Here is a 43,259-nt window from a genome sequence, read left to right as displayed (position 1 = left end):
ATCGTGACCCATTCGATGCAGCAGGCCGCCCGCGTCAGCCAGAAAACCGCGTTTTTCCACCTGGGCAGCCTTGTCGAATACGGTGACACCGGCCAGATCTTCACCAAGCCCCAGGACCCGAGAACCGAAAGCTATATTACCGGCCGCATCGGCTGAGGACAGGAATACGCCATGAGTGAACAACATATCGCCTCTGCATTCGACCGCGATCTTGAAGCTGTCCAAGCCCATATCATGAAGATGGGCGGTCTGGTCGAAGTCGCCATCAGCAACGCCGCCCGGTCGCTCGAGACACGCGACGAAGAACTGGCCCAGCAGGTGCGTCAGGGCGACAAGGAGATCGACGCGCTCGAGGACATGATCAATGAAGAAACGGCGCGGTTGATCGCCCTGCGCGCGCCCACGGCCGGCGACCTGCGGCTTGTGCTGTCGGTGCTGAAAGTGTCGGGCAACCTTGAGCGCATCGGCGACTATGCCAAGAACATCGCCAAGCGCACGACCACGCTGGTCGAGGCCCCGCATATCGGCAGCAGCGCGGCCGCGCTGCGCCGTATGGCGCGAGATGTCGAAACGATGCTGCGTGATGCGCTCGACGCCTATATCCAGCGCGACTCCGAACTGGCGCAGGACGTCATCCGACGCGACGAGGACGTGGACCTGATGTACAACGGCCTGTTCCGCGAGCTTCTGACCTTCATGGCCGAGGACCCGCGCAACATCACGGCCTGCATGCATCTGCATTTCATCGCCAAGAACACCGAGCGCATGGGCGACCACGTGACGGCGATCGCCGAGCAGGTGATCTATCTTGTCACCGGCGAGCGTCCGACCGAGTCGCGGCCCAAGGCGGACACGACATCGCAAACCGTCTGAACGCGGCGCGATCAGCGGGGCAGGGTTTCTTCGTTTTGGGCCTGCGATGCCAGCCAGTGCCGGAATTCGCGCAGCGACGGATCGCCTGACTTCGTGCTGGGCCAGACCAGGTAATAGGCGCCCATCGTCTCGACGGCGCCCAAAAAGGCGGTGATCAGCCGCCCGGTGGCCAAATCCTGCTCGATAAGATAGCTGGGCAGCAGCGCCACGCCCAACCCGTGAACCGCCGCCTGGTTGATGGTGGTAAACTGGTCATGGACGGTGCCGGGCAGGGGGCTGGGCGCTGTCACGCCCTGCTGCGCGAACCACTCCTGCCAGGCGCGCGGTCGGGTCTGAATGTGCAGCAAAGGCAGTTTCAGCAACTCTGCCGCATCCTTGGGCGCACCGGACGGCAGCAGCGCGGGCGCACACACCGGCACGACACGCTCGACCTTCAGCAGCAGCCGCTCGGTTCCGGGCCAATCCGGTTCGCCGAAATGTATCGCTGCATCAAAGGGTTCGGCGGAAAAATTGAATGGGCGCAGCCGGGTCGACATATTGATCGTGATGTCGGGATGCAGCCGCGCAAAATCGGGCAAGCGTGGTACCAGCCAGCGCATTCCGAAGGTCGGAAGAATGGCCAACTGCAATGTGCCGCCCGCCGGCGTCACATGCAGCCGCAACGAAGCCTGCGCGATCTGGTTCAGGCTTTGACGGATCTCGGCCACATACTCCCGAGCCGCCGGGGTCAACGACAGCCGTTTCCGGTCACGCTGGATCAACCGAACACCCAGCTGCGCCTCGAGCGTCTGCAATTGCCGGCTGACCGCGCTCTGGGTCAATGACAGTTCGTCCGCGGCGGCGGAGGCCGAGCCGAGACGATCCAACGCCTCGAGCGCGCGCAGGGATGAGATCGACGGGAACAGGCGGCGTTTGGTTTCCATCCATGCGTTTTACTCATGAAACCTTGCAAATGTCTCGCTGTATTTTGCGCAAATTGCGGGGTAGGGTGCCGCAAACCTTGAAATCCGGAGCGAAGACATGAATGCCCCCGATACAAAACCCGCGCTGCGCGCCAAGGATGCGCCCGATCTGGGCCGATTTGCCTGGGATGATCCGTTCCGCCTGAACGATCAACTGACCGAGGACGAACGCCTGGTGGCCGACAGCGCCCGCGCTTATGCGCAGGAAAAGCTGCAGCCTCGGGTCACGGCTGCTTTCCAGAATGAGGAAACCGACCCCGAGATCTTTCGCGAGATGGGCGAAATGGGCCTGCTGGGCACCACGATCCCCGAGGAATATGGCGGCATCGGCGCGGGCTATGTGACCTATGGCCTGGTCGCGCGCGAGGTCGAGCGCGTGGATTCCGGCTATCGCTCTATGATGTCGGTGCAAAGCTCGCTGGTGATGTATCCAATCTATGCTTATGGCAGCGAGGAGCAGCGCCGCAAATACCTGCCCAAACTGGCCAGCGGCGAATGGGTCGGCTGTTTCGGACTGACCGAGCCGGATGCCGGATCGGATCCGGCCGGGATGAAGACCCGGGCCGAGAAGATCGACGGCGGCTATCGGTTGACCGGCAGCAAGATGTGGATTTCGAACGCGCCGATCGCCGACGTGTTCGTCGTCTGGGCCAAGTCCGATGCGCATGACGGCAAGATCCGCGGTTTCGTGCTGGACAAAGGCGCCAAAGGGCTCAGCGCGCCCAAGATCGAGAACAAGCTCAGCCTGCGTGCTTCAATCACCGGCGAGATCGTTCTGGACGGCGTCGAAGTCGGCGAGGACGCGCTGTTGCCGCATGTTCAGGGTCTCAAGGGGCCGTTCGGCTGTCTGAACCGCGCACGCTATGGTATCAGCTGGGGCGTGATGGGCGCGGCCGAGTGCTGTTGGCACGCGGCACGGCAATATGGGCTGGATCGCAAACAGTTCAACCGTCCGCTGGCCCAGACGCAGCTGTTCCAGAAGAAGCTGGCCGACATGCAGACTGAGATCGCTTTGGGCCTGCAGGCCAGCCTGCGGGTCGGGCGCCTGATGGATCAGGCCGAAGCCGCGCCCGAGATGATCTCGATCATCAAGCGCAACAATTGCGGCAAGGCACTGGACATCGCGCGCATGGCCCGCGACATGCATGGTGGGAACGGGATCTCGCTGGAATTCCAGGTGATCCGGCACATGGTCAACCTGGAAACTGTGAATACCTATGAAGGCACGCATGATGTCCACGCCTTGATCTTGGGGCGGGCACAGACCGGTTTGCAGGCTTTCTACTGATCTCACACGAGATACGCGTAATCTGTATTATGGTAATGCTGGGTATTGTCAACGCCGCCACGTCCACGTTGGCGGCGTGATTTCATGCTGTTACCGTCGACAGCGAAACCAATGAAGGCGGAACACGACATGGAATTGCAGGACAAGATCGCTGTCATCACCGGCGCGGCCCATGGAATTGGCAAAGGATTGGCCGAGCGCTTCGCCCGCGAAGGCGCCCGGGTCGTCTGCGCCGATATTGATCTGGATGGCGCCCAGACGGTTGCCAGCACCATTGGTGGTCATGCGATCCGATGCGACGTTGCCAACGAGGATGACATCCGCGATCTGATCGACAACGTCGAGGCCTCGGTCGGCCCGATCGATCTATTCTGTGCTAATGCCGGGATCCTGACCTTGGGCGGACTGGACGTGCCCGACGACCACTGGGACCGGATTTGGAAGATCAACGTGATGTCGCATGTCTGGACGGCCCGTCATCTGGTGCCGCGCATGGTCGCGCGCGGTGGCGGCTATATCCTGACGACCGCTTCCGCCGCCGGTCTGCTGAACCAGCCCGGCGCGGCGCCTTATGGCGTGACCAAACACGCGGCCGTGGGTTTTGCCGAATGGCTGGCGCTGACCTATGGCGACAAGGGTATCCGCGTTTCCGTCCTATGCCCCCAGGCGGTGCGGTCGGAAATGACCAAGGGGTTCGAGGATTCGGTCGCCTCGATCGATGGAATGCTCGAGCCCGAGGACGTGGCCCAGGCCTGCGTCGATGCCATCCGAGCCGAGACTTTTCTGGTGCTTCCGCATCCGCAGGTTCTGGACTACATGCGGCTGAAAACTGCCGATTATGACCGCTGGCTGAGCGGAATGCGGAAGCTTAATCAAAAGTTTGTCGGAGATATCTAACGCGGTTTTCGGGCGCGTCGCAGCAGGCCTTCCTGCGCGACCGACGCCACCAGCGTACCGTCCTGCGCATAGATCGCACCGCGGTTGAAGCTGCGCCCCTGCCCCGTCCACGGCGCATCCATCGCGTAGAGGTGCCAGTTCTGGAATTGCACCGGCGCGTGGAACCAGATCGCATGGTCCAGGCTGGCGCCGTTGATCTCTCCGGAGAACCAACTCAGACCATGCGGCCTCATCCCCGAGCTCAGCAGCGCCATGTCGGAGGCATAGGCCAGCAGAAGGTGCTGCGTGACGTGATCGGCCTGATCGGCTGCGCCCATGCGGAACCACAGGAAATTGCGGTCATCGGCATTTTCGGGTTGAAAGATGTCCAGCGGATCGACCTCTCGCACTTCGATCGGGCGTTCACGCAGCAATTCCGCGCGCAGATGGTCCGGTACGCGGGTAAGATACCGCTGCCGCAGGTCATCGCGCGAGGGGTGCTTTTCGGGCGGCGCGACATCCGGCATCGGGTGCTGGTGCTCCCAACCCTCATCCTGAATGTGGAACGAGGCCGACATGTTCAGGATCTGCTTGCCGTGCTGAATCGCCACCACGCGGCGAGTCGTGAAACTGCCTCCGTCTCGTGCGCGATCCACTTGATAAACAACCGGAATATCCGGGTCACCGGGGCGGATGAAATAGGCGTGCAACGAATGGCACAACCGGTCCTCGACCGTCTTGTAGGCCGCCGCCAGAGCCTGGGCGATCACCTGGCCGCCGAAAATCCGCGTGGGCGTTTCCCCGCCCGAGCCCACGCCGCGGAACAGGTCCACCTCGAGGCGTTCGATATCCAGCAGATCCAGCAGAATGCGTTCGGCTTCGGTCATGGGCTTGTCTCCGGAATCACGGTTAAGGCCTCGCCTAGCAGCCCCGCGACGGTCATTCAATCAGGGCGGCCTGGACCAGCGCCTTCAACTGAGATCGCGACGGATAGGAACTGGACGGTGCCAGTTGCGTGAAGAACACCACGGTCAGATCGAGAACCGGGTCGATCCAGAAAAATGTGGACGCCATGCCGCCCCAACTGAAATCTCCGACCGAGCCGGGCGTGCGGGCGCGGGCCGGGTCCAAAACCACTGCACCGCCGATGCCGAACCCCATGCCCTCCATCGGCTGTTCGGCGAAACTCTGCGGTCCCATTGATGCAATGTCGCCCGGCAAGTGGTTGCGCAGCATGAAATCCACGGTTCTTGGCCCCAGCAGACGATTGCCGTTACCGGTGCCCCGGTTGCGCAGCATATCGGCGAAGCGGGCATAGTCGTCGATGGTACCGACCAGCCCGCCGCCACCGGAAAACAGCGTAGCTGCCTCGAAGGCGGACTCGCCGGGCTGATCGACCAACCGCAGCGTCTCATTGCCTGCTTTGGCGGCATTCAGAGCCATCGCGTCGCCTTCGAGCGGGGTGTACAGGTTCGCGAACCGCTCCCCTGCCCCCGTAGGAACGGAAAACCCGGTTTCGGTCATGCCCAGCGGCGCAAATACGTTTTCGGCCAGGAACCGGTCCAGAGTCTGGCCCGATGCAACCTCGATCACGCGCCCGATCACGTCGATGCCCACCGAGTATTCCCATCGCGCGCCCGGTTGAAAGGCCAGCGGCAGGTCGGCCAGCGCCTGCACCTGATCGGCAAGGCAGCCTTGATCGGGCTTGAACATCAGGTCGCGCGCGTCCATCTCCGCCGGCAGAAGGCCCGGATTGAACGGGTAGCTCAGCCCACTGGTATGGGTCAGCAATTGGTGCAACGTCGGCGACGGCGCCGGTTCGGTCTGATCCAACCGCGTCGCATTCGGGATCAGCGCCTGCATGTCCAAGAATTCGGGCAAAAACTCGGACACCGGGGCATCTAGGTGAAACAGTCCCTGTTCTGCCAGCATCATCAACGCAACCGAGGTGATCGGCTTGGTCATGGAATAGATGCGCACGATCGTGTCGCGCCTGAAAGGCAAGCCCGCCTCGATGTTGCGCTGACCGCAAGCGTGAAAATGCACCTCGTCGCCGCCGTGGCGCAGCAGAACCGAGCAGCCGGGATATTTTTTCCTATCGACATAGGCTTGCATCCAGGAATTGATGCGTTCCAGCCGTGTAGGGGCAAAGGTCATGGCGCGACCTCCCTGATAGTAAATCCACCAATGCAGGGGCGTGTGGCAACCTTCATGGCCGCAGACTCAGTTGCCTGGCCGCGTCGATCAGCTTGGCGGCGTGTTCAGAGGCAAGCTCTTCGGGCGTCACATAAAAGCTCGGGCCGCCGATGTTCAGGCCGAACACCCGCCCGTCATCCGCCGAAGGAACCGGCACCGAAATTGCGTGCACGTCATCCCGCCACAGCGAAAAACCGGTGCAATATCCGCGCGCAACATATTCATCCTGCGCCATTTCTATCGATCGCTGCAGATCGTCGCGTTGCAGCCCCAGATCCTGCTGGGCCGCCTCGACGGCGGCGGCGCGTTGATCGGGGGTCATGCCCACCAGAATGGCGCGCCCCATCGCCGACGAGAACAGCGGCAACCGTGAACCGACATGCATCGTCAGCGCGACGTTCTGGGTGGATCGGCTGACGGCTACATAAACGACCTCGGCCCGGTGCGCTTCGCCCAGGGCCGCCGTCAGATATGGGTTGGCGCCGGCGCGCAGTTCACGCAGAACCTCGCCAGCGCGTTCGCAGATATCGGTGCCGCCCAGAACGCCGAAGCCCAGCCGCAGAACTCCGACCCCCAGACGATAGGCGCCGCCGGGCTGATCCTGCACCAGGTACCCCAATTGGCACAGCGTATGCGTCAACCGGGAAATGGTCGGCTTTGGCAGGCCGGTGCGGTCGGCAAAGTCGGTATTGGTCAGCGCGGTATCGCCGTGCCGGAATGCCCGCAGGATCTGCAGCCCCCGAGCCAGGGCCGTGACGAAGTTGCGGTCCTTTTCATCTGGTTCCAGCTGTGCCCGACGGGTGGTCACTGTTCAATCGCCCCGCGATTCCAGGGCCGCAAGCCCGTGTTGGGCGAAGATCGGAACATATGCGCCGAAAGCCTGTGCGCGGGTCGGGTCGGATGCATTGCCGTCCAGCGCCCGTTTGTAGACCCCCTGAAGGATGGCCGCCATCCTGAAGAAATTGAACGCCAGGTAAAAGCCGAAATTGTCGATTCCTGACAACCCGCGCCGGGCACAGTATTCGGCGATGAATTCCGCATCGGACGGAAGTCCAAGCGCTGCGCGGTCTATGCCGGCCAGGCCGCGCCCCTCTTTTCCGGGCGGCATCTGCCATTGCATGATGACCGCGGCCAGATCGGCATAGGGGTGGCCGATCGTCGACAACTCCCAATCCAGAACGCCCACGCAGCGGGTGCCGACGGTGTCAAAAATCAGATTGTCGATACGGTAGTCACCGTGAACAAGCGTTCTCTGCCCGTCCTCCTCGGGGATCGAGGCGGTCAGCGCGCCGATCAACCGATCCATGTCACCGATGGTACTGGTCTCGGATGCGCGGTACTGTTTGGTCCAGCGCGAGATCTGCCGTTCATAGTAGTTGCCCGTCGGCCCATAATCTGACAGGCCGACCGCATCGATGTCGACCATGTGCAACTCGGCCAGCACCCGGTTCATCTCGTGCAGGATCGCGGCGCGGGTTTCGTTGCTTTCGCCTTTCATCGTGGGTTCAAGGAAGATGCGCCCCTCAAGCCGCTCCATGACGTAGAAGGCCGAGCCGATCACCGACTCGTCTTCGCACAACAGCAACATGCGCGGCACAGGCACATTGCTGTCGGCCAAAGCGCGTTGCACCCGGTATTCGCGGTCAACGGCGTGGGCGGATTTCAGCAACGCGCCCGGCGGTTTGCGCCGCAGGACATAGCGCCGTTCCGGTGTCCGCAATTCGTAGGTCGGGTTGGATTGCCCGACCGCGAATTTGGTGGCTTCGAGCGGGCCGCGATAGCTCGGCAGATGCGCGCCGAGATAGGCATCGACCGCAGCGAGGTCCAGTTCGTTGGAGTCTTGGGTCATGTCACCCGTCCTGTTCCGCGACCGTTACATGGCTTCGGCAAAGATGTTGCCCCCGGTCAGAACGTTGATACCGCCCGAGACGGGAATCACGGCGCCTGTCACATAGCTGCCGCCGCGCCCGCACAGAAACAGCATCGATCCCGCGATGTCCTCATCACGACCCACACGGCCCAGCGGCACCGATTTCCCGACCTTCTCGCGTTTGTCCTCGTCCGCCGTAGCAAAGGCAGTCATCCGCGATACGAACGGCCCCGGTGCCAACGCATTGACGGTGACGCGGTGGGGCGACAGCTCTTTGGCGAGGATCTTGGTCAGGTGGATCACCGCCGCTTTCGAGGCCGAATAGCTGTAGGCGCCATCGCCCATCGGAACCTCGCCCATGACCGAGCCGACATTGACCACCCGGGCCGGGTCATCATCGGACCCGGACTTGATCAACAGCGGCAGCAGTTTCTGCGTCAGGTGAAACACACCGGTCACGTTCACCGACATGACCTTGTCCCACGCGTCATAGGGGAACTGCCCCAAAGGTGCGCCCCAGGATACGCCCGCGTTGTTCATCAGGATATCAAGACGTTGCGTTCGGGTGTTGACCTCGGATACCAGCGCGTCGATCCCGGCCTCGCAGCCGACGTCCCCGGCAAACCCTTCGGCGCGACCCGGCGCATCCAGCGCGTTGAGTTCATCGGCCACGGCCGCGCAGTCCGCGCCCTTGCGCGAGGCAATCAGCACGCGCGCGCCGGCGCGCATCAAAGCCTCGGCGGCCATGCGCCCGATTCCCGTGGCACCTCCGGTAACCAGCGCCGTTTTTCCGTTCAGAGAAAACAGGTTGTCTGGTGTCATGGCTCTCCTCCCCAATCCGAATTTTTCGATCCGTCCTGCCGATCGGCCGCGATCCGTTTCACTGTGCAGAATTGCATTTCACAACTTCCTTGACAACATCGCGCCGCAATCGGACCTTCAAGCCAACAGATGACGAGGATCGGAATACCAAATGCAAGCTTTACTCAGCGTCGCCCCGGGCGGTCCGGAAACCCTGAAACTGACCACCCTGCCCGATCCCGCGCCGAAAAAGGGTCAGATTGCTGTCCGCGTCCGCGCCGCCGGCGTTAACTTTCCCGACACGCTGATCATCCGCGATCTGTACCAGATGAAGCCGCCCCGCCCATTTGCCCCCGGCGGCGAGATTGCGGGCGACGTGATCGCGTTGGGCGATGGCGTGTCGGATCTGGAGGTCGGCGACCGTGTGCTGGCCCTGACCGGGCATGGCGGCTTTGCCGAACAGATCTGCGTTTCGGCCGCCAGCGCCGTCAGGTTTCCCGATTCTATGTCCTACGAAGACGCCGCAGGCTTCATCTTCACCTATGGCACCTCGTATCATGGGCTCAAGGACCGCGCGGCGTTGCGGCCTGGCCAGACCCTGCTGGTGCTGGGCGCCGCGGGCGGCGTCGGTTCGGCGGCGGTGGAACTGGGCAAAGCCATGGGCGCACGGGTGATTGCTGCGGTGTCCTCGCAGGACAAGGCCGATTTCTGCCGCGACCTGGGCGCAGACGAAACCCTAGTCTATCCCCGCGACATGGATCGCGAAGCCCAAAAAGCCCTGTCTGCCGAGATCAAGAAACTTGCGGGTGGTGAAGGCGTAGATATCGTCTATGACGCGGTCGGCGGCGCCTATGCCGAACCCGCCTTGAGGGCGATGGCGTGGAAAGGCCGGTATCTTGTGGTCGGGTTCCCGGCCGGCATTCCCAATATTCCCCTCAACCTGCCCCTTTTGAAAGGCTGCGAAATCGTCGGCGTGTTCTGGGGCGCGTCGGTGTTTCGTGACCCCAAGGGCCATGCGGAAAACGTCAACGAGCTGTTCGGACTGTACCTGGCAGGCAAGATCCGACCGCGTATAACCGCGAAATTTCCGCTCGAAGAGGCGGGCAAGGCGCTTGAACTGCTCGAGGATCGTTCGGTGCTCGGGAAAGTTGTGGTCACGATGGATACAGCCTGAACGCCTACGCGGCCATACCGAAAAACAAAAATGCCAGTGCGATTCTCCTTGTTCGCCTCATGCGAGCAAGCTTTGTAGACGCATGCGCGATTCAAGGTTATGAAAAGGCATGGGGACAGGATGATAATGCACAGTATTCTTGTATTGAACGGGCCGAATTTGAATCTGCTGGGCAGCCGGCAACCCGAGGTCTATGGCCATACGACCCTGCAGATGCTGGAAGAACAGTGCGTTGCGCATGGCAAAGCCATCGGCGTGACGGTCGAAACCTTTCAGTCCAACCACGAGGGCGCGCTGATCGATGCCATTCATGCCGCACGCGGTGTCCATGACGGCATCATCCTGAACGCCGGCGCCTACACGCACAGCTCGATCGCGTTGATGGATGCGATCTCATCCGTCCAGTTGCCGGTGGTCGAAGTGCACATGTCCAACATCCATGCACGCGAATCCTTTCGGCACAGATCCTACATCGCGCCGGTCGCGCTCGGGCAGATCTGCGGTTTCGGCGCACAGAGCTATGTTCTGGCTTTGGACGCCCTTGCCGCTCATTTGCAGGACACGGGGGGCGCATGAACCTAAGCGAGTATCTGAATTTCCTGAGCTATGTGAAAACCCTAGAAGAGCTCTGGGCCGCTCATACCGACCAGATGGAGCAATACGGGTTCGATCGGCTTTTGTATGGCCATACTCAATACCGCACGCCTACATCGCTGGGAGATCCCGAAGATTTCGTGATCCTGACCAACCACTGCAAGGAATACATGGACGGGTTCCTGCGCGATGGGCTGTATTTCCACGCGCCGATGCTGAAATGGGCCCTGAATCACGAAGGTGCGGCCAGTTGGCGCATGATCCAGGATATGATGTCCAGCGGCACCATGACGGCCGAGGAGCGCAAGGTCTACGATTTCAACAAATCCAAGGGAATAACAGTCGGTTACACGGTCAGCTTTACCTCGGTGTCGGTTCGCTCGAAGGGTGCGATCTCGCTGGCCTCGCTGAGCCGCACGCAGGACGAATTGGACGCGATCTGGGCCGAGCATGGTGCCGATATCCTGCTCATGAACAATGTCGCGCATCTCAAGATCCTCACCCTGCCCTATGTTCCGCCGAACCGCGCGCTAACCAAACGGCAACGAGAGGCGCTGGAGTGGGTCGGAGACGGCAAGACGACGCAGGACATCGCGCTGCTGATGGGGCTGACCTCGGCCACGGTCGAAAAACACCTGCGTCTCGCGCGCGAGGCGCTATCGGTCGAAACCACGGCCCAGGCCGTGCTGAAGGCGTCGCTGCACAATCAGATATTCGTCATGGAAGCCTAACCTGCACACCCGCGCCCAACTTCAAGTTGACGCTGGGTAAGGAATACATGACTTTCCCGAACGCCCCCAAAATCGCACAGTGATATCGTTCCGTGAGTGGTGGCTTTGGCCAGGGAACATTGGGTCGGATCCTTGTATTTCCAAGGCAGTTCGACCACCTCTGGCGACGGGCGCTTATTCGTCCGCGATCCGTTGTTGGTAATCACGGGGGGCCTCGTCCATCCCCATTAGTAGCGAGGCCTCCCGACATTCTTCTTCCGACTTTCGCACTAAAAAAAACCGGCTGCGCGGGGCGCAACCGGTTCGGTCTGGTTGGCCCGGCACAATTGCCGGGCGCTGGCCGGGTCAGCCTTGCGCGGCCTTGGCGACCTCGGCGGCAAAGTCTTCTTTCTCGACCACGATGCCTTCGCCCACTTCCAGGCGCACGAAACCGGTGATGGTTGCGCCGGCTTCCTTAGCCGCGGCTTCGACGGTCAGGTCCGGGTTCACCACGAACTGCTGGTTCAGCAGGGTCGACTCGGCCACGAATTTCTTCATGCGGCCTTCGATCATCTTTTCGATCACCTGCTCGGGCTTGCCGGATTCGCGGGCGATGTCCATCTGAACCTGCTTTTCCTTCTCGACCACGGCCGGATCCAGATCGGCTTCAGACAGAGCGGCCGGGTTCACGGCGGCGATGTGCATAGCAATCTGTTTGCCGATTGCTTCGTCACCACCCGACAGAGCAACCAGAACACCGATCTTGCCCATGCCGGGGTTTGCGGCGTTGTGCACATAGGACACCACGCTGTCGCCTTCGATCTTGGCCATCCGGCGCAGCGACATGTTCTCGCCGATCTTGGCGATCTTGTCGGTCAGGATGTCGGCAACGGTCTTGCCGCCCAGATCGGCGGCCTTCAGCGCTTCGACATCGTCGACATTCAGCGCCGCTTTTGCGATCTCGCCGACCATTTCCTGGAACTCGGCATTCTTGGCGACGAAGTCGGTTTCGGCGTTGACTTCGACGGCAACACCCTTGCCCCCATCGACGATGACGGCCACCAGGCCTTCGGCCGCGGTGCGGCCCGATTTCTTGGCCGCTTTGGCCAGACCCTTGGTGCGCAGCCAGTCTACGGCGGCATCCATGTCACCATTGGTTTCGGTCAGCGCCTTCTTGGCGTCCATCATGCCTGCGCCCGTCGCGTCGCGCAGTTCTTTCACCAGTGCTGCTGTGATTGCCATATTTCGGCTCTCCTCAATTCAAATGGGATTGGGGCAGGTCATACCCTGCCCCATATGTCAGTCATGTGACAGGCAGCTTACGCCTCGGCGGGGGCTTCGCTGGTTTCGGCCACGGCTTCTTCTGCCGGAGCTTCCTCCAATGCGCCCAGATCGACGCCAGCGGCACCCAGCTGCGCCGACATGCCGTCCAGCGCCGCGCGTGCTGCCAGGTCGCAGTACAGCGCGATCGCGCGGGCTGCGTCGTCGTTGCCCGGGATCACATAGTCCACGCCATCGGGCGAGCAGTTGGTGTCAACCACGGCCACGACCGGGATGCCCAGCTTGTTGGCTTCGGCAATGGCCAAGGCTTCTTTCTTGACGTCGATGACGAATAGCAGATCCGGAACGCCGCCCATCTCGCGGATACCGCCCAGCGAGGCCTGCAGCTTGGCCTGGTCACGCTCCATGCCCAGACGCTCTTTTTTGGTCAGGCCTTCGGCGCCCGATTCCATGGCTTCGTCGATCTGGTTCAAACGCTGGATCGACTGGGAAACGGTTTTCCAGTTGGTCAGCGTGCCGCCCAGCCAGCGGTGGTTCATGTAGTATTGGGCCGATTTCTCGGCGGCTTCGGCGATCGGGCCAGCAGCCTGGCGCTTGGTGCCCACGAACAGAACACGCCCGCCCTTGGCGACGGTGTCACGAACGGCCTGCAGCGCCTGGTCCAGCATCGGAACGGTCTGGGTCAGGTCGATGATGTGGATGCCGTTGCGCGCGCCGTAGATGTACGGAGCCATGCGCGGGTTCCAACGTTGGGTCTGGTGGCCGAAGTGAACGCCAGCTTCCAGCAGCTGACGCATGGTGAACTCGGGAAGAGCCATGCTGTGTTTTCCTTTTCCGGTTTACGCCTTGGCGGGGGTGAAAGAAGCGGTTGCTCCAACCGGCGGCCGTGATGAGGATGTCTCCCTCAAAACGGCCAAACCCCGCCTGCGGGTTTGAATGGCGCGCGTATACGGCAGGATATCGGGCAACGCAAGGGGTAACCGCCCCTATTTTTCAGGGCGCGCCAAGGCGTGCGCATGGCGGATGGCCTCTTCGCAATGGGCCGCCAGCGCCTTGCGGTCGGGAAAATCGCTGACCTTGGCCGGCGCGTGATAGATCAGTTCGACCCGCCCCTGACGCCGCGCGCCCAGTGTCTTGAGCAGATGCGGCCCGAAATCCATGTCGCCCCACCAGCCATAGAACCTGACCGGTTGCCCGGCTGGTGCATGATAGATCACCGTCACCGGCTGAACATACATAAAGTCACGCAGTTCCTCGGCGAAGAACGCCGCAAAAAGCGTTGTTTTGAAAGGCAGAACCCGCAACCCGTCGGTCGAGGTGCCTTCTGGGAAGAATAGCAGCTTGTGCCCGGCTTTCAGGCGCTCTTCGAACAGCTTGGTCTGCGCGTGGGCCTTTCTGCGGTCACGTTCGATGAACACGGTCCCGGCGGCGCGGGCTAGAAAGCCGATGCCGGGCCATTTGGCCACCTCGGCCTTGGACACGAAATACACCCGCTTTCGGGCATTGAGTGCGAAGATGTCCAGCCACGATGAATGGTTGGCCACAACCGCGCCGTGCTGTCGCATCAACGCGCCCGAGGTCTGGAAACCGATGCCCAGGATACGAAATGCGTTGCGCGACACGAATTGCGGGACAAAGGCCGAAACCGGGCGGCGTATCCCGCATAGGGGGCGTTCGAACAGGCGGATGGTCAGCAGAACGATCAGCCCAACGAACACCAACAGCGCCAACGGCAGCCCGCGCACCAGCACCAGAACCCAGCCCAGCAGGCCCAGCCGGACCGGGTCAGGGGCGTCGTCGCTGTACCAAAGCGCCTGGTTCGTCACGTCACGCTCCGCCATAGATGCGCCTCTGCCGGTCGTTCATGCGCGCGGTGTCCAGGATCAGGCAGACATCGGTGGTGTTGAAGGCGTGGTCGATGAAGGCCCCCTCCCCAACGAACCCGCCCAGCCGCAGATAGGCCTTGATCAGCGCGGGCACCTGCACCATCGCCGCGCGGCGGTCCAGCTTGTCGGGGGCGACTAGGTCCATGCTTTGAAACACGTCTGGTTGCGCCCGCACGCGCAGTTCTGGCGGGGCCAGGTGGTTGTGGTGCAGCATCGACAAGGGCTGCGCCAGCGCCTGCACGTCGGTTCCGTGGAAACTGGCGACTCCGAACAGAACCTCGATGTCCCGCTCGGCCACATAGCGCGCCAGCCCGTTCCACAGATGATACATCGCGGTTCCGCCGCGATAATCGGGATGCAGGCATGACCGGCCCAGCTCCAGCAGCTTGCGCCCGCTGCGCTTCAGGACCGTCAGGTCATATTCGTCTTCGGAATAGAACTGGCCCAGTTCGGCCGCCCGGTCTCCGGGCAGCAGGCGATAGACGCCGACAACCGCACCGGTCGAGTCGTCATAGGCCAGCATGTGATCGAAATACGGATCGAACCGGTCGCGCTCAAGGCGTTCGGCATGATCGACCATCTCACCACCGCCGCCCAGTTCTTGCACGAAGACGTCATAACGCAGTCGCTGCGCAGCGCGCAGTTCGTCATCGGTTTCGGCAAGTTTGACTTTGAATGAAAGGCCTGCGTCCGGCATTTGACAAGGTCGGTTCCCAGTTGCGATCTCAGCGCTGATACCGCAGCCGCACGGCGAATGGCAACACGAACCGGGTGGCGAGCACCGTTAACCTTTCCTAAACCAGTTTCAGGGATCAAGAACCGGCATCAAGGCGATGCGTGTTCCGTCAATCACCACTTTGCCCTGGTCGCGAAAGTTCACGGTGATCTTGCCCGCGATGTTGGACTGGACCTGTCCAACACCCCAATCGGGGAAATCGGGGTGGCGGACATACATGCCCGGTGCAAGAATGGCATTCATATCTGTCATGCGGCGGCTCCGGGTCGTGCATGGGCGGATATTTCAGGAGGTACGCATGGGCGACACCAACGTCAACCTGGCCGAGTTGATCGGCTCTCGGATCTGCCACGATCTGATCAGCCCAATCGGCGCGATCACCAATGGGCTGGAGCTGTTGGAAATGGTTGGCGGCACCCAAGGCCCCGAGATGGAGCTGATCACAGGCAGCGTGGGCAGCGCCGGGGCGCGAATCCGGTTCTTCCGCGTGGCCTTTGGCGCGGCCAGCGATCAGCCGCTTGGCCGCAGTGAAGTGACGGACCTGCTGCGTGATGTCGAGCGTGCGGGCCGTGTCCGGGTGCATTGGAACGTCACCGAGGCGATGCCGCGCAATCAGATCAAACTGGCCTTTCTGGCCATCATGTGCTGCGAAAGCGCCATGCCGATGGGCGGCGAGGTCAAGATCGACAGCGTGGGCGACAAATGGACGGTCACTGGTACGGCCGACCGCATGAATGTTGATCCGGACCTGTGGAAAAGCCTTCCGACCGGCACATTCGCCAACAAGGTTACGCCGGCGCAGGTGCAGTTCGCCCTGCTGCCGCAGACGGCGGCCGCACAGGGCCGACGGGTCACGGCCGAGACGGGCGCGACCCGCGTGGTGCTGCGGTTTTGACGCGGCGACTCAGGCGCGCGTCGTGCCGTTGCCGCGCACCAGGTATTTGAAGCTGGTTAGCTGCGCCGCCCCCACCGGGCCGCGTGCGTGCATCTTGCCCGTGGCGATCCCGATCTCGGCGCCCATTCCGAACTCACCTCCGTCGGCAAACTGGGTCGAGGCGTTGTGCATCAAGATCGCACTGTCGAGCCGTTCAAAGAAGCGGTCGGCGGCGGACTGATCCTCGGTCATGATGCAATCGGTGTGGTTCGATCCGTATTGGCGGATATGCGCGATTGCCGCGTCGATATCGGCCACCGGTTTTGCGGCGATGATGCTGTCCAGAAACTCCTTGCCCCAATCGTCATCGCTGGCCGGCACAGTGCCTTCGGTGGCCAGCGCACCTGCGGCATGCACCTCGACGCCCGCGGCCAGCAGCGCCGCGATCACGTCGCGCCCCAGCGTTTCCGCGATATCCTGATGCACCAGCAGGCATTCTGCCGCACCGCAGATGCCGGTACGGCGGGTCTTGGCGTTCAGCACCACGTCCAGCGTTTTCTGCGGATCCGCTGCCTTGTCGATGTAGATGTGCACGATCCCTTCAAGATGGGCAAAAACCGGCACCCGCGCCTCGCGCTGAACCAGCCCGACCAGCCCCTTGCCGCCGCGCGGAACGATGACGTCGACATAGTCGGTCATGGTCAGCAATTCCTGCACCGCCGCCCGGTCACGGGTCGGGACCAGCTGGATCGCATCCTCGGGCAGGTTTGCGGCCTTCAGACCCTCGACCAGACAGGCGTGGATCGCGGTCGAGGAATGAAAGCTCTCGGATCCGCCGCGCAGGATCACGGCGTTGCCCGATTTCAGGCACAGCGCCCCGGCATCCGCGGTCACGTTCGGGCGGCTTTCATAGATCACGCCGATCACGCCAAGCGGGGTGCGTACCCGGCGGATGTTCAGCCCCGAGGGCATGTCCCATTCGGCCAGAACCTCACCCACCGGATCGGTCTGTTCGGCTACGGTGCGCAACCCGTCGACCATGCCCTGAATGCGCGCCTCGTCCAGCATCAGACGGTCCATCATGGCCGGGCTCAGACCCTTTTCGCGGCCATAGTCCAGGTCTTTCTTGTTGGCCTCGATGATCTGTGCGCGCTTCTTCCACACGGCTTCGGCGGCGGCCATCAACGCCGCGTGTTTGCGTTCGGCCGAGGCGAAGGCCAGGTCCCTAGACGCATCCTTGGCGCGCTTGCCAAGATCGGCCATCAGGGCGGGAATGCTGTCAAAGTCCTTCATGTCATCTGCCTTTCCGGTCGTCGGACCAGCCAAATCTATCAGTTTTCGCGGCTACAAAGCCAGATCGTCACGGTGGATCATCACCGCACGGCCGGGATAGCCGAGGGTGTCCTCGATCTCGGAGGATTTGCGCCCCTTGATGGCGTCGGCCTCGTACGCGGTGTAGCGGCTGAGCCCCAATCCCATGCGTCGGCCCTCGTGGTCCTTGATGGCCACCGGGTCGCCCCGTCCGAAATCGCCCGTCACCTCGACGATGCCGGCAGGCAACAGGCTTTTGCCATTCTCCAGCGCCCGCGCGGCCCCTGCATCGACCGTGATCTCGCCCCGCGGCTTCATCGCCGAGATCCAGCGTTTGCGCGCCGCATGCGGGTCCAGCTTGGCCTTGAACCAAGTGCTGTTCGCGCCATTGTTCAGCAGTTTCAGCGGGTTCAAAGGCGATCCTTCCGTAATCGCCATGTCGCAGCCCGCCGCCGTCGCCATCTGCGCGGCCATCAGCTTGGTCTTCATGCCGCCCTTGGACAGCCCCGAACCGGCGTCACCGGCCATCGCTTCGATCTCGGGCGTGATCGCGTCGATCACGTCAAACCGGGTGGCAGAAAGGTCCTCGGCAGGGTTGCCGGTGTAGAATCCATCGACATCGGACAGCAGAATCAATTGGTCCGCACCGACGGTCACGGCGATCTGCGCGGCTAGGCGATCATTGTCGCCGTAACGGATTTCATCCGTGGCCACCGTATCGTTCTCGTTCACGATGGGCACAACACCCAAACCCAGCAGAGTTTCCAGCGTCGCGCGCGAATTCAAGTACCGGCGGCGGTTCTCGCTGTCTTCGAGCGTCACCAGAACCTGCGCCGTGGTGATGTTGTGCGGTGCCAACGCCTCTTCATAGGCCCGCGCCAGCCGGATCTGCCCGACGGCGGCAGCGGCTTGAGATTGCTCCAGCGACAGCGCGGTTGCGGGTAGGCCCAGAACACCGCGCCCCAGGGCGATCGAACCGGAAGAGACCAGAACCACATCCGTCCCCTGCCCTTTGAGCCACGCCACGTCCTGCGCCAGCGAATGCAACCAGTCCGAACGCAGCTTGCCGGTCGCACGATCGACCAGCAACGCCGAGCCGATCTTGACCACCAGGCGCTTTGCGTCGGTCAGGGCTGCCACGTCTCGCGCTCCTCGGTGGGTTTCTGGCGCAGGCGGTTCTCGTCGATCTGGGCGCGCAGGGCCCGCAGAACTTCGGTCACGCCCTGCCGGGCGACGCCCGACATGGTCATGACAGGGCCACCCACAGCCTCTTCCAGCTCGGCCTTGGCCAGTTCGAGCTGTTCTTCGTCCAACGCGTCAATCTTGTTCAGCACGGTGATACGGGGCTTGTCGGCCAGCGCGCCGCCATAGGCCTCAAGCTCGTGGATGATGGTGTGATAGTCCTGCGCGATGGTCTCAGACGTGCCATCGACCAGATGCAGCAACACCGCGCAGCGTTCGACATGGCCCAGGAAACGGTCGCCGATGCCGCGGCCTTCATGCGCGCCTTCGATCAGGCCGGGAATGTCGGCCACCACGAACTCTACGTTGTCCACGCCGACGACGCCCAGATTGGGGTGCAGCGTGGTAAAGGGATAATCGGCGATCTTGGGCCGGGCGTTCGAGGTGGCGGCCAGAAAGGTCGATTTGCCCGCATTCGGCAGGCCCAGCAGCCCCACATCGGCAATCAATTTCAGACGCAGCCAGATCGTACGGTCCACGCCCGGCTGCCCCGGATTGGCCCGGCGCGGCGCCTGGTTTGTGGCCGATTTGAAATGCAGGTTGCCAAAACCGCCATTGCCGCCCCGCGCCAGAAGGACACGTTGCCCCACCTCGGTCAGGTCGGCGATCACCGTCTCCTGATCCTCGTCCAGGATCTCGGTTCCCACGGGCACACGCAGAATGATGTCGTCGCCATCCTTGCCGGTGCGCTGCTGGCCCCGGCCGGGCTGGCCGTTCTTGGCAAAGAAATGCTGCTGATAACGGAAGTCGATCAGGGTGTTCAGCCCGTCCACGACCTCGGCCCAGACGGACCCGCCCTTGCCGCCGTCCCCGCCATCGGGGCCGCCGTATTCGATGTACTTTTCGCGTCGGAAGCTGACGCACCCGCTACCGCCGGCCCCGGACCGGATGTAGACCTTTGCAAGATCGAGAAATTTCATGTCAGTCCCCTACTGCAAAGGCCCCATCGGCCACAAGTCAGAGTTTTTTGCTGTACGTCCAGGTGGGCACATTTGCGTCGCGCGCCACCGAGAAGCTTTCGGCATCGCCAAGATACTGGAACCCGCAATGGGTCAGAACACGCGCCGAGGCGGGATTGTCCTGAAACACGCTGGCAAACATCGTGGCGTTTTCCAGCGGGTTCGCCTGAACCAGCGCTTCCACCGCCAGCGAGGCGATGCCCGTGTTCCAGTACAAGGGCGCGACCCAATAGCCCACTTCGGACTGGTTGCGATCAAGCCGCTTGAGCGAGATCACCCCGATCAACTCGGGCCCGCCATCCTTGGTGGCGTCCATGGCCCAGACGTCCTCGTCCCGATCCTCGGCCATGGCGCGGGTTACGAAAGCCTCGATCGAACCGGGCGGCAAAGGGTGCGGGATCGACGTGGTCATGCGCGCCACGCGCTCGTCCCCTGCGTAATGCTCGATCAGGCCCATGTCCGACCGGCGCAGCGGGCGCAGGTCGAACCGCTCGGTTTCAATGACCGGCTGATTTATGATTGCCTCAAGTTTCATTGGTGTGTTCCTCCTCCGAACAACACGAAAAGTACGGATGCAACAGTCAGACCCGCGAGAGTCCACATCAGATATTTTTCCGCCGGCCTTCCCGCAACCACGCGGGCAATTCTATCCCCCGCAAAGGTCCAGATCGGATGCAGGACCAACTGGCAAGTCAACAGAACGAGCGCGATCGTGAGCGTCGCACTCAGCACCGATGTCCCCGCTGCGACGAAACTGGTGAACCCTGCGATGATCATCGCCCACGCCTTGGGGTTCAGTGGGTGCACCACCAACCCGGCCCAGAAACGCGGAACCGCCTCCCCCGTACCCTGATGGGACAGGCGCAGGTTGGCGATTTTCCACGCAAGCCAGCAAATATATGCCGCCGAAGCATATTTCAGAACCGCAAACGCGGTGGGGGCCTGTTCCGCCAGTTGCAGAAGGCCAAAGCCCAACGGCCAGATGATCAGCTGCTTGCCCAGAATCACGCCCGCCACGAAAGGCAGTGCCGCGCGGAACCCATAGCGCGCACCCGTTCCCAACAGGACCATGTTGGCCGGTCCCGGCGTGCCGACCTGGCTGGCGGCAAAGATCAGGAAACTGGTGGTCGCAACGGGCATCGGGGTTTTCGATCACATCTGCGTCAAAACGAAAAAGGGACCGGCACTTTGTGCCGGTCCCCCATGAATTTTTTTTAAACCTTCTGGGTTTCGGCTTACTCTGCGGCCTCCGCCACTGGCAGGACCGAAATGAAGGTGCGGTTTTTCAGTCCCTTGTGGAACTTCACGGCGCCATCAACGGTTGCAAAGATGGTATGATCCTTGCCCATGCCAACGCCTTCGCCCGGCCAGAACTTGGTGCCGCGCTGACGCACGATGATGTTGCCTGCAACGGCAGCCTGGCCACCATACAGTTTCACGCCAAGGCGACGACCCGCTGAGTCGCGGCCGTTACGGGAGGAACCGCCAGCTTTTTTATGTGCCATTCTCTCTCTCCTTAGCCTTTGGCCAGCTCTTTGGCCTGCTCAACCCATTCGGGTTTCACTTTGACCGTTTCGATAGCAGCAATCTGCTCGTCCGACAAGGCGGCCAGAGCGGCAAAGCTTTCGATACCGGCCTCGGCCAGTTTCTTGGCAGCTGCGGGACCAACACCGGTGATCTTGGTCAGATCGTCAGCGGCAGCAGCGGCCGGGGCTTCTGCCTTGGCAGCGGCTTTTTTGGCGGGTTTCGCTGCTTTCGCGACTTCACCTGCCGGAGCCGAACCGGTTGCGGCCTTTACGCCCGACTTGTCCGCGCCCGAGGGCAGGATGTCGGTGATCTTGACCAGGGTCAGCTTTTGACGGTGGCCAACGGTGCGCTTCGAGCTGTGCTTGCGGCGGCGCTTGACGAATTTGATGACCTTGTCACCTTTGATCTGTTCGATCACTTCTGCCTGAACGGCCGCGCCATCGATGAACGGCGCACCGACAACGGGGGCATCGCCACCCAGCATCAGAACGTCGTTGAATTGGACTTTTTCACCTGCGTCGGCAGCCAGTTTTTCAACGCGGAGCACGTCGCCCGCCTGAACCTTGTACTGCTTGCCGCCAGTCTTGAGGACTGCAAACATGCGTCTTTCCTTTTTCTACCGCGTTCTGTGGTCCCCGTCAGACGGGTGTTTCGGCCAAAGCCACCTCGAACAGCGCGCCCTTTTCGGGCGGATGAACGACCATCAGGGCGCACCCGTCCGGCCAGCAATAACGAGACCCGGCGCGGAGGTTCCGGCCGGGATGCGCGCTTATCCATGCATACCGGCCCAAAGTCAACACCAAACCGCGCCTAAAGATCTGATGCGTTCAGAACCTGCCCCACCGTAAAGCCAACCTGATAGGAAAGATCCTCGTACATGTCGCCAAGCCCCGCAAACAACGCGCGGTTCAGCGCCCGGCCGGCCTCGGTCCGGGAAAAGGCGATGTTTTCGCGCAGCTGCGCCGGATCAAGCGGACCATAGGCCAACATCAGGAACGAATACAGCCATTCGCGCGTGTCATCCTCGGTTTCTCCGGCCTGTTCGAGCAGTTGCGCCAGCATCTGGTCACTGTCCGCGACCACGCCCTGCCCGTCGGCGAGCCCGCGCAGAAACGCGTAATCCGCGCCGAGGGTGCCGGCGACATTCTGGTCCACTAGATCATTGATCTGGACAAATTCGTCGATCAAGCGAAAGAACTCGGCCTCCTGATCCGCCCCGGCAAGGGCGTCCAAGGCCGCCTGCCGGATCGATTCTTCCGAAAAGGCCCGCCGGGCGGAATTCTCGAGCCGAACGACCGTCCGGCCGGTCTCGCCCTCGAAAAACACGGCCGCCTGTGTGATCTCGGTCGCGGTCATCCCGGCGGCCAGGGACTCGATCAGCCGATCATGCATCCACGCAGGGTCATAGAGGTCCTCGATCTGAGCCCGCAGATACGAGCCGCCCCGGCCCTCCAGCATGGCCGCGTCGATGTCACCGACTTGCTGAACGCCCTCGTTGCTGAGGATCTGCGCCACCTCGCGCAGGTGCAGCGCTGCAGCCAACCGCTCGGCCGTCTCGGACGTTGCCGCGGCGGCCGCCCATCCGGCGCAGATCAGCCACAGGGTCAGAACGACCCGCATCAGATGTCCTGAACCGGGCGCAGCTCGGCCATCCGCGCGGCCAGCGTCTCGAACCGGTTCGCCATGATCTCGTACTGCACCGCATTGAGCAGTTCATAGACCTGCTGCATCAACGGATGCTCGAGCGCGCGGGTGTAGGTCTCGAGATCGGCGTCCGAGAAGGTTTGATAAGTATAAGCGGCATTGGCCAACGCCGACTGCTGCATTGATTGGCGCATCTGGGTCTCGTTCGCCTTCATCATCGCGCGCAGGCCGTCGGCGTCGAGTTGCAGATCGATGACACCGGCCGCACTGGCAGCCAGAAGAAAACGCACCTGGATTTCCTGGACCGCCCGCAGCGCCGTTTCGCTGGCGTCGATCGCCCTGTTCATCCGCTTGAGGATCTCGACCCGCATCGACCCCTCTCGGACCAGATCGGCCACGATCCTGAGACCCTCGGCCTGCTTGGCGTCATCGTCCTCGATCATGTGTGAGGCGTTCTCCGCCTCGACCAGTCGCTGTCCCAGATCCGAGGCATAGAACTCGACCGCATGGGTCAGGGCCTCGTCGCTAAGCGTCTGCTCCAGTATGGACACAGCGGTTTCGTGCATCTTTTCGGTGTCGAACACCTCTTCCGACAACCGTGTCCATTGCGAACCGAACCCCTCGGGGTCGATCCCCACCATCTGAGGCGCCGAAGCGGACGCCAGCGCGATGCTCTCCAGCGCCACGTCGAATCCGGTGGTTTCGAGGAAGGCCTCAATCCGGTCTCGGCTTGCGGCCTGCGCCGCCTGCCCAAGCGCAAACAGCAGACCCAGCGAGAAAATAGCGATGCGAGCGACGAAGGTAATGGAGTATTGCATGGCCTTCAGCCTAGGATATTTCACCGCTCAGGCAATGGAAAATCGGCCGGATGCGATATTGACGAATTTTCTGCTTGCACCCTCCGGCGATCATCACTAAATCCCCCCCTCACAGACCCCCGCGGAGAGGTGCCGGAGTGGTCGAACGGGGCGGTCTCGAAAACCGTTGTGGGTGCAAGCCCACCCAGGGTTCGAATCCCTGTCTCTCCGCCACTATCACCATACATGATCGCATTGCAGTACGCGGCTTGGATGAATTCATCGCGCCTTTTTCCCGTGACGGCGTGATCTTGCCGGCCCAACTGCGCCGATCAGCGCCCGGCGGCTCAAACGCGGATCGGGGAAGGAAAACACGGGTTTTCCCCTTTGAACTCAACTAGTTTGAGCACATCTCGATACCATGCATCCAAAGAGGAGACCCGTGATGTCCCGCCTGATCCTTGTCGCCGTCATCGCCGTTCTAGGCGTCGGCGCCTATTTGTATTTGAACCAACCCGAACCCACTCCGGCCGAGAAACTTGAATCGGCCGCGCAACAGGCCGGAGAGGCCATCGGCGACGCCGCGACCGCCGTGACCGAAGCCGCAGAGCAAGCACTTTCGGAAGCTGGAGATCAAGCCAGCGAAGCTGCGTCTTCAGTCGTCGAGCAGGCCTCGGAAACTGCCGAGCAGGCGGGTCAGGCCGCCACTGACCTTGCCGATCAGACCAGCGATCAGGTGGCTGCGCTGACGGCTCAGGGAAGCGAACTGATCAACGCTTGGGTTCAGGAGGGCATGCTGACCGCGGATCAGTTCGACTATGACAAGATGGTTGACGAGGTGCGCAACAGTCAGCTGAGCCAGGACATCCAGGCCAAGGTCATTGCCATTCTGGACGAGATCAAAGCGGCCCCGGAAACCGCCGCCCTGAAGCTGCAGGAATTACGCAACCTGCTGATCCAATGAGGTTTACCTGGGCCGCCCGGCAGCCTGGCCCAGGATGTCCGGCCATGCCGAGTGGCTTCCGTAACTTAACGGAACGGGTCGATTGACGGACAGGGCCGCATTTGCTTGGCTTGGCTTCAACAGGCTGCCCTGATCGGCTTGGGCCTTGGTTGATCCCAGCGTGCGGGCAATCCACCCGCTTGGGACGGGCCACAAACAATCGGGTAACGACCCAAGAGGAAGAGCAAAGTGACCGAGTTGCCCAAAACCATGTTCGCCGTGGTGCAGAAATTCGAAGGATACGCCAAAACCGCCACCGGACCTGTGATCGAGCAAGCCTCGGACTGGCTGGAAGAGGTCGAAATCCCGGTGCCCGCTGCGGGGCCCGGTCAGGTTTTGATCCGTCTGCGCGCCGCTTCGGTGAACCCGTCCGACATCCACTTCATCAAGGGTGAATACGGCCAGCCACGCGTCAAGGGCGCCCCGGCTGGCTTCGAGGGGTGCGGTGACGTGGTCGCCACCGGAAAAGGGGCCGAGGCGCTGATGGGCCAGCGCGTGGCTTTCGTCGCCTCGGGTTCGGGGGCCTGGGCCGAATATGCGCTGACCCAGGCACAGATGTGCATCCCGTTGCGCGCCGAGATTTCGGATGACGACGGGGCCGCGCAGATCGTGAACCCGCTGACTGCGATGGCGATGGTCGATATCGCCAAATCGGCCGGAGAGTCCTTTGTCGTATCGGCGGCAACCAGCCAGTTGGGCAAGCTGATGTGCGGGTTGGGGCGTGATCTGGGGCTGAAGCCCATCGCCATGGTTCGCCGGGCCGAGGCGGTCGAATTGCTGAAATTCCACGGCGCGGCCGAGGTTCTTGTGACCACCGACAGCGATGTTGTCGAGAAATTCGCGCAGACCAGCGCAACCCTGAAACCGCGCGTGTTTCTGGATGCGGTCTGCGACCAGCTGTCCGAGCAGATCTTCTGCGCCATGCCCAACGGCGCGCGCTGGGTCAGCTATGGCAAGCTGAGCACCGAGGCCCCGCGACTGACCCAGATGGGGCAAATGATTTTCATGAGCAAGCGGATCGAAGGGTTCTGGCTGACTCAGTGGATGATGTCCACGCCGCCCGAGGACCAGATGCGCGTGGTGGCCGAAGTGCAAGCCCGGTTTGCCGACGGACGCTGGAAAACCGACGTGTCCGCGCACCTGCCGCTAAGGAACATCGTGTCGGGCCTGGCCGATGCGATGAAAAAGAGTGACGGGAAGGTCATCATCACGCCATAGTAGAATAAGCCCCCCGGAGATTGGAGGAGATCCGGGGTGCGCAAAAGACGCCGGGCCAACCGGCAATTGGGAGGAGAATTTGGACAACGCACAGCTGCTGATTAGCGGGCTGGCGAATGGCTGTGTCTACGGCCTTATCGCGCTTGGCTTCGTGCTGATCTACAAGGCGACCGAAGCGGTGAACTTCGCCCAGGGCGATTTCATGATGCTGGGCGCCTTCGTCACCATTGGGTTGACCAATACCGAATATATGGGCCTGCCCTTCTGGCTGGCCCTACCCATCTCGCTGGGGATCATGGGCGCGCTGGGGTATCTGCTGGATCGGCTGATCATCCGCCGCCTGTTCGGGGAAAGCCAGACCGCCGTGGTCATCCTGACCATCGCCCTGGGCTTCGTGATCCGCTTTGTCGCCGGGCTGATCTGGGGCCACGAGCCGCAGACGCTGGAAAATCCGCTGGCCGGCAAGGAGGTCCGCTTTGGCGGGCTGGTTCTGGGGATGGAGGACGTGGCGGTCATCGTTGTGACCGTGCTGCTGACCTGGGCGCTGTACGTGTTTTTCAGCAAGACCAAGCTGGGTCTGGCGATGCAAGGCGCCTCGCAGAACCAGCTGGCGGCCTATTACATGGGGGTGCCGGTCAAGCGTGTGCAGGGTTTCATCTGGGGGCTGGCCGGTGTCGTGGCCGGGATCGCGGGGATCCTGTTCGCCGCCAAGGGCTCGGTCGATCCAACCACCGGGCTGCTGGGGATCAAGGCCTTTGCGGCGGCGGTCATCGGCGGGTTCGGCAGCCTGCCCGGAGCTTTGGCGGGCGGCCTGATCGTCGGCGTGATCGAACCCTTCGCCAGCCGCTACATCGCCGCGGGCTACAGCCAGATCGCGCCTTACGCGCTGTTGCTGGCGGTGCTGATCTTCCGTCCGCACGGCCTGTTCAGCCAGGTCCGGGTCAAGAAGGTCTGAGCGCATGAGGATCGTTTTCAAAACCGACTACATGCAGGACATCCGCCCGTGGAAGGACGGATACCAGTTGTCGCTCTATCTGATCCTGCTGGCGGTAGTCATGGCCGCGCCTTGGTGGCTGGACGCGTTCTATCTGGGAGAGCTGACGAACGTTCTGATCTGGGCCATCGCCGGGCTGGGCCTGATGATCCTGACCGGGCATACCGGCCAGGCCAGCCTGGGCCACGCGGCGTTTCTGGCCTTTGGCTGTTATGCCAACGTGATCCTGATCGAGGCCAGCGTGCCGTTTCTGGTGGCATTTCCGCTGGCCGGCATTCTGACCGGCATCGCCGGGGTCACGGTCGCCATTCCTGCCCTGCGGCTGCACGGCATCTATCTGGCGATCTTCACCCTGGCTCTGTCGATCCTGATGGACGACCTCATCGTTCTTGCCGAACCAATCACCGGCGGCGTGGCGGGCAAGTACATGGGCGGAGTCGAAATATTCGGCCATCTGGTCGATCGTTGGGGCACGCCCGAGCAGTTCTACTGGCTGGTGCTGGCCGTCACGGTTCTGGTCACGCTGGGCTATATCAACCTTCTGCGTACGCCGCTGGGGCGCAGCTTCATCGCGGTGCGTGACTCGGAAGTGTCCGCGCAGGCGATGGGCATCGACATCGCGCGCACCAAGACAGTGTCCTTCGCCCTGTCTTGCGCCGTTACCGGATGGGCGGGTGCGCTGATGGGCCTCTATGCCGGGGCCTTCAACAACGAAACCTTCAGCGTGGTGATCTCGATCCAGCTGCTGATGATGATCGTGATCGGCGGGCTGGGCTCGATCCACGGCGCGTTTCTGGGCGCCATCGTCATCGGGTTTCTGCCGCAGTTCCTGTCGATCGCCAAGGAATATGCAGGCGCCCTGTTCGGTGGCGGAACCGTCGCCATTCCGGGGCTGGAATTCGGCATCTTCGGCATGATCCTGATCGGGTTCATCCTGTTCGAGCCGATGGGCATCTATGGTCGCTGGCTGAAAATCCGTACCTGGTTCGAGCTGTTCCCCTTCTACCGCAAGGACATGTTCAAGCGGCAGAAATCCTATCTCAAGACGGAGCGCCTGAGATGAGCCTGCTGGAATTCGAGAACGTCACCCTGAAATTCGGTGGCCTGACGGCGGTTAACGACCTGTCCTTTTCGGTCGAAGAAGGCGAGGTCTTTGCCATCGTCGGCCCGAACGGGGCGGGCAAATCCACGGTGTTCAACCTGATCTCGCGCTTCTACGACCCATACGCGGGCCAGATCCGGTTCGACGGGCACGATCTGCTGCAGGTCAAGCCCTCGGGCGTGGCCGCCTATGGCGTGGCGCGCACCTTCCAGAACATCGAGCTGTTCGAACATGCCACCGTGTTGCAGAACCTGCTGGTCGGGCGGCACCGCCACCGGCGGACCAATCTGTTGTCCGACGTGTTTTTTACCCCCTCGGCCCGCCGGCAAGAGATGGAGAACCGCGAGAAGGTCGAAGAGATCATCGATTTCCTCGACCTGCAGGCCTATCGCGACAAGATGATCGCCGGGCTTCCCTACGGCGTCCGAAAGGTGGTCGAGGTCGCGCGCGCGCTGGCCACCGACCCCAAGCTGCTGCTGCTGGATGAACCGGCCTCGGGGCTGTCGGTCGAGGAAACAACCGACATGCGTTGGTGGATCGACGACATCCGGCGGCAGATGGGGATCACGGTGCTGATGGTCGAACATGACATGGGGCTGGTCTCGGGCGTGTCCGACCGGGTGCTGGCCATGGCCGATGGGGCGAAACTGGCCCTTGGGACACCGGCGCAGGTGCAATCGCATCCCGCCGTCGTCGAAGCCTATCTGGGGAAAGCCTCATGAGCGCACCGATCCTGAGCATCCGCAACATCGAAAGCTTCTATGGTCCGATCATGGCGATACGCGGCGTGTCGCTGGACGTGCGCCCGGGCCAGATCGTTTCGATCCTGGGCGCCAACGGGGCGGGCAAGACGACGCTGATGAAGACCGTCTCGGGCGTGATGGACCCGGAAAAGGGAACGATCACCTTCGACGGCGAGGAAATCCAGGGGCTGGAGCCGCACAAGATCGTCCAAAAGGGCATCGTGCATGTGCCCGAGGGGCGCGAGGTGTTCCCGCTGCTGACGGTGAACGAAAACCTCAGCCTGGGGGCCTATACCCTGCATGACAAGGCCCAGATCGAGCGCGACCGCGAGTTGGTGTTTTCCTACTTCCCGGTCCTGAAGGAACGCCGCAACCAAGAGGCCGGCACCCTGTCGGGCGGGCAGCAGCAGATGCTGGCCATCGGCCGCGGCCTGATGGCCAACCCGCGTATCATGCTGCTGGATGAACCCTCGCTGGGCCTGTCGCCGCTGCTGGTGCAGGAGATCTTCGGCATCCTCAGACGCCTGAATGACGAGCAGAACATGACCATGATGCTGGTCGAGCAGAACGCCAACGCCGCGCTGGAACTGGCCGATCATGGCTATGTCATGGAGGTCGGGCGCATCGTGATGGACGGCCCCGCCGACGTGCTGATGCGCTCCGAGGACATCCAGAACTTCTATCTGGGCGTGCAGGAGGAAGGCGCGCGGGAAAACCGCCGCTGGAAACGCAAGAAGACGTGGAGGTGAGCCGGATGAACATGACCACCCTGCCCCCGCAGACCACCATCAACGGCGTTCAGTTCAACGCCACCCCCGGCCAGCGCCCCGTGCGGGTCGATGGCTGCGTAACCATCCCCGAGCTGTTCCAGAAACGCTGTGCTGCCCTGGGCGACCGCACCGCGCATCGGGAAAAGGATCTGGGCATCTGGAAATCCTATTCCTGGGCCGACTATTGGCAGCACGCCAAATGGATCGGGCTGGCGCTGCGCAAGCTGGGGCTGCAGCGCGGCGAGGTCGTCTCGATCCTGTCCGAGGACCGCAAGGAATGGGCGTGGTTCGATCTGGGCATCCAATGCGTCGGCGGCATCGCCTCGGGCGTCTACACCACCGATTCCGCCAGCCAGTTGAAATATCTGGTCAATGACAGCGACAGCCGCTTTCTGATCGTCGAGGACGAAGAGCAGCTGGACAAATTCCTTGACATCGAAGACGAGGTGCCCGGCCTGTTGAAGGTCATCATCCTCGAGGACGAAGGCCTGCACGACCTGACCCATCCCCGCTGCATGATGATCGAGGATCTTTATGCCCTCGGCCGGGAAGCCGAGCGCGAAGAACCGGGCCGCTTCGAGGCTGAAATCGCGCTGGCCACGCCGCAGGATACGGCGCTGCTGATCTATACCTCGGGCACCACCGGCATGCCCAAGGGCGCGATGCTGAGCAACGAAAACATCATGGCCGCGATTGAATGCGGCGCACGCTGCCTGCCCGCGCTGGAAACCGACGAGCAGCTTTGCTTTCTGCCGCTGTGTCATATACTTGAACGCGACGTCTCGATCTATTTCCCGCTGGCCTCGAAATGCACGGTGAATTTCGCCGAAAGCCCCGAGACGGTATTTGCCAACCTGCAGGAAGTGTCGCCCTCGACCTTCACCGCCGTCCCGCGCGTGTGGGAGAAGATCTATTCGCAGGTGCTGATCATGGCCCAAGAGGCCACCCCGGCCGGGCGCGCCGCCTTTGGAATGGCGCTGAAGGCCGGGATGAAACGGGCCGACTACATCCTGCAGGGCAAACCGGTGCCACCGGCGGTGGCCGCGAATTTCTGGCTGTGGGACCGGCTGGTGCTGCGCAACCTGCGCCGGATGCTGGGGATGGACCGGCTGCGGCGCGGCGGGTCCGGTGCGGCCCCGATCTCTCCTGAGCTGCTGAAATGGTACTGGGCCATCGGCGTGCCGCTGGTCGAGGGCTTCGGCATGACCGAGACCTCGGGCATCGCCACGCTGAACACGCCCGAGGCCAACCGCATCGGCACCATCGGCAAGCCCGCACCGGGGATCGATCTGCGCATCTCGGACGGGGACGAAATCCAGATCCGTGGCCTGAACGTGTTCCAGGGCTACTGGCGCAACAATGCCAAGACTGCCGAGACCTTCACCGCCGACGGCTGGCTGCGCACCGGCGATATGGGGCATCTGGACGCGGACGGCTATGTCACCATCACCGGCCGCCTGAAAGACATCATCATTACCGCCGGTGGCAAGAACATCACCCCGGCCGAGATCGAAAGCCGGCTAAAGTTCTCGCATTACATCTCGGACGCGGTGATCATCGGCGATCGCCGCAAGTACCTGACGGCGCTGGTAATGATCGATCAGGAAAATGTCGAAAAATTCGCGCAGGACCGCAAGGTGCCGTTCTCAAACTTCGCCTCGCTCTGCGCCGCCACCGAAGTGCGCGAACTGATCGGCGCGGAAGTTGCCGCGGTGAACAAGGAATTCGCGCGGGTCGAACAGATCAAGGATTTCCGCCTGATCGACGTGCTGCTGACCGCCGAAGATGACGAACTGACCGCGACGATGAAGCTGAAACGCAGCCTGGTGGAAAAGAAACACGCGCATCTCATTGAAGACATGTACAAATAGAACAGGGATCAATCCCAAGGGAGGAAGACACATGACCAAAGCAATCAGACGGCTGGCGGCAGCAACCGCCCTGTCCGCCCTGGCCTCGATGGGCTGGGCCGAAACCCAAGGCGTGACCGACGATGAGATCGTCATCGGCTCGGTCAATGACCTCAGCGGCATTTTTGCCGCCGTGGGGGTTCCGGCCACCAAGGGCGCGAACGTGGTGTTCGACCGGGTCAATGCAAATGGCGGCGTGCATGGCCGCAAGATCCGCTATGTGGTCGAGGACAACGGATACCAGATGCCCCGCGCGATGCAGGGCTACAACAAGCTACTGAACCGCGACAAGGTGTTTGCGATGCTGCAATCGCTGGGCACGCCGATGAATCTGGCCGGGTTCAAGCTGCTGGACCCAAAAGGCATTCCCAATGTCGCCCCCTTGTCGGCCGCGCGGCAGATGCTGCAGGAACCGATGAAGAACAAGTTCACCTCGTTTTCCAGCTATTATGACCAGGCGCGCGCGGGCGTGAAATATCTGGCGCAGGAATTCGGCGGCGACAAGGTCTGCACGATGTATCTGCCCACCGATTTCGGCAAAGAAATCCTTGAAGGCAGCCAGGAAGGCGCCAATGAAGCCGGCATTACCTTTGCCGCGGAAACCACTCATAAACCTGACGAAACCGATTTCGTGGGCTCGCTGAGCAAGCTTAAGGAAGAAGGTTGCGACATCGTAACAATCGCCTTGGGCGTGCGGCAGGCCATCACCGTGGTCGGCACCGCCAAGAAGATGGGCCTGACCGACATGAAGTTCCTAGGCACTTCGGCCAGTTTCCTGACCGTGGTGGCACAGGTGCCGGGTGGCGTGACCGACGGCTTTTTCGCCGCCGCTTCGTGGCAGGACCTGTGGGCCCGCGCGGATGAACCCGCCCCCAAGGCCTTCATCGAGGAATACAAGGCCGCCACCGGCGAAGATCCGGTGGGCTTTTCGATGCTGGGCTATGCGGCGGCCGAAATGATGGTCAAGGCGCTAGAGGCCGCCGGCCCCGAGCTGACACATGACAGCTTTATCGCTGCGATGGAGTCACTGGATTATCAGGATGATCTGGTGGGCAACCACATGACCTTTGGCCCCGACGACCATCAGGGCGCCGATACGGTCTATGTCAGCGTGGTGGAAAACGGGGCGTGGAAGAAGATGCACGAGGAATAACACCAACTTCCGACCACGAAAAAAGGGCTCGCGGATGCGAGCCCTTTCCATTTTGTGCCCTCGGAAGCGATTAACGCTTCGAGAACTGGAATGAACGGCGGGCTTTGCGCTTGCCGTATTTCTTCCGTTCCACGACGCGGCTGTCGCGGGTCAGGAAGCCCGCGGCCTTCAGCGCGCCGCGAAGGCTGGGATCGTACAGCTGCAGCGCTTTCGAGATGCCGTGCTTGACCGCACCGGCCTGACCGGTCAGGCCACCGCCTTTGACGGTTGCGACCACGTCGAATTCACCTTCGACACCGGCAACCTGGAACGGCTGGCGCAGGATCAGCTGCAGAACGGGCCGTGCGAAATACACGTCCTGGTCTTTGCCGTTCACGGTGACCTTGCCGGAGCCCGGCTTGATCCAAACGCGGGCAACAGCGTCTTTACGCTTGCCGGTTGCATAGGAGCGACCCAGCTCGTCACGCACAGGCTCGCGCACGACGGTTTCTTCGGCCACGGTTTCAACGCCTGCGACGGCGCTCAGCTCTTCGAGAGTATTGATCTGATCAGCCATCGGTCATTAGCTCCGGGTGTTTTTCTTGTTCATGGATTTGACATCCAGAACTTCGGGGGCCTGGGCTTCGTGCGGGTGCTCGGCACCGGCATAGATGCGCAGGTTGGTCATCTGCTTGCGCGACAGACGGTTGCCCGGCAGCATGCGCTTGACGGCCTGGTAGACCACGCGCTCGGGGTGCGCGCCTTCCAGGATCTGCTGCTTGGTGCGCGACTTGATGCCACCCGGATGGCCGGTGTGCCAGTAGAAGTGCTCGTCGCGCTTCTTTCCGGTCATCTGGATCTTGTCGGCGTTGATGACGATGACGTTGTCGCCCATGTCCATGTTCGGGGTGAACGACGGCTTGTGCTTGCCACGCAGGCGCATGGCGACGATCGAGGCAAGACGGCCCAGAACAACGCCCTCGGCGTCGATCAGGATCCACTTCTTGTCGATGTCTGCAGGAGTTGCAGAGAAGGTTTTCATGTCAGGACAATCCTGTTTGATGTGAAAGACCGCCCCTGCCGAGGCGGCCCGAATTCGATGGATGGGTATCTAGACGCAAGGAAACTTCAGGTCAAGCGCAGCCGAAGTGTTTTAAGCGAGGAATTTCAATAACTTGCAAAATAGGTATTTATTTACCCCACAAAGTCAGACGCTGATTTGCTCCGGTGGATTGTCCAGCAGGATACGCAGGCGCAACATTGCTTCTTCGAATTTCCGCAGGGAGACGTGTCCGTTCATCGCGATGCGCACAGCGTTGGGTGCGCGCCCGTCCCGCAGGGCGAATTCATCGGCGGATCGAATCTGGATCCCCTCACGCTCGGCCGCGCGACTGAAAGCAGCGGCGCGCCAGCCTGACGGCAGGTGCAGCCACACAAAGGGAATTTCCGGGTCCCAGCTCAAATCGAACCCGCCCAGAGCATTCACCGCCACACGCACATACTCCCCCATCTTCACCCGCACATCCCGCGCCAGCCGACGGGCCGCGGGATCGGTCAGCAGCAGACGGGTCAGCTCGGCCAAAGGCTGGGCAAGGCCAAAATAGCCGTACTCGGCCGACCGACGTAGATCACTGCCGCGGTCACGCGGAGCGATAGCAAAACCCACACGCAGGGCCGGAGTCAGGGTCTTGGAAATGGACGAGACATGCCAGCCGCGATCGGGCGCCAGCGCCCGATAGCTGGGCGCACGCGCCTCGCCCATGCGATAGCAATCGTCCTCGATGATCTGCAGGTCGTGCCGTCGGGCGATCTCGACCACTTTCTGACGCCGCTCCAGTGGCGTGTGGCTGCCGGTCGGGTTCTGCACCTCGGGCGAGACGCAGATCGCCTGCGCCGGAGTCTGGCGCAGGACATGATCCAGCGCTTCGGGGTCGATGCCCCACTTGTCCATCTTTACCCCGACGACCTCGGCCCGCATCAACTCACCGGCGCGGCGGAACCCGGCATAGGACAGGTCCTCGACTAGAACCACGGGTTTCGGCCCGCGCAATAGGGTCTGGAACACAACGCACAACCCGCTTTGGCCACCATGGGTCAGCACGACGTCGTCGGCGTTCAAAGCGCCAAGCGGCAGGTCGGAAAGCCAGTCGACCACCGCCTGCCGCACGCCCTGATAAGCGTCGCGGGTGGGATAGTTCATGAACAAGGCCGGATCGCTCTGCGCCACGCGGGCAAGGCAGGACCGGATCAGGGCCACCTGCCCCACATCCGGCAGACGGGGGCTGAATAGGCTCACATTCTTTTCGTATTTGTCATCGCGCAAATGCAACTGCCGCGACCATACGTCATCCAGCAGAGGCGTCTTGGGCGGCGCCACGAATGTACCACGTCCGACCTCGGCGCTCAGCAACCCCTCGTCGGTCAGGATTGAATAGGCTCGCGCCACCGTACCGGGGGTGATCTTCAGCCGATAGGCCAGGTCGCGTACCGGCGGTAGTTTCGCTCCAACCTTTAGCGTGTTGTTTTCGATGGCCCTTCGGATTGTGTCAGCCACAAGAGTGTATTTGGGCCCCTTGGATTTTGGCAGCTCCTGCAGCCAAATTGTATCCATTACAATTCTTCCTTTGCCTCAACACAATCCTGTGTGTACTGCGGTGAATGTACCGAACATTTTAGTTTTGTGTCAATACAATTTGAAAGGATACCCAGATGACACGCGCAATGCACACCTCCGCCCTTCTGCTGCTGAACGACAGCCCGCGGCTGCCGTTGGTCGCCGCATTGGCCGTACGGTTTGCGGCGACTGTCACCAAATGGGAACGCCGGCGCCGCAGCCGCATCAATCTGGGCAAGCTGGATGATCGCCTGCTGCGCGATGTCGGCCTGACCCGCCGCGAGGCGGACCGCGAAAGCCGGCGCCATTTCTGGATCGGATAAAGCATCCCTAGTCCCGTTCGCGGGACCTCTTCCTGGGCCGGGGTCAGTCCCCCGGCCTTTTTTCATCCGAACGCCGCCGCAGCCGAGCCCGCGGGGGGCAGCGAATAGGTCATGCTGGCCCGGGCGCAGGGGGCGTCGGCCCCATCCGAATACATCAGCACGTCCCCCACGGCCAGCGACCGCCCCAGCTTGAGCAACCGGCAATGCGCGATCAGATCGGTGCCGCCTTCGGGCTTGCGCAGGAAATCCATCGAACTGTTGGTGGTCACCGCCAGCGATTGCCGCCCCTTTCGCGCCAAAACCATCGAATAGACGCACACATCGGCCAGGGCGAACATCGAGGGCCCGGACACGGTGCCGCCCGGGCGCAGGTGCCGGTCTTCGACAACCAGGCGCATGGTGATCGTGTCCTCGGTCAGGGCTTCGACCACGAAATCCCTGTGTACCTGCGGAAAGACCTGCGCCAGGTACTGCGACAGTTCTTCCTTGTTCATTGCCAATGACATGCTTCCCCTCCTCGATTTGCCGACCTAGAGTTGGCCCGACAGCCAGCGGGAGGGCAAGATGGCAATTTTGGAACGTAGCGACACCGGGGCGATCGCCCATCTGAAACTGAACGCGCCCGAGCGGCTGAACGCCCTGAGCGACGAGATGCTGGCCGCGATGCAAACCGAACTGGACGCTCTGCGCGATGACCGGTCCATCCGCGCGGTGATCCTGTCGGGCGCGGGCAAGGCTTTCTGCGCCGGCCACGACCTGAAACAGATGACGGCGGGCCGTCAGGCCGAGGACGGCGGCAAGGCCTATTTCACCGACCTGTTCAACCGTTGCGCGCGGATGATGATGTCGATCCAGTCACTGCCCCAGCCGGTGATCGCGCAGGTTCACGGGATCGCTACCGCAGCGGGATGCCAGTTGGTGGCGACCTGTGATCTGGCCATCGCGGCAGACAGCACCCGGTTCGGTGTGAACGGCGTGAATATCGGCCTGTTCTGCTCGACGCCGATGGTCGCGCTCAGCCGCAACATCCCGCGCAAACAGGCCTTTGAAATGCTGACCACCGGCGACTTCATCCCGGCCCAACGCGCAGCCGAGTTGGGCCTGATCAATCGCGCGGTCCCCGAAACCGAGTTACAACAGGAAACATGGGCCCTGGCCGAAAAGCTGGCCTCGAAACTGGGGGCTGCCGTCAAGATCGGCAAGCAGGCGTTCTATGAGCAGATCCAGATGCCGCTGGAACAGGCCTATGCCTATACCGGAGAGGTAATGGCTCAGAATATGATGCATCGCGACACCGAGGAAGGAATTTCCGCCTTCATCGAAAAACGACCGCCCAATTGGACGCAATGACGCAAAGGTGATGAACAAAATTCTCGAATGTTCGCATTTTTTCACTTTCCAAAAGGGCAACTCTGTGGCAATGCTGGGACAGAGCCGAGGCTCTGACATTCTTTTGGGTCGCCGTGGGCGGAAGGTCCCTCCAGCCGGTCTCTCTCACTGGCGCCAAGATTCCCGCAGCGGCGACCCCAAGATTTACCCCTTTTTCAATGGCTTGACGCAGCAGTGCGTGTAACTGTGGCTGACCGTTGCGCAATCGGCCCGCGTGGCTTATGTGAACGCGCATGACACAGAAATTGCATATCGTGGGCGGCGGCATGGCCGGATCCGAGGCCGCATGGCAGGCCGCCGAGATGGGCGTGGACGTCGTGATTTACGAAATGCGCCCCGAAACTGGCACCTTTGCGCACCAGACCGGCAACCTGGCCGAGATGGTGTGTTCGAACTCGTTCCGGTCGGACGATGACGAGCAGAACGCCGTCGGCCTGCTACATTGGGAGATGCGCGCGGCCAACGGGCTGATCATGGCCAGCGCTGATGCCCACCGCCTGCCCGCCGGCGGTGCCTTGGCCGTCGACCGTGAGCCTTTTGCCGAGACCGTCACCGCGCGCCTGAAAGCGCACCCCCGGGTCAGCGTCAGCCATGAAGAGGTGACAGAGCTGCCGGACCAAGGCCACTGGATCTTTGCCACCGGCCCTCTGACCTCACCCGCTCTGGCTCAGGCAATCCAGCGCGAGACCGGCGCCGAAGCGCTGGCCTTTTTCGACGCGATCGCCCCGATCGTCTATGCCGACACGATCGACATGAGCAAGGCGTGGATGCAGTCGCGCTATGACAAGGGCGAGACCGAGGAAGAACGAACCGCTTATCTGAACTGCCCGATGGACCGCGACCAGTACGAAGCTTTTATCGATGCGCTGCTGGCCGCCGACAAGACCGAGTTCCACGAAGGTGAGACCGCCGGCTATTTCGACGGCTGCCTGCCGATCGAGGTGATGGCCGAACGGGGCCGCGAGACCCTCCGCCATGGGCCGATGAAACCGGTGGGCCTGACCAATCCGCACCAGCCGGACGTCAAACCCTATGCGGTGGTACAACTGCGCCGCGACAACGCTTTGGGCACGCTGTTCAACATCGTGGGATTCCAGACCAAGATGAAATACGGCGCGCAGACCGAGGTGTTCCGGATGATCCCGGGGCTCGAGAATGCCAGCTTTGCCCGGCTGGGCGGCATCCACCGCAACACGTTCATCAACTCGCCCACCCTGCTGGACGCGCAGATGCGGCTGAAAACCAGGCCGAACATCCGGTTCGCCGGACAGATCACAGGGGTCGAAGGCTATGTCGAAAGCGCCGCGATGGGTCTGCTGGCCGGACGTCTGGCGGCTGCCGAGATTCTGGGCCACTCCCTGCCCCCGGTACCGCAGGACAGCGCCATGGGCGCGCTGATCCATCACATCACCGGCGGGGCCGAGGCCAAGACTTTTCAGCCGATGAACGTGAATTTCGGCCTGTTCCGGCCGGTCGACGGGTTGAAAGGCGGACGGCGCGGCCGCAAGGACCGCTACAAGGCCTATACCGACCGCGCCAAGGCCGCATGGCAGGCGTGGCTGGCCCAAGCCGACTGGACGCAGGACGCCGCGCCCGCCTAGACTGAGCGCATGAGCAAAAAATACCTCGACAAGACCTATGAGCTGAATTCGCCCCAGGAAACGCAGGCGCATTATCAGAAATGGGCCGCGTCCTACGAGGATGAAGTGGCCGAACACGGCTATGCCACTCCGGGCCGCGTGGCCGAGGCGCTGTGGGACAGGTTTCCGCACCCGCAGGAACCCGTACTGGATTACGGATGCGGCACGGGTCTGTCGGGCGTTGCGTTGCACAAGGCCGGATTTCGCGTGATCGACGGTATGGACCCGACCCCGCGCATGTTGGAGGGGGCCGAGGCCAAGGGAGTGTATCGCAGCCTGACCCCCTTCGAGATTACCGACCCCAGCCCCGTGCAAACCGGCGCTTATCGCGCCATCACGGCCATCGGTGTGATCGGCGCAGGCGCAGCGCCGCCCGAAACCTTCGACATGCTGATGAAGGCCTTGCCCAAAGGGGGCCTGCTGGCCTTTTCGTTCAACGATCACACTCTGCAGGACCCGGCCTATACCGTCCGCCTGAGCGAATGGCTGGACATCGGCGCCGCGCGGCTGCTGTTTCGCGAACACGGGCCACACCTTCCGGGTCTGGATTTGAAGTCCGACGTTTATATCGTTGAAAAACTGTGACATTCATCACCCGTTTCGCCCCATCTCCAACCGGCCCCCTGCATCTAGGGCACGCCTATTCCGCGCTGCTGGCCCATGACATGGCCCACGCCAGGGCCGGGACGTTTCTGCTGAGGATCGAGGACATCGACCAGAGCCGCGCCCGCCCCCATTGGGAGGCGCAACTGAAAGACGATCTGGCTTGGCTGGGCCTCAGCTGGCCCGAACCGGTCATGCGGCAATCGGATCGGCTGGACCTGTATCACCGCGCGTTGGACGCAATGTGGGCGCGCGGCCTGCTGTATCCCTGCACCTGCAACCGCCGCGACATCGCCGCGGCCGCCAGCGCGCCACAAGAAGGCCAGCCGATGCTGGGCCCGGACGGGATCGTCTATCCCGGAACGTGCCGCTCACGCTGGACCCCCGAGGCCGCGCGCCAGCCGCGACCGACCGACCTGCCCTTGCGCCTGAACATGGCCGAGGCCTTGAAACAGATCAACTCCGCCCTCCAACCATCTGCTAAAACGACTAATTCAGCGCTGGCATTCATCGAGCAAGGTCACGGTCCCGGCGGAGAGACCGGGGCCATCACCATCGAGGCTGATCAACTGCGCAGTGCCGTCGGTGACGTGGTTCTGTCCCGACGCGGAATGGGCACCTCGTATCACCTGTCGGTGGTTCTGGACGATGCCGCGCAGCAGATCACCCATGTGGTGCGCGGGCAGGATCTGTTCGAGGCCACCTGCATCCACGTGGTGCTGCAACGTCTACTGGAATTGCCGACGCCGATCTATCACCATCACCGCTTGATCCGCGATGACACGGGCAAGCGGCTGGCCAAACGCGACGACGCCCGCGCAATCGCGAAATATCGCGAGGAAGGCGCCTCGCCGCAGGACATCCGCGCAATGGTCGGGTTGTGAGGCACCGCCGTCAGGCCAACGGCGCCATCAATTCGACCTCATCACCATCGCGGACGGCGGTGTAGAAGCAGCTGCGCCGATTGGTGTGACAGGCCGGGCCGGTCTGATCGACCAGAACCAGCAGGCAGTCGCGGTCGCAATCCACCCGCAGATCGACCAGCTTTTGCACATGGCCCGAGCTTTCGCCCTTGATCCAGAACGCTTGGCGCGAGCGAGACCAATAGGTCACGCGCCCGGTCTCCAGCGTCTTGCGCACGGCCTCGGCATTCATCCAGGCCATCATCAGCACCTCTCCGGTGTCGTGCTGCTGGGCGATGGCGGGGATCAGCCCCGTTTCGTTGAATTTCAGCGTTGACGGGTCAAATGAGACGGCGCGCGACATGGCAAAAACCTTTTGCATCCCAGAACATGGCCACTATGTATGGGGAACACGCAGCGAGGGGAACCCATGTCCGGCGAAACCGATCTGATCAAGCTTTATTCCGGCCGCATTCTTGAACTGGCCGCCGACATCCCGCATTTGCAGCGCCTGGAAAGCCCCGGTGCAACCGTCAAGAAACGCTCGCCCCTGTGCGGGTCGACCGTCACCGTGGACGTCAAAGTGAAGGATGGCCGGGTTTCCGAGTTCGGGCAGGATGTGAAAGCCTGCGCGCTTGGCCAGGCCGCGGCCTCGGTGGTCGGCGGTGCCGTGATCGGTGCGACGCGCGCTCAGATCGAGCAGGCGCGCGATCAACTCAAGGCCATGCTCAAACAGGACGGCCCCGCCCCTGACGCGCCTTTTGACGGGCTCGAGGTGCTGATGCCCGCGCGCGACTACAAGAACCGCCACGCCTCGATCATGCTGGCGTTGGACGCCACCGCCGAGGCCATGGCGCAGGCGGAACAGGCCAATTGCGCCTGAACATGGCATTTTCAGCACGTTGCATTTAACCTCCGGCCATATTTGCCGGAGATTTCAATGGAAAACCTGCTCGAACATTTCGTGACCCTGTGGGTTGTCATCGACCCGATCGGCACCATTCCGGTTTTCATCGCCGTAACCGCCGGCATCGATGTCGCCGCGCGCAGACGGACCGCCCTGCAGGCGGCCCTTGTCAGCGCGGGCGTCCTGCTGTTCTTCCTGGTGTTCGGCCAATTGTTGATCGAGGCGCTCGATATCGGCCTGAACTCGTTCCAGGTGGCTGGCGGAATCATCCTGTTTTTGTTCGCCCTGTCGATGATCTTTGGCGAGAGCAAACCCGAGGTCGACCAACGCGTGGCCGAGGAAGACCGGCAGGACCAGCTGCACCAGCACAACCCCGCAATCTTCCCGCTGGCGGTGCCGTCTCTGGCCTCGCCCGGAGCGATGCTGGCCATCGTCATCCTGACCGACAATCACCGCTACAGCTTGGTCGATCAGGGCATCACCGCGCTGATCATGCTGACGGTGCTGGCGGCCGCCTTTGTATTGATGCTGCTGGCCGAGCCGATCATCCGCCTGATCGGCCATTCCGGCGCTGCCATCATCAGCCGCGTGATGGGCATGATCCTCGCCTCGGTCGCGGCCAACTCGGTTCTGTCGGCGCTGCTGGAAATCATCAAGACGGGACAATTATAAAAAACCGCCGCTCCTTCCGGGCGAAAGGGCGGCGGCAGTCATGCGTGTCTCGTGTGGGGTCCGGGTTCCGCGCGGGGCCGAGGCACGGCCCCTTCAAGGGGTTTGGGACAGGCAGGTCACCCTTGACTGAGATGGGGATGACAGCGCGGTGCTATCGGCACGAGATCGCAGGCAGAAAGGGTCAGAACCCGACAGGCAGATGCAGCGCCACCATCAGCATCACGATCAAGGACGCCGCGCCAGCTGCATCTTGCAGCAGCGTGCTTTGCGAACGGCTGATTGCGGTCTTGATCTGGCTCAGCATGGCGTCTCCTCCGGTCTGGCTTTAATGCTTTGTTGACCTTTTGTTCTCATATTTCTCCGAGTCGGTAAAGAACTTTTTGAGAACATTTGTGAACTATTCGGGGACTGAGTCCCTAACCCACTGAAATCAAACGGATCGCTTGATCCTGTTTCATCAGCCACAGAAGAACGCGCGCCGCGTTGCCGCGCTCGGTGGTCAGCTTGGGGTCGATGGCCAGCAATGCACGGGCATCCGTCTGGGCGATTTCCATCAATCCGGCCTGCCTCTCTAGGTCGGCGATCTGGAACCGGGGCAAACCGGACTGCGCCGTCCCGATCAGGTCGCCTGCTCCGCGCATTTCAAGATCGGTCTGCGCGATGCGGAATCCGTCCTCGGTTTCGCGCAGCACTTCCAGCCGCCTGCGACCGCCCTCGCTCAGCGGGGCTTGGTACATCAACAGGCAGGTCGAGGCCCCCTCGCCGCGCCCGACCCGCCCGCGCAGCTGGTGCAGCTGCGCCAGGCCAAAGATCTCGGCGCGTTCGATAACCATGATCGTGGCATTGGGCACGTTAACGCCGACCTCGATCACCGTCGTGGCCACCAGCACCTTAGTCTGCCCCGCCTGAAAGGCCGCCATGGCCGCGTCTTTCTCGGACGGAGGCATCTGGCCATGCACCAGCCCGACCACGCCTTCGTCCAATTGCGCCCGCAGATGTTTGAACCGCTCCTCGGCGGCGGTTAGATCCGAAACCTCGGATTCATCCACCAGAGGGCAGACCCAATAGCACTGCCGCCCCTCGCCGATCGCACGTCGCAGATGGTCCACAACCTCGTTCATGCGTTGCGTGCTGACGATAGCGGTCTTGACCGGTTTGCGCCCGGGCGGCTTTTCATCAAGCACCGACACGTCCATGTCGCCGTATTGCGACAGCGCCAGGCTGCGGGGGATCGGCGTGGCGGTCATGACCAGAACATCGGCACCCCTGCCCTTTTCCGACAGTTCCATCCGCTGGCGCACCCCGAACCGGTGTTGTTCATCCACGATGGCCAGCCGCAGATCCTTGAACGCGACATCGCTTTGGAACACCGCATGGGTTCCGACCAAAATCTGGATGTCCCCGGCCTGTAAGGCCGCCAGTTTCGCGCGCCGCTCGGCGCCCTTGTCGCGCCCGGTCAGGATCTCGAGCACCACACCGGCATCTTCGGCCAGCGGGCGCAGCCCTTCCAGGTGCTGACGGGCCAGAATCTCGGTCGGCGCCATCATCACACCCTGACCGCCGGCCTCGACGGCGATCAACAAGGCCATGAAGGCCACCAATGTCTTGCCCGCGCCGACATCGCCCTGAAGCAACCGGTTCATCCGCGCGTCCGAGGCCATGTCGGCCGCGATCTCGCGGATTGCGCGCTGTTGTGCCTGCGTCGGTTGATAGGGCAGTTTTTTCAGCACCTTCGA

General features: G+C 62.2%; 49 protein-coding genes, 1 tRNA gene and 1 pseudogene (1 of these 51 only partly in view). 24 read left to right on the top strand and 27 right to left on the bottom strand.

Annotated elements, in window-relative coordinates:
- Both AC2FNS_RS05340 and phoU read left to right on the top strand, forming a co-directional pair.
- Positions 1 to 156, top strand: a pseudogene (locus tag AC2FNS_RS05340) (phosphate ABC transporter ATP-binding protein); the annotation flags it as partial.
- Between the two features lie 15 nt (positions 157 to 171).
- Entirely contained in the window at positions 172 to 873 is a 702-nt protein-coding gene (phoU, locus tag AC2FNS_RS05335; RefSeq protein ID WP_496711087.1) for a phosphate signaling complex protein PhoU, read from the top strand.
- 11 nt (positions 874 to 884) lie between these two features.
- On the opposite strand, the gene AC2FNS_RS05330 is transcribed toward phoU, so the two are convergent.
- Positions 885 to 1,796, bottom strand: a complete 912-nt coding sequence (locus AC2FNS_RS05330) for a LysR family transcriptional regulator (protein WP_496711088.1) — start codon at positions 1,794 to 1,796, stop codon at positions 885 to 887.
- 97 nt (positions 1,797 to 1,893) lie between these two features.
- Between AC2FNS_RS05330 and AC2FNS_RS05325 the strand changes: the two genes are divergently transcribed.
- Both AC2FNS_RS05325 and AC2FNS_RS05320 read left to right on the top strand, forming a co-directional pair.
- Positions 1,894 to 3,123, top strand: coding sequence for an acyl-CoA dehydrogenase (locus AC2FNS_RS05325; RefSeq protein WP_496711089.1), 1,230 nt, complete (start codon positions 1,894 to 1,896; stop codon positions 3,121 to 3,123).
- 129 nt (positions 3,124 to 3,252) lie between these two features.
- Complete coding sequence (locus AC2FNS_RS05320; RefSeq protein ID WP_496711090.1) at positions 3,253 to 4,020, top strand: SDR family oxidoreductase; 768 nt, start codon at positions 3,253 to 3,255, stop codon at positions 4,018 to 4,020.
- On the opposite strand, the gene AC2FNS_RS05315 is transcribed toward AC2FNS_RS05320, so the two are convergent.
- Genes AC2FNS_RS05315 through AC2FNS_RS05295 form a run of 5 tightly spaced genes read right to left on the bottom strand, consistent with a single transcriptional unit; the run spans position 4,017 to position 8,887 of the window.
- Positions 4,017 to 4,886, bottom strand: coding sequence for an acyl-CoA thioesterase (locus AC2FNS_RS05315; protein WP_496711091.1), 870 nt, complete (start codon positions 4,884 to 4,886; stop codon positions 4,017 to 4,019). The genes AC2FNS_RS05320 and AC2FNS_RS05315 overlap by 4 nt on opposite strands.
- A gap of 52 nt (positions 4,887 to 4,938) precedes the next feature.
- Positions 4,939 to 6,156: a serine hydrolase domain-containing protein gene (locus AC2FNS_RS05310; protein ID WP_496711092.1), complete on the bottom strand. Its 1,218-nt coding sequence runs from the start codon at positions 6,154 to 6,156 to the stop codon at positions 4,939 to 4,941.
- Positions 6,157 to 6,208: 52 nt separating this feature from the next.
- On the bottom strand, positions 6,209 to 7,003 hold the full coding sequence (locus tag AC2FNS_RS05305) for an IclR family transcriptional regulator (RefSeq protein WP_496711093.1): 795 nt from the start codon (positions 7,001 to 7,003) through the stop codon (positions 6,209 to 6,211).
- 3 nt (positions 7,004 to 7,006) lie between these two features.
- Entirely contained in the window at positions 7,007 to 8,044 is a 1,038-nt protein-coding gene (locus AC2FNS_RS05300; protein WP_496711094.1) for a phosphotransferase, read from the bottom strand.
- Positions 8,045 to 8,068: 24 nt separating this feature from the next.
- Entirely contained in the window at positions 8,069 to 8,887 is an 819-nt protein-coding gene (locus AC2FNS_RS05295; RefSeq protein WP_496711095.1) for an SDR family NAD(P)-dependent oxidoreductase, read from the bottom strand.
- Between the two features lie 151 nt (positions 8,888 to 9,038).
- Between AC2FNS_RS05295 and AC2FNS_RS05290 the strand changes: the two genes are divergently transcribed.
- The 3 genes from AC2FNS_RS05290 to AC2FNS_RS05280 all read left to right on the top strand — a co-directional run bounded on the left by AC2FNS_RS05290 (position 9,039) and on the right by AC2FNS_RS05280 (position 11,365).
- Positions 9,039 to 10,040: an NADPH:quinone oxidoreductase family protein gene (locus tag AC2FNS_RS05290; RefSeq protein ID WP_496711096.1), complete on the top strand. Its 1,002-nt coding sequence runs from the start codon at positions 9,039 to 9,041 to the stop codon at positions 10,038 to 10,040.
- A gap of 126 nt (positions 10,041 to 10,166) precedes the next feature.
- Positions 10,167 to 10,616 (top strand): type II 3-dehydroquinate dehydratase, encoded by a 450-nt coding sequence (gene aroQ, locus AC2FNS_RS05285; RefSeq protein ID WP_496711097.1) that lies wholly within the window; start codon positions 10,167 to 10,169, stop codon positions 10,614 to 10,616.
- Positions 10,613 to 11,365 (top strand): helix-turn-helix transcriptional regulator, encoded by a 753-nt coding sequence (locus tag AC2FNS_RS05280; RefSeq protein WP_496682961.1) that lies wholly within the window; start codon positions 10,613 to 10,615, stop codon positions 11,363 to 11,365. The genes aroQ and AC2FNS_RS05280 overlap by 4 nt, the downstream gene beginning before the upstream one ends.
- Positions 11,366 to 11,710: 345 nt before the next feature.
- Here AC2FNS_RS05280 and tsf read toward each other — a convergent pair whose 3' ends face one another.
- The 5 genes from tsf to AC2FNS_RS05255 form a co-directional block, all read right to left on the bottom strand.
- Positions 11,711 to 12,586 (bottom strand): translation elongation factor Ts, encoded by an 876-nt coding sequence (tsf, locus tag AC2FNS_RS05275; protein WP_496711098.1) that lies wholly within the window; start codon positions 12,584 to 12,586, stop codon positions 11,711 to 11,713.
- Positions 12,587 to 12,663: 77 nt separating this feature from the next.
- Positions 12,664 to 13,443 carry a 30S ribosomal protein S2 gene (gene rpsB / locus AC2FNS_RS05270; RefSeq protein ID WP_490360883.1) on the bottom strand — a complete coding sequence of 260 codons (780 nt, stop codon included), beginning with the start codon at positions 13,441 to 13,443 and terminating at the stop codon, positions 12,664 to 12,666.
- Between the two features lie 168 nt (positions 13,444 to 13,611).
- The gene (gene olsA / locus AC2FNS_RS05265; protein WP_496711099.1) at positions 13,612 to 14,466 is read right to left on the bottom strand and encodes a lyso-ornithine lipid O-acyltransferase; all 855 of its coding nucleotides are present in this window, start codon (positions 14,464 to 14,466) and stop codon (positions 13,612 to 13,614) included.
- Positions 14,453 to 15,208: an L-ornithine N(alpha)-acyltransferase gene (gene olsB / locus AC2FNS_RS05260; protein WP_496711100.1), complete on the bottom strand. Its 756-nt coding sequence runs from the start codon at positions 15,206 to 15,208 to the stop codon at positions 14,453 to 14,455. Before olsB ends, olsA begins: the two co-directional genes overlap by 14 nt.
- Positions 15,209 to 15,316: 108 nt before the next feature.
- Positions 15,317 to 15,499, bottom strand: coding sequence for a DUF3553 domain-containing protein (locus AC2FNS_RS05255; RefSeq protein ID WP_496682951.1), 183 nt, complete (start codon positions 15,497 to 15,499; stop codon positions 15,317 to 15,319).
- Positions 15,500 to 15,545: 46 nt separating this feature from the next.
- Here AC2FNS_RS05255 and AC2FNS_RS05250 point away from each other — a divergent pair, with 46 nt between their 5' ends.
- Positions 15,546 to 16,142 carry a histidine phosphotransferase family protein gene (locus tag AC2FNS_RS05250; RefSeq protein WP_496682948.1) on the top strand — a complete coding sequence of 199 codons (597 nt, stop codon included), beginning with the start codon at positions 15,546 to 15,548 and terminating at the stop codon, positions 16,140 to 16,142.
- A gap of 9 nt (positions 16,143 to 16,151) precedes the next feature.
- On the opposite strand, the gene AC2FNS_RS05245 is transcribed toward AC2FNS_RS05250, so the two are convergent.
- From AC2FNS_RS05245 to AC2FNS_RS05205, 9 genes are all read right to left on the bottom strand, one after another.
- Positions 16,152 to 17,414, bottom strand: a complete 1,263-nt coding sequence (locus AC2FNS_RS05245; RefSeq protein WP_496711101.1) for a glutamate-5-semialdehyde dehydrogenase — start codon at positions 17,412 to 17,414, stop codon at positions 16,152 to 16,154.
- Between the two features lie 51 nt (positions 17,415 to 17,465).
- A complete protein-coding gene (proB, locus tag AC2FNS_RS05240; protein ID WP_496682943.1) occupies positions 17,466 to 18,572 on the bottom strand; it encodes a glutamate 5-kinase in 1,107 nt (368 codons plus the stop codon).
- Positions 18,560 to 19,594, bottom strand: a complete 1,035-nt coding sequence (obgE, locus tag AC2FNS_RS05235; protein WP_005983058.1) for a GTPase ObgE — start codon at positions 19,592 to 19,594, stop codon at positions 18,560 to 18,562. The genes proB and obgE overlap by 13 nt, the downstream gene beginning before the upstream one ends.
- A 37-nt stretch (positions 19,595 to 19,631) precedes the next feature.
- The gene (locus AC2FNS_RS05230; RefSeq protein WP_093962048.1) at positions 19,632 to 20,168 is read right to left on the bottom strand and encodes a GNAT family N-acetyltransferase; all 537 of its coding nucleotides are present in this window, start codon (positions 20,166 to 20,168) and stop codon (positions 19,632 to 19,634) included.
- A complete protein-coding gene (locus AC2FNS_RS05225; protein ID WP_496711102.1) occupies positions 20,165 to 20,773 on the bottom strand; it encodes a LysE family translocator in 609 nt (202 codons plus the stop codon). The genes AC2FNS_RS05230 and AC2FNS_RS05225 overlap by 4 nt, the downstream gene beginning before the upstream one ends.
- A 95-nt stretch (positions 20,774 to 20,868) precedes the next feature.
- Positions 20,869 to 21,138: a 50S ribosomal protein L27 gene (gene rpmA, locus AC2FNS_RS05220; RefSeq protein WP_005983052.1), complete on the bottom strand. Its 270-nt coding sequence runs from the start codon at positions 21,136 to 21,138 to the stop codon at positions 20,869 to 20,871.
- Between the two features lie 11 nt (positions 21,139 to 21,149).
- The gene (locus AC2FNS_RS05215) at positions 21,150 to 21,761 is read right to left on the bottom strand and encodes a 50S ribosomal protein L21 (RefSeq protein ID WP_496689267.1); all 612 of its coding nucleotides are present in this window, start codon (positions 21,759 to 21,761) and stop codon (positions 21,150 to 21,152) included.
- 209 nt (positions 21,762 to 21,970) lie between these two features.
- Positions 21,971 to 22,780 carry a DUF2059 domain-containing protein gene (locus AC2FNS_RS05210; protein WP_496797603.1) on the bottom strand — a complete coding sequence of 270 codons (810 nt, stop codon included), beginning with the start codon at positions 22,778 to 22,780 and terminating at the stop codon, positions 21,971 to 21,973.
- The gene (locus tag AC2FNS_RS05205; RefSeq protein WP_496797602.1) at positions 22,780 to 23,622 is read right to left on the bottom strand and encodes a DUF2059 domain-containing protein; all 843 of its coding nucleotides are present in this window, start codon (positions 23,620 to 23,622) and stop codon (positions 22,780 to 22,782) included. The genes AC2FNS_RS05210 and AC2FNS_RS05205 overlap by 1 nt, the downstream gene beginning before the upstream one ends.
- A 123-nt stretch (positions 23,623 to 23,745) precedes the next feature.
- Between AC2FNS_RS05205 and AC2FNS_RS05200 the strand changes: the two genes are divergently transcribed.
- The 9 genes from AC2FNS_RS05200 to AC2FNS_RS05160 all read left to right on the top strand — a co-directional run bounded on the left by AC2FNS_RS05200 (position 23,746) and on the right by AC2FNS_RS05160 (position 32,494).
- Positions 23,746 to 23,835 (top strand) — tRNA-Ser (locus AC2FNS_RS05200).
- A 211-nt stretch (positions 23,836 to 24,046) separates the two neighbouring features.
- Positions 24,047 to 24,565: a hypothetical protein gene (locus AC2FNS_RS05195; protein WP_496682930.1), complete on the top strand. Its 519-nt coding sequence runs from the start codon at positions 24,047 to 24,049 to the stop codon at positions 24,563 to 24,565.
- 228 nt (positions 24,566 to 24,793) lie between these two features.
- Positions 24,794 to 25,822 carry a zinc-binding dehydrogenase gene (locus tag AC2FNS_RS05190; protein WP_496797601.1) on the top strand — a complete coding sequence of 343 codons (1,029 nt, stop codon included), beginning with the start codon at positions 24,794 to 24,796 and terminating at the stop codon, positions 25,820 to 25,822.
- Between the two features lie 79 nt (positions 25,823 to 25,901).
- Positions 25,902 to 26,777, top strand: a complete 876-nt coding sequence (locus AC2FNS_RS05185) for a branched-chain amino acid ABC transporter permease (RefSeq protein WP_170450009.1) — start codon at positions 25,902 to 25,904, stop codon at positions 26,775 to 26,777.
- Between the two features lie 4 nt (positions 26,778 to 26,781).
- A complete protein-coding gene (locus tag AC2FNS_RS05180; RefSeq protein WP_496711109.1) occupies positions 26,782 to 27,879 on the top strand; it encodes a branched-chain amino acid ABC transporter permease in 1,098 nt (365 codons plus the stop codon).
- On the top strand, positions 27,876 to 28,640 hold the full coding sequence (locus tag AC2FNS_RS05175; RefSeq protein WP_496711110.1) for an ABC transporter ATP-binding protein: 765 nt from the start codon (positions 27,876 to 27,878) through the stop codon (positions 28,638 to 28,640). The genes AC2FNS_RS05180 and AC2FNS_RS05175 overlap by 4 nt, the downstream gene beginning before the upstream one ends.
- Entirely contained in the window at positions 28,637 to 29,410 is a 774-nt protein-coding gene (locus AC2FNS_RS05170; protein ID WP_170357796.1) for an ABC transporter ATP-binding protein, read from the top strand. The genes AC2FNS_RS05175 and AC2FNS_RS05170 overlap by 4 nt, the downstream gene beginning before the upstream one ends.
- Before the next feature lie 5 nt (positions 29,411 to 29,415).
- The gene (locus AC2FNS_RS05165) at positions 29,416 to 31,302 is read left to right on the top strand and encodes an AMP-dependent synthetase/ligase (RefSeq protein ID WP_496711111.1); all 1,887 of its coding nucleotides are present in this window, start codon (positions 29,416 to 29,418) and stop codon (positions 31,300 to 31,302) included.
- 31 nt (positions 31,303 to 31,333) lie between these two features.
- Positions 31,334 to 32,494, top strand: a complete 1,161-nt coding sequence (locus AC2FNS_RS05160; RefSeq protein WP_496711112.1) for an ABC transporter substrate-binding protein — start codon at positions 31,334 to 31,336, stop codon at positions 32,492 to 32,494.
- 70 nt (positions 32,495 to 32,564) lie between these two features.
- Here the strand turns inward: AC2FNS_RS05160 and rpsI are convergent, their stop codons facing one another.
- The 3 genes from rpsI to AC2FNS_RS05145 form a co-directional block, all read right to left on the bottom strand.
- A complete protein-coding gene (rpsI, locus tag AC2FNS_RS05155) occupies positions 32,565 to 33,050 on the bottom strand; it encodes a 30S ribosomal protein S9 (protein ID WP_149775125.1) in 486 nt (161 codons plus the stop codon).
- A gap of 6 nt (positions 33,051 to 33,056) precedes the next feature.
- A complete protein-coding gene (gene rplM / locus AC2FNS_RS05150) occupies positions 33,057 to 33,515 on the bottom strand; it encodes a 50S ribosomal protein L13 (protein ID WP_005983012.1) in 459 nt (152 codons plus the stop codon).
- Positions 33,516 to 33,680: 165 nt separating this feature from the next.
- Entirely contained in the window at positions 33,681 to 35,084 is a 1,404-nt protein-coding gene (locus tag AC2FNS_RS05145; protein WP_496797600.1) for an aminotransferase-like domain-containing protein, read from the bottom strand.
- 98 nt (positions 35,085 to 35,182) lie between these two features.
- Between AC2FNS_RS05145 and AC2FNS_RS05140 the strand changes: the two genes are divergently transcribed.
- Positions 35,183 to 35,410 carry a DUF1127 domain-containing protein gene (locus tag AC2FNS_RS05140; RefSeq protein WP_496711114.1) on the top strand — a complete coding sequence of 76 codons (228 nt, stop codon included), beginning with the start codon at positions 35,183 to 35,185 and terminating at the stop codon, positions 35,408 to 35,410.
- Positions 35,411 to 35,472: 62 nt separating this feature from the next.
- Here the strand turns inward: AC2FNS_RS05140 and AC2FNS_RS05135 are convergent, their stop codons facing one another.
- A complete protein-coding gene (locus tag AC2FNS_RS05135; RefSeq protein ID WP_496711115.1) occupies positions 35,473 to 35,916 on the bottom strand; it encodes a PaaI family thioesterase in 444 nt (147 codons plus the stop codon).
- A 58-nt stretch (positions 35,917 to 35,974) separates the two neighbouring features.
- On the opposite strand from AC2FNS_RS05135, the gene AC2FNS_RS05130 reads away from it, so the two are divergent.
- The 4 genes from AC2FNS_RS05130 to gluQRS all read left to right on the top strand — a co-directional run bounded on the left by AC2FNS_RS05130 (position 35,975) and on the right by gluQRS (position 39,926).
- Entirely contained in the window at positions 35,975 to 36,760 is a 786-nt protein-coding gene (locus AC2FNS_RS05130; RefSeq protein ID WP_496711116.1) for an enoyl-CoA hydratase, read from the top strand.
- Positions 36,761 to 37,032: 272 nt separating this feature from the next.
- Positions 37,033 to 38,400, top strand: a complete 1,368-nt coding sequence (gene trmFO, locus AC2FNS_RS05125) for a methylenetetrahydrofolate--tRNA-(uracil(54)-C(5))-methyltransferase (FADH(2)-oxidizing) TrmFO (RefSeq protein ID WP_496711117.1) — start codon at positions 37,033 to 37,035, stop codon at positions 38,398 to 38,400.
- Positions 38,401 to 38,409: 9 nt separating this feature from the next.
- A complete protein-coding gene (locus AC2FNS_RS05120; RefSeq protein WP_496689247.1) occupies positions 38,410 to 39,024 on the top strand; it encodes a class I SAM-dependent DNA methyltransferase in 615 nt (204 codons plus the stop codon).
- Positions 39,021 to 39,926, top strand: coding sequence for a tRNA glutamyl-Q(34) synthetase GluQRS (gene gluQRS, locus AC2FNS_RS05115; RefSeq protein WP_496711118.1), 906 nt, complete (start codon positions 39,021 to 39,023; stop codon positions 39,924 to 39,926). Before AC2FNS_RS05120 ends, gluQRS begins: the two co-directional genes overlap by 4 nt.
- Positions 39,927 to 39,936: 10 nt before the next feature.
- Here the strand turns inward: gluQRS and hisI are convergent, their stop codons facing one another.
- Positions 39,937 to 40,326, bottom strand: coding sequence for a phosphoribosyl-AMP cyclohydrolase (gene hisI, locus AC2FNS_RS05110; RefSeq protein WP_496689244.1), 390 nt, complete (start codon positions 40,324 to 40,326; stop codon positions 39,937 to 39,939).
- Between the two features lie 48 nt (positions 40,327 to 40,374).
- Between hisI and AC2FNS_RS05105 the strand changes: the two genes are divergently transcribed.
- Positions 40,375 to 40,827, top strand: a complete 453-nt coding sequence (locus AC2FNS_RS05105) for an iron-sulfur cluster assembly scaffold protein (protein ID WP_496711120.1) — start codon at positions 40,375 to 40,377, stop codon at positions 40,825 to 40,827.
- A 57-nt stretch (positions 40,828 to 40,884) separates the two neighbouring features.
- Complete coding sequence (locus tag AC2FNS_RS05100) at positions 40,885 to 41,523, top strand: MarC family protein (RefSeq protein ID WP_496682892.1); 639 nt, start codon at positions 40,885 to 40,887, stop codon at positions 41,521 to 41,523.
- A 181-nt stretch (positions 41,524 to 41,704) separates the two neighbouring features.
- Here the strand turns inward: AC2FNS_RS05100 and AC2FNS_RS05095 are convergent, their stop codons facing one another.
- Positions 41,705 to 41,827, bottom strand: a complete 123-nt coding sequence (locus AC2FNS_RS05095; RefSeq protein WP_262504552.1) for a hypothetical protein — start codon at positions 41,825 to 41,827, stop codon at positions 41,705 to 41,707.
- A 112-nt stretch (positions 41,828 to 41,939) separates the two neighbouring features.
- Positions 41,940 to 43,259, bottom strand: the 3' portion of a protein-coding gene (recG, locus tag AC2FNS_RS05090; protein WP_496711171.1) for an ATP-dependent DNA helicase RecG. It continues 771 nt past the right edge of the window; only the last 1,320 of its 2,091 coding nucleotides appear in the window; its start codon lies off the right edge, out of view; its stop codon occupies positions 41,940 to 41,942.

The sequence above is a fragment of the Ruegeria sp. BHSA191 genome (assembly GCF_059613325.1).
This window is presented reverse-complemented; position numbering and strand designations above follow the sequence as displayed.

Coding starts and splice junctions, on each gene's coding strand:
- AC2FNS_RS05295 (WP_496711095.1), bottom strand. CDS start 8,887: ATGACACCAGACAACCTGTTTTCTCTGAACGGAAAAACGGCGCTGGTT.
- AC2FNS_RS05135 (WP_496711115.1), bottom strand. CDS start 35,916: ATGTCATTGGCAATGAACAAGGAAGAACTGTCGCAGTACCTGGCGCAG.
- rpmA (WP_005983052.1), bottom strand. CDS start 21,138: ATGGCACATAAAAAAGCTGGCGGTTCCTCCCGTAACGGCCGCGACTCA.
- obgE (WP_005983058.1), bottom strand. CDS start 19,594: ATGAAATTTCTCGATCTTGCAAAGGTCTACATCCGGTCCGGGGCCGGC.
- AC2FNS_RS05315 (WP_496711091.1), bottom strand. CDS start 4,886: ATGACCGAAGCCGAACGCATTCTGCTGGATCTGCTGGATATCGAACGC.
- AC2FNS_RS05250 (WP_496682948.1), top strand. CDS start 15,546: ATGGGCGACACCAACGTCAACCTGGCCGAGTTGATCGGCTCTCGGATC.
- AC2FNS_RS05095 (WP_262504552.1), bottom strand. CDS start 41,827: ATGCTGAGCCAGATCAAGACCGCAATCAGCCGTTCGCAAAGCACGCTG.
- AC2FNS_RS05255 (WP_496682951.1), bottom strand. CDS start 15,499: ATGACAGATATGAATGCCATTCTTGCACCGGGCATGTATGTCCGCCAC.
- phoU (WP_496711087.1), top strand. CDS start 172: ATGAGTGAACAACATATCGCCTCTGCATTCGACCGCGATCTTGAAGCT.
- rplM (WP_005983012.1), bottom strand. CDS start 33,515: ATGAAAACCTTCTCTGCAACTCCTGCAGACATCGACAAGAAGTGGATC.
- trmFO (WP_496711117.1), top strand. CDS start 37,033: ATGACACAGAAATTGCATATCGTGGGCGGCGGCATGGCCGGATCCGAG.
- AC2FNS_RS05100 (WP_496682892.1), top strand. CDS start 40,885: ATGGAAAACCTGCTCGAACATTTCGTGACCCTGTGGGTTGTCATCGAC.
- AC2FNS_RS05105 (WP_496711120.1), top strand. CDS start 40,375: ATGTCCGGCGAAACCGATCTGATCAAGCTTTATTCCGGCCGCATTCTT.
- AC2FNS_RS05145 (WP_496797600.1), bottom strand. CDS start 35,084: ATGGATACAATTTGGCTGCAGGAGCTGCCAAAATCCAAGGGGCCCAAA.
- AC2FNS_RS05320 (WP_496711090.1), top strand. CDS start 3,253: ATGGAATTGCAGGACAAGATCGCTGTCATCACCGGCGCGGCCCATGGA.
- AC2FNS_RS05290 (WP_496711096.1), top strand. CDS start 9,039: ATGCAAGCTTTACTCAGCGTCGCCCCGGGCGGTCCGGAAACCCTGAAA.
- hisI (WP_496689244.1), bottom strand. CDS start 40,326: ATGCAAAAGGTTTTTGCCATGTCGCGCGCCGTCTCATTTGACCCGTCA.
- AC2FNS_RS05225 (WP_496711102.1), bottom strand. CDS start 20,773: ATGCCCGTTGCGACCACCAGTTTCCTGATCTTTGCCGCCAGCCAGGTC.
- AC2FNS_RS05310 (WP_496711092.1), bottom strand. CDS start 6,156: ATGACCTTTGCCCCTACACGGCTGGAACGCATCAATTCCTGGATGCAA.
- AC2FNS_RS05245 (WP_496711101.1), bottom strand. CDS start 17,414: ATGAAGGACTTTGACAGCATTCCCGCCCTGATGGCCGATCTTGGCAAG.
- AC2FNS_RS05210 (WP_496797603.1), bottom strand. CDS start 22,780: ATGCGGGTCGTTCTGACCCTGTGGCTGATCTGCGCCGGATGGGCGGCC.
- AC2FNS_RS05140 (WP_496711114.1), top strand. CDS start 35,183: ATGACACGCGCAATGCACACCTCCGCCCTTCTGCTGCTGAACGACAGC.
- AC2FNS_RS05165 (WP_496711111.1), top strand. CDS start 29,416: ATGAACATGACCACCCTGCCCCCGCAGACCACCATCAACGGCGTTCAG.
- AC2FNS_RS05280 (WP_496682961.1), top strand. CDS start 10,613: ATGAACCTAAGCGAGTATCTGAATTTCCTGAGCTATGTGAAAACCCTA.
- rpsI (WP_149775125.1), bottom strand. CDS start 33,050: ATGGCTGATCAGATCAATACTCTCGAAGAGCTGAGCGCCGTCGCAGGC.
- AC2FNS_RS05205 (WP_496797602.1), bottom strand. CDS start 23,622: ATGCAATACTCCATTACCTTCGTCGCTCGCATCGCTATTTTCTCGCTG.
- AC2FNS_RS05170 (WP_170357796.1), top strand. CDS start 28,637: ATGAGCGCACCGATCCTGAGCATCCGCAACATCGAAAGCTTCTATGGT.
- AC2FNS_RS05180 (WP_496711109.1), top strand. CDS start 26,782: ATGAGGATCGTTTTCAAAACCGACTACATGCAGGACATCCGCCCGTGG.
- AC2FNS_RS05175 (WP_496711110.1), top strand. CDS start 27,876: ATGAGCCTGCTGGAATTCGAGAACGTCACCCTGAAATTCGGTGGCCTG.
- AC2FNS_RS05330 (WP_496711088.1), bottom strand. CDS start 1,796: ATGGAAACCAAACGCCGCCTGTTCCCGTCGATCTCATCCCTGCGCGCG.
- aroQ (WP_496711097.1), top strand. CDS start 10,167: ATGCACAGTATTCTTGTATTGAACGGGCCGAATTTGAATCTGCTGGGC.
- AC2FNS_RS05230 (WP_093962048.1), bottom strand. CDS start 20,168: ATGAAACTTGAGGCAATCATAAATCAGCCGGTCATTGAAACCGAGCGG.
- AC2FNS_RS05160 (WP_496711112.1), top strand. CDS start 31,334: ATGACCAAAGCAATCAGACGGCTGGCGGCAGCAACCGCCCTGTCCGCC.
- AC2FNS_RS05215 (WP_496689267.1), bottom strand. CDS start 21,761: ATGTTTGCAGTCCTCAAGACTGGCGGCAAGCAGTACAAGGTTCAGGCG.
- AC2FNS_RS05130 (WP_496711116.1), top strand. CDS start 35,975: ATGGCAATTTTGGAACGTAGCGACACCGGGGCGATCGCCCATCTGAAA.
- AC2FNS_RS05300 (WP_496711094.1), bottom strand. CDS start 8,044: ATGACCCAAGACTCCAACGAACTGGACCTCGCTGCGGTCGATGCCTAT.
- rpsB (WP_490360883.1), bottom strand. CDS start 13,443: ATGGCTCTTCCCGAGTTCACCATGCGTCAGCTGCTGGAAGCTGGCGTT.
- AC2FNS_RS05195 (WP_496682930.1), top strand. CDS start 24,047: ATGTCCCGCCTGATCCTTGTCGCCGTCATCGCCGTTCTAGGCGTCGGC.
- olsB (WP_496711100.1), bottom strand. CDS start 15,208: ATGCCGGACGCAGGCCTTTCATTCAAAGTCAAACTTGCCGAAACCGAT.
- AC2FNS_RS05325 (WP_496711089.1), top strand. CDS start 1,894: ATGAATGCCCCCGATACAAAACCCGCGCTGCGCGCCAAGGATGCGCCC.
- AC2FNS_RS05120 (WP_496689247.1), top strand. CDS start 38,410: ATGAGCAAAAAATACCTCGACAAGACCTATGAGCTGAATTCGCCCCAG.
- olsA (WP_496711099.1), bottom strand. CDS start 14,466: ATGGCGGAGCGTGACGTGACGAACCAGGCGCTTTGGTACAGCGACGAC.
- tsf (WP_496711098.1), bottom strand. CDS start 12,586: ATGGCAATCACAGCAGCACTGGTGAAAGAACTGCGCGACGCGACGGGC.